This is a genomic window from Sphingomonas sp. BK580, from assembly GCF_014194975.1.
Lineage (GTDB): Bacteria > Pseudomonadota > Alphaproteobacteria > Sphingomonadales > Sphingomonadaceae > Sphingomonas.
This window is the reverse complement of the sequence record NZ_JACIAY010000003.1, coordinates 219,604-275,791: the sequence shown is the minus strand read 5'-3', so window position 1 is coordinate 275,791 and position 56,188 is coordinate 219,604. Positions and strand designations below refer to the sequence as shown.

51 protein-coding genes (2 of these 51 running past the window's edge) are annotated in these 56,188 nt (G+C 70.8%); 28 read left to right on the top strand and 23 right to left on the bottom strand.

The window, feature by feature from the left end; all coding sequences use genetic code 11:
* The 6 genes from edd to FHY05_RS07785 form a co-directional block, all read right to left on the bottom strand.
* A protein-coding gene (edd, locus tag FHY05_RS07810) for a phosphogluconate dehydratase (protein WP_183943809.1) crosses the window boundary here: on the bottom strand, positions 1-858 show its 5' portion. It extends 957 nt beyond the left edge of the window; 858 of the gene's 1,815 nt are visible here — the first part of the coding sequence; its start codon is at positions 856-858; its stop codon lies off the left edge, out of view.
* Positions 859-965: 107 nt separating this feature from the next.
* Positions 966-1,670, bottom strand: coding sequence for a 6-phosphogluconolactonase (pgl, locus tag FHY05_RS07805; protein WP_183943808.1), 705 nt, complete (start codon positions 1,668-1,670; stop codon positions 966-968).
* A gap of 360 nt (positions 1,671-2,030) precedes the next feature.
* Positions 2,031-3,494 carry a glucose-6-phosphate dehydrogenase gene (zwf, locus tag FHY05_RS07800; RefSeq protein WP_183943807.1) on the bottom strand — a complete coding sequence of 488 codons (1,464 nt, stop codon included), beginning with the start codon at positions 3,492-3,494 and terminating at the stop codon, positions 2,031-2,033.
* A gap of 21 nt (positions 3,495-3,515) precedes the next feature.
* Positions 3,516-4,445, bottom strand: a complete 930-nt coding sequence (gene argC, locus FHY05_RS07795; protein ID WP_183943806.1) for an N-acetyl-gamma-glutamyl-phosphate reductase — start codon at positions 4,443-4,445, stop codon at positions 3,516-3,518.
* Entirely contained in the window at positions 4,442-4,804 is a 363-nt protein-coding gene (locus FHY05_RS07790) for an SH3 domain-containing protein (protein WP_260181393.1), read from the bottom strand. The genes argC and FHY05_RS07790 overlap by 4 nt, the downstream gene beginning before the upstream one ends.
* Entirely contained in the window at positions 4,749-5,084 is a 336-nt protein-coding gene (locus FHY05_RS07785) for a MarR family transcriptional regulator (RefSeq protein WP_183944036.1), read from the bottom strand. The genes FHY05_RS07790 and FHY05_RS07785 overlap by 56 nt, the downstream gene beginning before the upstream one ends.
* A 265-nt stretch (positions 5,085-5,349) precedes the next feature.
* On the opposite strand from FHY05_RS07785, the gene secG reads away from it, so the two are divergent.
* From secG to FHY05_RS07770, 3 genes are all read left to right on the top strand, one after another.
* Positions 5,350-5,745, top strand: a complete 396-nt coding sequence (gene secG / locus FHY05_RS07780; RefSeq protein WP_183943805.1) for a preprotein translocase subunit SecG — start codon at positions 5,350-5,352, stop codon at positions 5,743-5,745.
* 84 nt (positions 5,746-5,829) lie between these two features.
* The gene (locus FHY05_RS07775; RefSeq protein WP_183943804.1) at positions 5,830-7,464 is read left to right on the top strand and encodes a CTP synthase; all 1,635 of its coding nucleotides are present in this window, start codon (positions 5,830-5,832) and stop codon (positions 7,462-7,464) included.
* A gap of 92 nt (positions 7,465-7,556) precedes the next feature.
* Positions 7,557-9,392, top strand: a complete 1,836-nt coding sequence (locus FHY05_RS07770; RefSeq protein ID WP_260181390.1) for a methyl-accepting chemotaxis protein — start codon at positions 7,557-7,559, stop codon at positions 9,390-9,392.
* A 369-nt stretch (positions 9,393-9,761) separates the two neighbouring features.
* Here FHY05_RS07770 and FHY05_RS07765 read toward each other — a convergent pair whose 3' ends face one another.
* A complete protein-coding gene (locus FHY05_RS07765) occupies positions 9,762-10,229 on the bottom strand; it encodes an Hsp20 family protein (RefSeq protein WP_183943803.1) in 468 nt (155 codons plus the stop codon).
* Between the two features lie 205 nt (positions 10,230-10,434).
* Here FHY05_RS07765 and FHY05_RS07760 point away from each other — a divergent pair, with 205 nt between their 5' ends.
* From FHY05_RS07760 to FHY05_RS07740, 5 genes are all read left to right on the top strand, one after another.
* Positions 10,435-12,888 (top strand): TonB-dependent receptor, encoded by a 2,454-nt coding sequence (locus FHY05_RS07760; RefSeq protein WP_183943802.1) that lies wholly within the window; start codon positions 10,435-10,437, stop codon positions 12,886-12,888.
* Between the two features lie 521 nt (positions 12,889-13,409).
* Positions 13,410-14,660, top strand: a complete 1,251-nt coding sequence (locus tag FHY05_RS07755; RefSeq protein WP_183943801.1) for a lipoprotein-releasing ABC transporter permease subunit — start codon at positions 13,410-13,412, stop codon at positions 14,658-14,660.
* A gap of 31 nt (positions 14,661-14,691) precedes the next feature.
* Positions 14,692-15,381 (top strand): ABC transporter ATP-binding protein, encoded by a 690-nt coding sequence (locus FHY05_RS07750; RefSeq protein ID WP_183943800.1) that lies wholly within the window; start codon positions 14,692-14,694, stop codon positions 15,379-15,381.
* Positions 15,378-15,968, top strand: coding sequence for a GNAT family N-acetyltransferase (locus FHY05_RS07745; protein WP_183943799.1), 591 nt, complete (start codon positions 15,378-15,380; stop codon positions 15,966-15,968). Before FHY05_RS07750 ends, FHY05_RS07745 begins: the two co-directional genes overlap by 4 nt.
* The gene (locus tag FHY05_RS07740) at positions 15,965-16,444 is read left to right on the top strand and encodes a glutathione peroxidase (protein WP_183943798.1); all 480 of its coding nucleotides are present in this window, start codon (positions 15,965-15,967) and stop codon (positions 16,442-16,444) included. Before FHY05_RS07745 ends, FHY05_RS07740 begins: the two co-directional genes overlap by 4 nt.
* A gap of 171 nt (positions 16,445-16,615) precedes the next feature.
* On the opposite strand, the gene FHY05_RS07735 is transcribed toward FHY05_RS07740, so the two are convergent.
* Positions 16,616-17,194, bottom strand: a complete 579-nt coding sequence (locus FHY05_RS07735; protein ID WP_183943797.1) for an HdeD family acid-resistance protein — start codon at positions 17,192-17,194, stop codon at positions 16,616-16,618.
* A gap of 101 nt (positions 17,195-17,295) precedes the next feature.
* Here FHY05_RS07735 and dnaE point away from each other — a divergent pair, with 101 nt between their 5' ends.
* On the top strand, positions 17,296-20,790 hold the full coding sequence (dnaE, locus tag FHY05_RS07730; RefSeq protein WP_183943796.1) for a DNA polymerase III subunit alpha: 3,495 nt from the start codon (positions 17,296-17,298) through the stop codon (positions 20,788-20,790).
* Here the strand turns inward: dnaE and FHY05_RS07725 are convergent.
* A complete protein-coding gene (locus FHY05_RS07725) occupies positions 20,774-21,325 on the bottom strand; it encodes a TetR/AcrR family transcriptional regulator (protein ID WP_183943795.1) in 552 nt (183 codons plus the stop codon). The two genes, dnaE and FHY05_RS07725, sit on opposite strands and share 17 nt — an antisense overlap.
* Before the next feature lie 57 nt (positions 21,326-21,382).
* On the opposite strand from FHY05_RS07725, the gene FHY05_RS07720 reads away from it, so the two are divergent.
* A complete protein-coding gene (locus FHY05_RS07720; RefSeq protein ID WP_183943794.1) occupies positions 21,383-21,838 on the top strand; it encodes a monooxygenase family protein in 456 nt (151 codons plus the stop codon).
* 204 nt (positions 21,839-22,042) lie between these two features.
* Here FHY05_RS07720 and FHY05_RS07715 read toward each other — a convergent pair whose 3' ends face one another.
* Positions 22,043-23,125 carry a PA0069 family radical SAM protein gene (locus tag FHY05_RS07715; RefSeq protein ID WP_183943793.1) on the bottom strand — a complete coding sequence of 361 codons (1,083 nt, stop codon included), beginning with the start codon at positions 23,123-23,125 and terminating at the stop codon, positions 22,043-22,045.
* Positions 23,126-23,180: 55 nt separating this feature from the next.
* Here FHY05_RS07715 and FHY05_RS07710 point away from each other — a divergent pair, with 55 nt between their 5' ends.
* Positions 23,181-23,516: a VOC family protein gene (locus tag FHY05_RS07710; RefSeq protein ID WP_183943792.1), complete on the top strand. Its 336-nt coding sequence runs from the start codon at positions 23,181-23,183 to the stop codon at positions 23,514-23,516.
* Positions 23,517-23,538: 22 nt separating this feature from the next.
* Here FHY05_RS07710 and moaB read toward each other — a convergent pair whose 3' ends face one another.
* Genes moaB through FHY05_RS07695 form a run of 3 tightly spaced genes read right to left on the bottom strand, consistent with a single transcriptional unit; the run spans position 23,539 to position 26,623 of the window.
* Complete coding sequence (gene moaB / locus FHY05_RS07705) at positions 23,539-24,066, bottom strand: molybdenum cofactor biosynthesis protein B (protein WP_183943791.1); 528 nt, start codon at positions 24,064-24,066, stop codon at positions 23,539-23,541.
* Positions 24,063-25,892 (bottom strand): lytic transglycosylase domain-containing protein, encoded by a 1,830-nt coding sequence (locus FHY05_RS07700; protein WP_183943790.1) that lies wholly within the window; start codon positions 25,890-25,892, stop codon positions 24,063-24,065. Before FHY05_RS07700 ends, moaB begins: the two co-directional genes overlap by 4 nt.
* A complete protein-coding gene (locus tag FHY05_RS07695) occupies positions 25,889-26,623 on the bottom strand; it encodes a uracil-DNA glycosylase family protein (RefSeq protein ID WP_183943789.1) in 735 nt (244 codons plus the stop codon). Before FHY05_RS07695 ends, FHY05_RS07700 begins: the two co-directional genes overlap by 4 nt.
* 129 nt (positions 26,624-26,752) lie before the next feature.
* Here FHY05_RS07695 and FHY05_RS07690 point away from each other — a divergent pair, with 129 nt between their 5' ends.
* From FHY05_RS07690 to FHY05_RS07660, 7 genes are all read left to right on the top strand, one after another.
* The gene (locus FHY05_RS07690) at positions 26,753-28,411 is read left to right on the top strand and encodes an electron transfer flavoprotein-ubiquinone oxidoreductase (protein WP_311732406.1); all 1,659 of its coding nucleotides are present in this window, start codon (positions 26,753-26,755) and stop codon (positions 28,409-28,411) included.
* 282 nt (positions 28,412-28,693) lie between these two features.
* The gene (locus FHY05_RS07685; protein ID WP_260181386.1) at positions 28,694-30,328 is read left to right on the top strand and encodes a tetratricopeptide repeat protein; all 1,635 of its coding nucleotides are present in this window, start codon (positions 28,694-28,696) and stop codon (positions 30,326-30,328) included.
* Entirely contained in the window at positions 30,325-31,179 is an 855-nt protein-coding gene (locus FHY05_RS07680) for a 4-(cytidine 5'-diphospho)-2-C-methyl-D-erythritol kinase (protein WP_409321647.1), read from the top strand. The genes FHY05_RS07685 and FHY05_RS07680 overlap by 4 nt, the downstream gene beginning before the upstream one ends.
* Complete coding sequence (locus FHY05_RS07675) at positions 31,176-31,883, top strand: enoyl-CoA hydratase/isomerase family protein (RefSeq protein ID WP_183943788.1); 708 nt, start codon at positions 31,176-31,178, stop codon at positions 31,881-31,883. The genes FHY05_RS07680 and FHY05_RS07675 overlap by 4 nt, the downstream gene beginning before the upstream one ends.
* Before the next feature lie 104 nt (positions 31,884-31,987).
* Positions 31,988-33,061: a recombinase RecA gene (gene recA / locus FHY05_RS07670; protein WP_183943787.1), complete on the top strand. Its 1,074-nt coding sequence runs from the start codon at positions 31,988-31,990 to the stop codon at positions 33,059-33,061.
* A gap of 142 nt (positions 33,062-33,203) precedes the next feature.
* A complete protein-coding gene (locus tag FHY05_RS07665) occupies positions 33,204-34,073 on the top strand; it encodes a trans-aconitate 2-methyltransferase (protein WP_183943786.1) in 870 nt (289 codons plus the stop codon).
* Positions 34,070-34,723: a glutathione S-transferase family protein gene (locus FHY05_RS07660; protein ID WP_183943785.1), complete on the top strand. Its 654-nt coding sequence runs from the start codon at positions 34,070-34,072 to the stop codon at positions 34,721-34,723. The genes FHY05_RS07665 and FHY05_RS07660 overlap by 4 nt, the downstream gene beginning before the upstream one ends.
* 54 nt (positions 34,724-34,777) lie before the next feature.
* Here the strand turns inward: FHY05_RS07660 and FHY05_RS07655 are convergent, their stop codons facing one another.
* Both FHY05_RS07655 and FHY05_RS07650 read right to left on the bottom strand, forming a co-directional pair.
* The gene (locus FHY05_RS07655; RefSeq protein ID WP_183943784.1) at positions 34,778-37,513 is read right to left on the bottom strand and encodes a TonB-dependent receptor; all 2,736 of its coding nucleotides are present in this window, start codon (positions 37,511-37,513) and stop codon (positions 34,778-34,780) included.
* A 46-nt stretch (positions 37,514-37,559) separates the two neighbouring features.
* On the bottom strand, positions 37,560-38,471 hold the full coding sequence (locus FHY05_RS07650) for a LysR family transcriptional regulator (protein WP_183943783.1): 912 nt from the start codon (positions 38,469-38,471) through the stop codon (positions 37,560-37,562).
* Between the two features lie 256 nt (positions 38,472-38,727).
* Here FHY05_RS07650 and FHY05_RS07645 point away from each other — a divergent pair, with 256 nt between their 5' ends.
* Entirely contained in the window at positions 38,728-39,897 is a 1,170-nt protein-coding gene (locus FHY05_RS07645) for an acyl-CoA dehydrogenase family protein (RefSeq protein ID WP_183943782.1), read from the top strand.
* On the top strand, positions 39,894-41,495 hold the full coding sequence (locus FHY05_RS07640) for a carboxyl transferase domain-containing protein (RefSeq protein WP_183943781.1): 1,602 nt from the start codon (positions 39,894-39,896) through the stop codon (positions 41,493-41,495). The genes FHY05_RS07645 and FHY05_RS07640 overlap by 4 nt, the downstream gene beginning before the upstream one ends.
* Before the next feature lie 14 nt (positions 41,496-41,509).
* Here FHY05_RS07640 and FHY05_RS22440 read toward each other — a convergent pair whose 3' ends face one another.
* Positions 41,510-41,761 (bottom strand): GIY-YIG nuclease family protein, encoded by a 252-nt coding sequence (locus tag FHY05_RS22440; protein WP_409321644.1) that lies wholly within the window; start codon positions 41,759-41,761, stop codon positions 41,510-41,512.
* Between FHY05_RS22440 and FHY05_RS07635 the strand changes: the two genes are divergently transcribed.
* From FHY05_RS07635 to FHY05_RS07610, 6 genes are all read left to right on the top strand, one after another.
* Positions 41,760-43,601, top strand: a complete 1,842-nt coding sequence (locus tag FHY05_RS07635; RefSeq protein WP_183943780.1) for a biotin carboxylase N-terminal domain-containing protein — start codon at positions 41,760-41,762, stop codon at positions 43,599-43,601. The genes FHY05_RS22440 and FHY05_RS07635 overlap by 2 nt on opposite strands.
* Positions 43,601-44,053, top strand: coding sequence for a MaoC family dehydratase (locus tag FHY05_RS07630; protein ID WP_183943779.1), 453 nt, complete (start codon positions 43,601-43,603; stop codon positions 44,051-44,053). The genes FHY05_RS07635 and FHY05_RS07630 overlap by 1 nt, the downstream gene beginning before the upstream one ends.
* A 228-nt stretch (positions 44,054-44,281) precedes the next feature.
* On the top strand, positions 44,282-45,823 hold the full coding sequence (locus tag FHY05_RS07625; protein WP_183943778.1) for a murein L,D-transpeptidase: 1,542 nt from the start codon (positions 44,282-44,284) through the stop codon (positions 45,821-45,823).
* Positions 45,824-45,834: 11 nt separating this feature from the next.
* Positions 45,835-46,125, top strand: a complete 291-nt coding sequence (locus FHY05_RS07620) for a hypothetical protein (protein WP_260181384.1) — start codon at positions 45,835-45,837, stop codon at positions 46,123-46,125.
* A gap of 113 nt (positions 46,126-46,238) precedes the next feature.
* The gene (locus FHY05_RS07615) at positions 46,239-46,715 is read left to right on the top strand and encodes a GAF domain-containing protein (protein ID WP_183943777.1); all 477 of its coding nucleotides are present in this window, start codon (positions 46,239-46,241) and stop codon (positions 46,713-46,715) included.
* Positions 46,716-46,801: 86 nt separating this feature from the next.
* A complete protein-coding gene (locus tag FHY05_RS07610; RefSeq protein ID WP_183943776.1) occupies positions 46,802-47,167 on the top strand; it encodes a response regulator transcription factor in 366 nt (121 codons plus the stop codon).
* Between the two features lie 363 nt (positions 47,168-47,530).
* Here FHY05_RS07610 and FHY05_RS07605 read toward each other — a convergent pair whose 3' ends face one another.
* The 7 genes from FHY05_RS07605 to FHY05_RS07575 all read right to left on the bottom strand — a co-directional run bounded on the left by FHY05_RS07605 (position 47,531) and on the right by FHY05_RS07575 (position 54,487).
* Entirely contained in the window at positions 47,531-49,027 is a 1,497-nt protein-coding gene (locus tag FHY05_RS07605) for a DUF4403 family protein (protein ID WP_311732405.1), read from the bottom strand.
* Between the two features lie 276 nt (positions 49,028-49,303).
* Positions 49,304-50,062, bottom strand: a complete 759-nt coding sequence (locus FHY05_RS07600) for a phosphoadenylyl-sulfate reductase (protein ID WP_183943775.1) — start codon at positions 50,060-50,062, stop codon at positions 49,304-49,306.
* On the bottom strand, positions 50,055-50,486 hold the full coding sequence (locus FHY05_RS07595; protein WP_183943774.1) for a DUF934 domain-containing protein: 432 nt from the start codon (positions 50,484-50,486) through the stop codon (positions 50,055-50,057). The genes FHY05_RS07600 and FHY05_RS07595 overlap by 8 nt, the downstream gene beginning before the upstream one ends.
* A gap of 24 nt (positions 50,487-50,510) precedes the next feature.
* Complete coding sequence (locus FHY05_RS07590; protein ID WP_183943773.1) at positions 50,511-52,142, bottom strand: nitrite/sulfite reductase; 1,632 nt, start codon at positions 52,140-52,142, stop codon at positions 50,511-50,513.
* 152 nt (positions 52,143-52,294) lie between these two features.
* Entirely contained in the window at positions 52,295-52,591 is a 297-nt protein-coding gene (locus tag FHY05_RS07585; RefSeq protein WP_183943772.1) for a DUF2849 domain-containing protein, read from the bottom strand.
* Positions 52,588-53,388: a uroporphyrinogen-III C-methyltransferase gene (gene cobA / locus FHY05_RS07580; RefSeq protein WP_183943771.1), complete on the bottom strand. Its 801-nt coding sequence runs from the start codon at positions 53,386-53,388 to the stop codon at positions 52,588-52,590. Before cobA ends, FHY05_RS07585 begins: the two co-directional genes overlap by 4 nt.
* 97 nt (positions 53,389-53,485) lie before the next feature.
* Positions 53,486-54,487 carry an alpha/beta hydrolase gene (locus FHY05_RS07575; protein ID WP_183943770.1) on the bottom strand — a complete coding sequence of 334 codons (1,002 nt, stop codon included), beginning with the start codon at positions 54,485-54,487 and terminating at the stop codon, positions 53,486-53,488.
* A gap of 58 nt (positions 54,488-54,545) precedes the next feature.
* On the opposite strand from FHY05_RS07575, the gene FHY05_RS07570 reads away from it, so the two are divergent.
* On the top strand, positions 54,546-55,454 hold the full coding sequence (locus tag FHY05_RS07570; protein WP_183943769.1) for a histone deacetylase: 909 nt from the start codon (positions 54,546-54,548) through the stop codon (positions 55,452-55,454).
* Positions 55,455-55,743: 289 nt separating this feature from the next.
* Positions 55,744-56,188: the start of an amidophosphoribosyltransferase gene (gene purF / locus FHY05_RS07565; RefSeq protein WP_183943768.1), read on the top strand. The gene runs 1,013 nt beyond the window's last position; only the first 445 of its 1,458 coding nucleotides appear in the window; its start codon is at positions 55,744-55,746; the stop codon falls past the right edge of the window.

The following is a 56,188-nucleotide window of genomic DNA, read 5'->3' as shown; positions in this document are numbered from 1 at the left end:
CGCTTTCTCGTCCACGCAGACGCCGAGCGGGCGGTAATCGTCGCCGTGCACGCCGATCGCGGCGAGCCGGTGGACCGCGGCGCGGGTCAGCTCCTGGCGCAGCTTGGTACCGGGATTGACGAAGGCGGCGCCCGGCATGTGCAGGCCCATCACTTCCATCATCATCTGGTTGGTGTTGGCGGTGCCGTAGAAGGTGCAGGTGCCCTGCGTGTGATAAGCCTGGATCTCGGCGTCGAGCAGCTCGTCGCGGGTCGCCTGGCCCTCGGCGAAGCGCTCGCGCACCGCCGCCTTGGCCTTGTTGGGCAGGCCCGAGGGCATCGGACCGCCGGGGATCAGGATCATCGGCAGGTGGCCGAAGCGCAGCGCGCCCATCAGCAGGCCGGGCACGATCTTGTCGCAGATGCCGAGCAGCGCCGCGCCCTCGAAGGTGCCGTGGCTCAGCGCGACCGCGGTGCTGAGCGCGATCGTGTCGCGGCTGAACAGCGAGAGCTCCATCCCGGCATAGCCCTGCGTCACGCCGTCGCACATCGCGGGCACGCCGCCCGCCACCTGCGCCGTCGCGCCGACCTCGCGCGCCCACACCTTCATCTGCTCGGGGTAGCGGTAATAGACCGCGTGCGCCGACAGCATGTCGTTGTAGGCGGTGACGAGGCCGATGTTCATCGCCTCGTGCCGCGTCGTCATCGCCTCGCGGTCCTCGGGCGTGCCGGCATAAGCGTGCGCGAGATTGGCGCAGCCGAGCCGCGGGCGGCCGATCCAGCCGTCGCGCTCGCGCTCGGTCAGCGAGAGATACGCCTGGCGGGTCGGGCGCGAGCGCTCGATGATCCGGTCGGTGACGGCGCTGACGGCTGGATTCATGCTGCTACCTTCGGCTCGGGCGGGTCGTCGCGCGGCGGCGCGGTTGTGCGGCAGCGCCCTGCCGCACTCAAGTCCCGCGCGGTCGGAATACGTGTTCGGTGGTGGACTCAGGCGGCCCAGTGGATGTCGACGGGCAACTCGACGTCGGCGAGCACGCGGCCGATCGGATAAGGCGAGCCCGCCCCCTCCTTGATGGCGTCCTCGATCACCTTGCGCTTGGCGTCGCCCGTCACCGCGATCATGAGCGCGCGCGCGGTGGCGATCGCCTGGCGGCTGAGCGTGACCCGCGCCACCGGCGCCTCGGGCGGCAGCGGATCCGGCAGGATGCCGAGCGCACGGCGCTCCTTGGGTCCGTTGAGCGCCTCGTCATAGTCGGGGCCGGGAAAGATCGAGGCGGTGTGACCGTCGCGGCCGACGCCGAGCAGGCACAGGTCGAGCGGCCAGTGCAGGTCCTGCATCAGCGCGTCGGCGGAGCGGCCCGCGGCCTTGTAGTCGTCGGTCGCCTTGGGCACGATCGGCATCACGCGCGCGCCCTTGGGGATGAAGATCTTGCCCAGTGCCGTGACGTTGGAGAGCGGGTCGCCGAGTGGGACGATGCGCTCGTCGCCGGGGATGATCGTCACGCGCTTCCAGTCGAGCTTGGCCTGCGCCAGCTTCTCATAGGCGGGCAGGGGGGTCTTGCCGCCCGCCAGGGCGATCACCGCCGAGCCGCGCGCGTCGATCGCGCTCTCGACGACGAACTGGATGTCGCCAGCGACGGCGTCGGCCAGCTCGGCCGCGTCGTCATATTCCCACCACTCGATCTCGGTCATGTCTCTCTCCGTCGCGGCGCTGCGGGCCGCGCTGGTCGCCGCGCGGTACGCGCCGGCAGGGTCGTCGCCCTGCTTTCGCAGGAAGTTCGGTCAGGTCAACCGAGCATTGCGATGGTAGCGGCAAGGGAGGGCCGCCGAGCGGTAAGCGGCGCGCGCCCTTCGCGCTTCCACCCCGGCGCGCCCGGGTCCCGCTGGGCCGGCGGTGGTGAGCCGCAATGCGGCCTATTCACCTGAACCCCGGCGTCCGCCGCGGCGTAGGCTATGTCAGCGACCCGCGCTCCGGCGAACGCAGGAGCCCAGAGCCACGAGCGCGCCGCCCGACGCTGCTGGGTTCCTGCGTTCGCGGGAACCCGCACGGCCTCAATCGTCGTGCCAGCTCACCCCGTCGCGCTCGGTCAGCGCGATCGCGCCGGCGGGGCCCCAGGTGCCCGCCGCGTAGTGCTTGGGCTTGGTCTGCGCGGCGGTCCAGCCGGCGCGGATGGCATCGATCCACTTCCACTGCGCCTCGACCTCGTCGCGGCGGACGAAGAGGGTCTGGTCGCCCTCGATCAGGTCGAGCAGCAGCCGCTCGTAGGCGATGCGGCGCCGCGTGCCGGCGAACTGGGCGTCGAGGCTGAGGTTGAGCGGCACCTCGCGCAGCTTGATCCCCTCGCGGTCGAGCCCGGGCTCCTTGGTCATCACCAGCAACTGGACATATTCCTCCGGCTGCAGCCGGATGATCAGCTTGTTGGGCTGGAGCAGCCCGCCGCGGCCGGAGAACATCGAGTGCGGCACCGGCTTGAACTGGATCGCGATCTCGCTGCGGCGCTTGGCCATGCGCTTGCCGGTGCGCAGGTAGAAGGGCACGCCCTGCCAGCGCCAATTGTCGACGAACGCCTTGATCGCGACGAAGGTCTCGACGTCGCTGTCATAGCCGAGCTCGGAATCATAGCCGCGCACGACCTTGCCGCTGACGGCACCTTCCTCATACTGGCCCGTGACGGTGTAGGTCTGCACCTCCTCCGGCTTCATGTGACGCAGCGAGCGGAACACCTTGGCCTTCTCGTCGCGGATCGCGGTGCCGTCGTACAGCGCCGGCGGCTCCATCGCGATCAGCGCGACCAGCTGGAGCATGTGGTTGGCGACCATGTCGCGCAGCGCGCCTGCGCCCTCGTAATAGCCGGCGCGATCCTCGAGCCCGACCGTCTCGGAGATGGTGATCTGGACGTTGTCGATCCCCGTCGCGTTCCAGATCGGCTCGAACATCGAGTTGCCGAACCGCAGCGCCAGGATGTTCTGCACCGTCTCCTTGCCGAGATAGTGATCGATGCGGAAGATCCGATCCTCGGGGAAGACCGAGGCGACGGTGTCGTTGATCTCGCGGCTCGATCCGAGATCGTAGCCGAGCGGCTTCTCCAGCCCGATCCGCACCGTGTCGCCCGCGAGGCCGACGCTCTCCAGCCCCTTCACCGCCGGCTCGAACAGCGACGGCGCGGTGGAGAGATAGATGGCCAGGCCACCCGAGACGTCGCCGATCTTGTCGGCCAGCGGCTGGAAGCTGGTCGGGTCGGACAGGTCGGCGGGTTGGAACTGCAGCCGCTGGAGGAAGCTGTCGATCGCGCCCGGGTCCTTGCGGTCGGCCGGCAGGAACTCGTCGAGCGCCTTCCGCGTGACGTCGCGGAAGGCGTCGTCGTCGAGGTCGCCGCGCGCCGAGCCGGTGATCGTCAGTCCGGCGGGCAGCAACCCGTCGGCATGCAGCCCGAAGAGCGAGGGTAGCAGCATGCGCTTGGCCAGGTCGCCGGTCGCACCGAACAGCAGCAGCTTGCCCACCGGATTGCGCTCCATCTGAGTCTCCTGCGTCGCTTTCTAGAGTGTCAGACCGGCGACGGGGTCGAAGCCGGCCATGATATTGAGGTTCTGCACCGCGGCCCCTGCCGCGCCCTTGCCGAGATTGTCCAGCGTCGCGATCAGCAGCGCTTGGCCGGTCGCCTGGTTGCCGTCGACTCGCAGCGTCATTCGGTCGGACCCGGCATCGTCCTCGATCTTCACCACGGTCGCCGCCTCGTGCGCGAAGCGGACGACGCGCCCGCCATCATAGGCCTCGGCGAGCACCTCGGACAGGTCGGTCAAGGTAGCGGCGCGCGCGAGCTGGCTGAGGTGCAGCGGTACCTGCACCACCATGCCGCGATAGGTCCGCGCCACCGCCGGCTGGAAGATCGGCGCCACGCTCAGCCCGGCATGGCGGGTCATCTCGGCGACATGCTTGTGCGCGAGCGCGAGCGCATAGGGACGGAAGGCGGTCACGGCCTCGCCGCCTTCGAACTCGGCGATCATCGCTTTGCCGCCGCCGGAATAGCCCGAGGCGGCGTTGACGCTGAGCGGCGCGTCAGTGCCGAGCAGACCCGCGCGCACCAGCGGGCGAACCAGCGCGAGGAAGCCGGTGGGATAGCAACCCGGGTTGGTGACCCGGCGTGCCGCCGCGATCCGATCGGCCTGGTCGGGCTCGAGCTCGGCGAGCCCGTAGGTCCAGTCAGAGACGGTCCGATGCGCCGTGGACGCGTCGATCACGCGCGTGCGATCGTTGGCGATCATCGCCACCGCCTCGCGAGCGGCATCGTCGGGCAGGCACAGGATCACCACATCGGCGTCGTTGAGCGCCTCGGCGCGCGCCGCCGGTTCCTTGCGTCGCGACTCCTCGACCGTGACCAGCGCGACATCGCCGCGGCTCGCCAGCCGCTCGCGGATCTCGAGCCCGGTGGTGCCCGCCGCACCATCGATGAAGACGGTGAGCGTCATGGTGCGCGTACCGCGGCGGCGTCGACGTAGCCGACGAGATTCTGATCGACCGCGATCCCCCAGGCGACGTCACCGGTGACGTCGAGCACGTCGAAGGGCGCGCCGGCGGGCAGGTCGGCCAGCGCGGTCGCGGCGGGATCACGTCCCTCACGCAGTGGCGTCGCTTCCGCGAGCGAACGGCGCAGTGGGGCAGCGTAATGCGGTGCGAAGACCTGGTCGGCGAGGCGGACGTCGGCGATGTCGGCGCGCACCGCATGGGTGCGCGGGTCGAGCGTGCGCGACCGCCCGGTCAGCGTGAAGCCACTACGCGGTGACGTGCTGCTGCTCGACGGCGCGGGCGGGCGGGTGGTCGCCGTCACCGATGAACTGGCCGAACTCCTCAAGAAAATCTGCCCCTTCGGATGTACGCGCGACGAAGATGTTGCGCTTGTCGCTGTCGTCGCGTTGGCGGCGCAGATAGCCGAGCGCACCCAGTCTGTTCAAGGCGCGCGTCACCACGGGTTTGGAGACGTTGAGCACACGCGCCAACCCGCGCACCGTGTGCGGCCCGGGCCGCAAGTAAACGACCAGGAGAAGCGCCATCTGGCGATTGGTGAGATCGGGCTCGCCCGAGCGCACGTAATCGACCAGCGCGTTCATCCACGAACTGAGTTCGGGTTGCGCCAATGTTGCCACGTCCTCGTCCCGCTGCATCGCGCCCGGTCCGTTCCGGGTTTGTGCGGGAATAACGCCCGCTTCCGCGGCTGGTTTCAGCCATGTCACGAATTAGCGGGGCGAATTCGTGCCGCCGCGGGCGGCGAGCGGCGCGGTTGATCCGCGCCCGCGGCTCCCCTATGTGCCCGCCATCCGGCGTGCGCGACCTGGTCGCGCGTGCCCCTCGCTGTATCGGACCCGCGTCGCTCCCATGTTCACCTTCCTGCTCGTCGTCCAGGCCATCATTGCGGCTGCCCTCGTCACCGTGATCCTGATGCAGCGCTCGGAAGGCGGCGGGCTGACCTCGTCGGGCAGCCCCTCCGGGCTGATGTCGGCGCGCGGTGCGGCGGATTTCCTGACGCGCGCCACCTCGGTGCTGGCCGGGATCTTCGTGGTGATGAGCATCGTGCTCGCCTTCATCGCGGCGCACCGCGGTGCGGTCTCGGTCGACACCTCGCTGCAGCGGCGCGTGCCCGCGGCACAGACCCAGCAGCCGGCGCCGACTCAGCCCGACGCCGCCGCGCAGGTTCCGCTCGCGGGTGGACCGGCGAACGCCGCCGCGCCGGCCCCGGCGCCGGCCGACAACGGCGTGCCGCTGGCGCGCTGATCGCCGTCACAGCGTCGACTCGTCGCGCGCGGGCGAACCGCGCGCTTGCCCTCGCTCGTACTCTAAGGTTAGGCAGTTCGCCCCATGGCGCGGTATATCTTCATCACCGGCGGCGTGGTCTCCTCGCTCGGCAAGGGTCTCATGGCAGCGAGCCTCGCGGCACTGCTGCAGGCGCGCGGCTATCGCGTGCGGATCCGGAAGTTCGATCCCTACCTCAACGTCGATCCCGGCACGATGAGCCCGTATCAGCACGGTGAGGTCTACGTCACCGACGACGGCGCCGAGACCGACCTCGACCTCGGCCATTACGAGCGCTTCACCGGGGTGGCCTCGCGCCAGTCGGACAACATCACCTCCGGCCGGATCTACAAGACGATCATCGAGCGTGAGCGACGCGGCGACTATCTCGGCGCGACGGTGCAGGTGATCCCGCACGTGACCGACGCGATCAAGGCGTTCGCGCGGGCGGAGACCGACGACCTCGACTTCGTGCTGTGTGAGATCGGCGGCACGGTGGGGGACATCGAGTCGCTGCCCTTCATCGAGTCGATCCGTCAGCTCAAGAACGAGGTGGGCCGCGGCAACGCCATCTCGGTCCATGTCACGCTGGTGCCGTACATCGCCGCCGCGGGCGAGCTGAAGACCAAGCCGACCCAGCACTCGGTGCGCGAGCTCGCCGCGCTCGGCGTCCAGCCCGACGTGCTGGTGTGCCGCTGCGAGAAGCCGCTTCCCGTCTCGGACCGCGCCAAGATCGCATTGTTCTGCAACGTGCCCGAGAGCGCGGTCATCCCGGCGCTCGACGCGGCCAGCATCTACGCGGTGCCGCTGCAATATCATGCCGAAGGGCTCGACTCGGAGGTGCTGCGCGCCTTCGGCATCACGCCCTCCTCGCCCCCCGACCTCACTCGCTGGCAGGAGATCGTCGATCGCCTCCAGCATCCCGAGGGCGAGGTGACGGTCGGCGTCGTCGGCAAGTACGTCGGCCTGCAGGACGCCTATAAGTCGCTCAACGAGGCGCTGGTTCACGGCGGCATCGCCAACCGGGTCAAGGTCAACGTCCGCTGGATTGACGCCGAATTGTTCGAGCACGACGACGAGGAGATCGTCAGCCAGCTCGAGCCGCTCGACGCGATCCTGGTTCCCGGCGCGTTCGGCGAGCGCGGCGCCGAGGGCAAGATCAAGTCGGTGCGGTTCGCGCGCGAGCGCGAGATCCCCTATTTCGGCATCTGCTTCGGCATGCAGATGGCCTGCATCGAGGGCGCGCGCGATCTGGCCGGGATCGCGGAGGCCTCGTCGACCGAGTTCGGCCCCACCGAGCAACCCGTCGTCGGCCTCATCACCGAGTGGATGGGGCGCGACGGGCTCGAGCAGCGCGAGGCGCAGGGCGACCTCGGTGGGACGATGCGGCTCGGCGCCTATGACGCCACGCTCGCCGGCAACAGCGTGGTCGCCTCGATCTACGGCGACACGCAGATCTCCGAGCGCCACCGCCACCGCTACGAGGTCAACACCGGCTATCGCGAGGCGCTGGAGAAGGGCGGGCTGGTGTTCTCGGGCATGTCGCCCGATGGCACGCTGCCCGAGATCGTCGAGCGCCCCGACCATCCGTGGTTCGTCGGCGTCCAGTTCCATCCGGAGCTGAAGAGCAAGCCGTTCGACCCGCACCCGCTCTTCGCCAGCTTCATCGAGGCGGCGGTGAAACAGAGCCGACTGGTGTAGCGCGACGACCGCTCCGGCGAGCGGTCATCTTATAATTGGGGCAGCGGAACCGCGCACCGGACGTCGGCGCGGGTCAACGGAGCGTGCCCCTGATGAACCAGCTACGCATCGCGCCCAGGCTCGTCCTGTCGTTCGCGGTGATCTTCGTCGTGATGCTGGGGATCAACCTGCTCGCGCTCGCCAATGTGAGCCGGATCGACGCCATCGCCGAGGATATCGGTGCGCACCGCCGTCTCAACTACGAGTCGATCTCGGCGCTGGGGCTCGCGGCCACCCAGTACCGTCTCGGCGAAGCCGGGCTGCTGACGGCGCGGGACGGCGCGGAGGCCGCGGCGGCGACGGAGGAGCTCGCCGAGCGCGGGCGCGCGGTGGAGAGCGGGATCGCCGAGCTCAACGGCCGGCTGCGCTCGCCGGTGACCCAGGGCATGCTGCGCGAGTTCGCGCACGACTGGGCGACCTATCGTGCGACCGAGGCGCGCCCACATGGCGGCGCTGCTGCGGCGCGGCTGGCGACGTTCCGCGCGCGCACGCCGGCCTTCGCCGATGTCGCGCGCGACTCGAGCCGGCTGCTGGTGCAGCAATCGGGCTCGCTCGACACCGGCGTGGCCACCGCGCGCGCCCTCGCCGACGAAGCGCGCTTGATCACCTTCGTCGCGATGGCGGTGACCGCGCTGCTGGTGATCGTGATGCTGGCGCTGCTGATCCGCGGCATCGCCCGTCCGCTCGACGCGGTGACCGGCGCGCTGCTGCGGCTCGCCGACGGGGATCTCGGGGTCGAGATCGCTGGCGCGGAGCGCGGCGATGAGGTCGGCGACGTCGCCGCCGCCGCGATCAAGCTGCGCGACCGGCTGCTCGCCGCCGATGAGGAGAAGACGCGGCAGACGGCGCTGATCGTCACCAGCGTGGGCGCCGGGCTCGACTCGCTCGCCCGCGGCGATCTGACGACACGGGTCGACACCGAGCTGGAGGGTGCCTTCGGCAAGCTGCGCACCGATTTCAACGCGGCGATCGGGGCGCTCGCGGCGGTACTCGCCGCGGTGCAGGAGAGCGCCGCGGGGATCAGCGACGGCGCGGCCGACATCCTCCAGGCGACCGACGACCTGTCGCACCGCACCGAGAAGCACGCCGCCGGCCTCGAGCAGACCTCGGCGGCGCTCCAGGAGATCACCGCGACCGTGCGCCAAACCGCCGACGGCGTCGCACGCGTCAACGGCGTGGTGGGGGAGACGCGCGGGGATGCCGAGCGCTCGGGCGAGGTCGTGCGCCGCGCGGTCGAGGCGATGAGCGGCATCCAGCGCGCTTCGCATGAGATCGGCGATATCATCAGCGTGATCGACGGGATCGCGTTTCAGACCAACCTCCTCGCCCTCAACGCGGGGGTGGAGGCGGCGCGCGCGGGCGACGCCGGTCGCGGCTTCGCGGTCGTGGCGCAGGAGGTGCGCGCGCTGGCGCAGCGCTCCGCCGAGGCGGCGCGCGACGTCAAGAAGCGGATCGGCGCCTCGACCGAGCAGGTCGGCGCGGGGGCCAAGCTGGTGGTGGAGGCGGGCGACGCGCTGACCCGTATCATCGCGCGCGTCGGCGAGATCGGCGTGTTGGTCGGGCAGATCGCCGAGGCGGCCGAGCAGCAATCGACCGGGCTCGTGCAGGTGAGCAAGGCGATCGCCGAGATGGACGGCGTCACCCAGCAGAACGCCGCGATGGTGGAGCAGACCACCGCCGCGGCGCGCGCGCTCGCCGGCGAGGCGGACGCGTTGGCGCAGGAGGTCGCGTGTTTCCTGCTCGACCGCTCGACGCCGACCCGCGCCGGCATGCCGAGCCACCGCCAGCTCGAGGCGCCGCGGCGCCGCTTGCCCAAGCCCGCGCCGCGGCTCGGCCATGCGGCGCGGGCACGAACGGCCGACGACGACGGCGCACGGCGCGCGGAGTAAGCCTTTGGGACGGCATTCGAGCCAAACCGTGCTCCCGCGGCTGCGGGAGCGCGGTTGGGCCGGCAGTGACCGCGTTAGCCGCAGCTTCGGCGTTCGCCGGAGCGCGCCGACCGTTCAGACGAGATGGATCAGGCGATCGCAGGGGAGCGCATCGCGCTGCCGCCTTCGCGGGCGCTCAGGCGCTTGGATCGCTCGTGATCGGGGTGGCGCTGGGATCCTCTCGCGTGAAGACGCTTGGATGGCGAGCGACAGCGTTGCCCTTCGAGACAGCGCGACAAGGGAAAGGCGCCCGAGCCTGTCGACCCGGACGCCCCCACCGGCGCCTCGAAAGGGAGCAAAGAGACGCCGATCCCGCTCGCGCGGCTGGCGTTACGCGGCTTTGGCCTCGTCGGCGGACTTCTCCTCCACCGCGGCGAGCTGCGGGCCGGTCTTGATCGCGATCGACTTCGGCTTCATCGCCTCGGGCACTTCGCGGACCAGGTCGATCACCAGCAGGCCGTCGTTCAGCCGCGCATCCTCCACGAAGACGAAGTCGGCCAGTTCGAACCGCCGCTCGAAGCTGCGGTTGGCGATGCCGAGGTGGAGAAACTGCGCATTCTCCGCACGATCATCCTTCTTGCCGGCGACGAGCAGCAGGTTCTGCTGCGCGATGATCTCGATCTCGTCGCGGCCGAAGCCGGCGACGGCCAGCGTGATGCGGTAGCGGTCGTCGGCGACTCGCTCCAGGTTGAACGGCGGGTAATTCTCGGATGCGCCGCGCGCGTTCGCCTCGATCATGTCGAACAGACGATCGAAGCCGATGGTCGAGCGGCGGTAGGGAGTCAGGTCGAAACGCATGTTCAAATCCTCCGATGAGCTATTTGAAGCAAGGCGCCCGGTCGTCCGCGGCGCCTTTGTCCGTGCGGCCCGGCCAGCGGCGCCGCACGCTTCGTAGATGGGAGTGGTGCGAAGCGTTTCAAGTCCCCCTGATACTCCTACTTCGTTGATAGATGATGCGGGATCAGCGATGCAGGACGGTGTCGAGACTAACAGGGGGAAATCGATGTCGCTGACGCTCGCGCTTCTACTGGCGCAGGCCGCTGTGCCGTCGGCCGCCGCTCAGACGACAGGCGCGCCGGCCGACACGACGTCGCAGGACGATGCGGTGGTCCGCGGCGCGAACGACGGCAGCGGCGACAACGAGCGCGGGCGGCTCGGACCGGCGCAGCAGGGCGGGGGCGACATCGTCGTCACCGCGCGGCGCCGCGCGGAGAGCGTGCAGCGCGTGCCGCTCGCGGTCTCGGTGATCGGCGGCACCGCGCTGGCGGAGACGGGCGCGTACAATGTCAGCCGGCTGACGCAGATCCAGCCGACCCTCCAGTTCTACTCGACCAACCCGCGCAATTCGGCGGCCAACATCCGCGGCCTGGGCGCGCCGTTCGGTCTCACCAACGACGGGATCGAGCAGGGCGTCGGCATCTACGTCGACCAGGTCTACTACTCGCGCATCGCCTCGGCGACCTTCGACTTCACCGACACCGAACGGATCGAGATCCTGCGCGGCCCGCAGGGCACGTTGTACGGCAAGAACACCACCGCGGGCGCGATCAACATCACCACGCGGCGGCCGAGCTTCACCCCCGAGGCGCGGGTCGAGCTCACCGCGGGCAACCTCGAGTTCCTCCAGGCCAAGGCCTCGGTCTCCGGCCCGCTGATCGACGACACGCTGGCGATCCGCTTATCCGCCTCCGTGACGTCTCGGCGCGGCACGATCTACAACACCCGCACGGGCGCCTACGTCAACGCGCAGGACAACCGCAGCGTGCGGGGGCAGCTGTTCTGGCAGGCGGCGTCCAACCTCGATCTCACCCTCGCGGGCGATTACAACAACCAGGATCCGGACTGTTGCGCACAGATCTTCGCGCGGGTCGGGCGCACGCAACGGCCGCTGTCGCGGCAATATGAGGCGCTCGCCGCCGCCTTCGGCTACGAGCCACCGTCACGCAACGCCTTCGACCGGCTCACCGACCTCGACACGCCGTTGCGCGCACGCCAGGAGCTGGGCGGCGTGTCGCTGGTGGCCAATTGGGACCTCGGCGCGGCGACGCTCACCTCGGTCTCGGCGTGGCGCTTCTGGGACTGGGATCCGTCGAACGACCGCGATTTCATCGGCCTGCCGATCACCACGGTGTCGGCCAACCCGTCGCAGCAGAGGCAGGTGAGCCAGGAGCTGCGCGTCGCCTCGAACGGGCAGCACCGCGTCGATTACGTCGCCGGCCTGTTCTACTTCCGCCAGACGATCGACACGCAGGGGCTACAGGTGCAGGGCCCCGCGGCGAGCCGCTGGCTGCTCAACCCGGGTGACCCGCCGTTCGGGGCCAACGGCTGCGCGCGCCCGAGCAGCGCGGCGTGCAACCCGGCGATCCTCGACGGGCTGACCGCGCGCAACACGATCGGCTTCACCAACACCTCCGCCGCGGCGTTCGGGAAGCTCACCTGGCATCTCGGCGACAGCTTCTCGATCGCGCCCGGCGTGCGCGTCAACTATGACAAGAAGCGCGGCTCCTACGTCTCGGTGGTGACGACGGGCAGCGGCTCGACCACGCTGACCAGCGATCAGCGCGGCGTCCTCGCGCCGCAGAGCTACGCGCCCGACTTCGACAATTGGAACGTCTCAGGCGATATCACCGCCGCTTGGGACCTCGCCGCCGACGTCCACGGCTACGCGACCTACGCGCGCAGCTACAAGTCGGGGGGGATCAACCTCTCGGGTCTGCCGCTCGACGCCGGCAACAATCCTATCCTCGGCGCGGCGACGGTGAAGCCCGAGAAGGTCAACCACTATGAGCTGGGGCTCAAGACCCAGTTCCTCGATCGCCGCGCGACGGTGAACCTGGCGGCCTTCTGGACCGACATCTCGGACTATCAGGCGACCGTCACCAACGGCCAGCTCGGGGTGCTGCGCGGCTATCTCGCCAATGCGGGGAAGGTGCGGACGCGCGGCGTCGAGCTCGACTCGGCGTTCCGCCCGACGACGCGGCTCAACGTCTACGCCAACGCGGCCTATACCGACGCCAAATACGTCGACTTCACCGATGCGCCGTGCCCGCCCGAGCTGTCGGGCGGCACGAGCAGCCCGGCCAATTGCGACATCTCGGGCCAGCGCTTGCCCGGCATCTCCAAATGGGCCTTCTCCTACGGCGCCGAATACGCGGTGCCGGTGACGCTGGGCGGCGAGGGTGGCAACGTCTATCTCGGTTATGACGGCAGCTATCGCTCCGACTTCTCGAGCAACCCGTCGGAGTCGATCTACACCAACATCGACGGTTACTCGATCTCGAACGTGCGGCTGGGCTATCGCAGCGACCGTGGGCTCAACGCCTTCCTGTGGCTGCGCAACGCCTTCGACCAGGACTATTACGAGCTGCTGGCGACGCAGTCGGGCAACACCGGGCTGGTGGTCGGCCAGCCGGGTGACCCGCGCACGTATGGGGTGACCGTGTCGGCGAGTTTCTGATCGGGGGCGGGCCGGCGGGCGCCGCTCCCGTGGGCGTGGTTCACCCATTCGGTAGCGCGCCTTCCCGGCACTGGACCGGGATCCTCGATGCTTCATCCGATACGTCGGAGGCGTTCGCGGCAGCATGGATGTCGGATGGAGTTGGGCAGGACGCGCCGGGGGCGCGACGTCGACGATCGCTGACCTACACCAGCGATCCCGCTTGAACGCGCGCGTGGCGTCACCACATTGCCGCCACAAAGCAAACGCCCGGGCCGCTCATCGCGACCCGGGCGCCTGCGTGACGATCGCTCGTCAGCCCCCTATCCCGCCGTCTGCCCGCGCGCTTCGGTGTGAAGCGGAGCTCGACGACATTCCCCGAACCACGGCCTTTGCCTGTGTGCCAGTGAGCGAAGGTATGCTGGTGCGGCGTTCGGCTGTCGACCGAAATGAACGCCGGCAAAACCGATTGCGGCAGCTCTGTGTCGAATCCGCCACACGCCCCGTTGCGCCGCCGCGCGCGCCATCCTAGAGGCGGCGGCATGTTGCTGTCGCGCTACGAGAGCATGATCGCGCGGCGGTATCTGCTGCCCGGTCGCGGTGAGCGGTTCATCGTCCTGGTCGCGGGCTTCTCGCTCGGCGCGGTGATGCTCGGTGTCGCCGCGCTGGTCATCGTGATGAGCGTGATGAACGGCTTCCGCGCCGAGCTGTTCGACAAGATCGTGGGGCTCAACGGTCACGCCGTGATCCAGGGCTATAACGGCCGGCTGCCGGACTGGCGCCGCGCGCTGGCCGAGGCGAAGGCCACCCCGGGGGTCACCAGCGCGATCCCGATGATCGAGCAGCCCTTGTTCGTCACCTACAACGGCCGCGCCGAGGGAATCATCCTGCGCGGCATGCGACCCGAGGATATCCGCGCCAACCGGACGATCAACTCCAAGGTGATCGTCGGCAGCCTCGCCAGCGTGACGCCGGGCAGCAACAATGTCGCGATCGGCGCGCGGCTGGCGGAGCAGCTCGGCGCGACGATCGGGTCCGAGATCACGCTGATCAACCCGCTCGGCCCGTCGACGCCGTTCGGCACCATGCCGCGCTACGTCAACTACACCGTCGGCGCGATCTTCGAGGTCGGCGTGTACGACTATGACAAGGCCTATGTCGTGATGCCGCTCGCCGACGCGCAGACGCTGCTGCTGAGCGGGGACAGTGTCGGGATCATCGAGCTGCAGACCAGCGACGCCGACCGCGTCGGCGAGATCCTCGCCCCATTGACCCGTAAGGTGCAGGGCTATGCCGCGGTGGCCGACTGGCGCCGGCTCAACGCCGAGCTGTTCGACGCGCTCGCGGTCGAGCGCGTGGCGATGTTCACCGTGCTGTGCATCATCATCCTGGTCGCCGCCTTCAACATCGCCTCGTCGCTGATCATGCTGGTGCGCTCCAAGACGCGCGACATCGCGATCCTGCGCACCATGGGCGCGAGCCGCGGCGCGATGCTGCGGATCTTCATCACCGTGGGCACGACGATCGGGGTGCTCGGCACCGTGGCGGGGCTGCTGCTCGGCTTCGGCTTCCTGTTCATCCGCCAATCGGTGGTGAACGCGGTCCAGGCGATCACCGGGCAGAACCTGTGGGACCCGTCGATCCGCTACCTCACCGAGCTGCCGTCCAAGCCCAACCCGGTCGAGATCATCGCCATCGTGCTGATCACGCTGCTGATGACTTTCCTGGCGACGGTCTATCCCGCGCTCAAGGCGGCGGGCACCGACCCCGTCGAGGTGCTGCGCTATGAGTGAGGCGATGCCGCGCACCGTTGGGAGTGAGGCGATGCTGCGTACCGGTGCGAGTGAGGCGGTCCTCCAGACGAGCGGCCTGGCGCGCAGCTTCACCCAGGGCGGGGCGACGATCCACGTGCTGCGCGGCGTCGACCTCGCCATCGCGCCGAGCGAGATCGTCGCGCTGCTGGGTCCGTCCGGCTCGGGCAAGTCGACCTTGCTCCAGGCGGTCGGGCTGCTCGAGGGCGGTTTCGCCGGATCGATCCGGATCGGCGGCGTGGAGGCGGCGCAGCTCGACGCCGCCGGGCGCACCGCGATGCGGCGCGACCGGCTCGGCTTCGTCTACCAGTTCCACCACCTGCTGCCCGACTTCAACGCGATCGAGAACGTGGTGCTGCCGCAGCTGATCCACGGCGCCGAGCGCGCGCCGGCGGAGGAGCGTGCCGCGGAGCTGCTCACCGCGCTCGGCGTCGGGCACCGGCTGACGCATCGGCCGGCGCAGCTCTCGGGCGGCGAGCAGCAGCGGGTCGCGGTGGCGCGCGCGCTCGCCAACCGGCCCGCGCTGGTGCTGGCCGACGAGCCGACCGGCAACCTCGACGAGCATACCGCCGACGTCGTGCTCGCCGAGTTCCTGCGGCTGGTGCGCGGCGAGGGCTCGGCGGCGCTGGTGGCGACACACAACGAGCGGCTCGCCGCCAAGATGGACCGCGTCGTGCGGCTGCACGAGGGCACGATCGCGTGAGCCGCTGGCGCGAGACGCCGCGGCTGGTCGGGCAGCACGTGGTGCTCCGCCCGCTCACTCCGGAGGACGCACCCGCGCTCGCCGCGGCGGCGGAGGATGGCGACCTGACCGAGTTGTTCTTCGCCAACGTCTCCGGCCTGACCGATCCCGACGCCTTCGTCGCCGCCGCGCTGCGCGAGCGTGACTTCGGTCGCGCGCTGCCGTTCGCGGTGGAGACGCCGGACGGTCGCGTCGTCGGCCTCACGCGGCTGATGCGGATGAGCGAGGCGCACCGCCGGGTCGAGATCGGCGGCACCTTCTACGCGCGCTCGGTGCAGCGCACCGGGGTCAATACCGAGGCCAAGCTGCTGCTGCTCGGTCACGCCTTCGACGCGCTCGGCTGCCAGGTGGTGCAGATCCGCACCGACTGGTTCAACAAGCGTTCGCAGGCCGCGATCGAGCGGCTCGGCGCCAAGCGCGACGGCGTGCTGCGCTCGCACCAGTTGTTCAACGGGCGGGTGCGTGACCTGGTGGTCTACTCGATCATCGCGAGCGAGTGGCCCGGCGTGCGGACCAACATCGAGTTCCTGCTGCGGAGGCACGGATGAGCGTGATCACCGACCTGAGCGTGAGGACGGCCGACGGCGGCGAGCAGTCGCTCGCGGACTATGCGGGCAGGGTGCTGCTGGTGGTCAACACCGCGTCCGAGTGCGGGTTCACGCCGCAATATGCCGGGCTGGAGGAGCTGTATCGTGCTTATGGCGAGCGCGGGCTGGTGGTGCTGGGCTTCCCGTGCAACCAGTTCGGCGCGCAGGAGCCGGGCGACGCCGCCGAGATCGCGACCTTCTGCTCTACCCACTACGACGTGACCTTCCCGATCTTCGCCAAGGTCAAGGTCAACGGCGCGGGTGCGGCCCCGTTGTTCGAGCGGCTCAAGCGCGCCGCGCCGGGGCTGCTGGGTTCGCGCGCGATCAAGTGGAATTTTACCAAATTCTTGGTCGCGCGCGATGGCGAGACGGTGCGCCGCTACGCGCCGACCACCGCGCCCGAGGCGCTGCGGGCCGAGATCGAGGCGCTGCTGTAGCGGCCGGACGGGGCAACGCACCGCCTCGCACCGACCGCGTCATCCTGAACTTGCTTCGGGATTGCCCCCGCCACACACCTATCGGTCAAGGCGCGCGCGATATCGTGCATTCCGAGACCACCGCCGGACGCCGCGAGGATGGGGCAAGGGCGCGCTCCGACGCGTTGCCCCTCACTGCTGCACCATCTCCTCGGGTACCGCGAAGGCGCTCGCGCCGCTGCGGTGATCGCTCGCCGCGGCGATCGCGGTCACGCCGCCGAACAGGAAGCTGATCCCCAGCACATAGCCCGGCAGCGTCAGCGCCGACCACGGCACCGTCATCAGGATGAACAACGCCAGCAGCAGGTTGATGGCCCCCAGCACGATCATCATGACGCGTCGGCGCCGCATCCGCGTGCCCGCGACGATCTCCAGCACGCCGCGCACGCCGAGCCACACCGCCACCATCAAGGTCAGCGACACCGCGCCGGTGATCGGCTCGAACACCATGATCGCACCCACGACGACGGAGAGGACGCCGAACAGCAGGGCGTAGAGGCGGCTCTCGCTGCCATGACCGAACACGCCCGCCGCGATCGAGAACACCCCCGAGATGAAGAACAGCGTCCCGATCACCACCGTCGCGGCGTAGGTCGCCACATAGGGCCAGATGATCGCCGCCAAACCGACCAGCACCGACACCACGCCATAGGCCATGATCCAGCCCCAGCCGGCGCCCATCGCGCGCGGCACGCCTCTAACATCGCTCATGTCCGTCCTCCTGCTGCGCCGGCGAACGGGCCGGCGCGGGCCGGGTTCCGGCGGTCGCGCGGCGGCTGGCCGAATCGGGTCGCGAGGCTTAGCTAGGAGCGATGCCACATTCGGGCTTCGTGCCGCTCCGCATCTTCTCCAGCTACACCATGCTCGATGGCGCGATCGAGCCCAAGGCGATCGCCAAGCGCGCCGCCAAGCTCGGCTTCCCCGCCGCGGCGCTGACCGATCGCAACGGCCTCTACGCCGCCATGGCCTTCTCGGACGCCGCGAGAGGTGCGGGCGTCCAACCGGTGATCGGCACGATGCTGGGCGTGGCCCGGCCCGACATGCCCGAGGGCGCCGCGACGGTCGTCGACTGGATCGCGCTCTACGCGCAGGACGCGGCGGGCTACGACAACCTCTGCGCCTTGGTCAGCCACGCGCATCTCGACCGTCCGCTCGAGCTGGCGCCGCACGTCGGCTTCGAGATCCTCGAGCGCCACGCCGCCGGGCTGATCGCGCTCACCGCGGGCGCCGAGGGCGGCGTGGCGCGACTGTTCGCCGAGGACCAGCCCGCGCGCGCGATCGCTTATGCCGATCGGCTCCATGCCACCTTCGGTGACCGGCTCTACGTCGAGCTGTGCCGCCGCGACGACCCGATCGAGGAGCGTGCCGAGGCGCCACTGCTGGATCTCGCCTACGAGCGCGCATGGCCGATCGTCGCCACCAATCCCAGCTGTTTCGAAGAAGCCGATTTCGGCGCCGCGCACGATGCCATGCTGTGCATCGCCAGCTCCAGCTACCTCGAGAGCGACGATCGGCCGAAGAGCTGCGGGCACGCCTGGATGAAGCCCGCCGAGGCGATGCGGGAGCTGTTCGCCGACCTGCCCGAGGCGATCGCCAACACGCTGGTGGTAGCGCAGCGCTGCGCGGTCGCCGCGCCGAAGCGCAAGCCGATCCTCCCCAGTCTCGCAGGCGACCGCGAGGGCGAGGCGACGATGCTGCGCGATCGCGCACGCGAGGGGCTGGCGGCGCGGATCGAGCGCATCGTCGCGCTCGGCCAGGCACCCGCCGACCCCGACTGGCAGGAGACGTACAAGCAGCGTCTCGAGTTCGAGCTCGACGTCATCATCCAGATGGGCTTCCCCGGCTATTTCCTGATCGTCGCGGACTTCATCCAATGGGCCAAGGCGCACGACATACCCGTCGGCCCAGGGCGCGGCTCGGGCGCGGGCTCGGCGGTGGCCTGGGCGCTGACGATCACCGATCTCGACCCGATCAAGCTGGGACTGCTGTTCGAGCGTTTCCTCAATCCCGAGCGCGTGTCGATGCCCGACTTCGACATCGACTTCTGCGAGACCCGGCGCGGCGAGGTGATCCGCTACGTCCAGGAGAAATACGGCCGCGACCAGGTCGCGCAGATCATCACCTTCGGTAAGCTCAAGGCCCGCGCGGTGCTCAAGGACACCGGGCGCGTGCTGCAGATGAGCTACGGCCAGGTCGACCGGCTCGCCAAGCTCGTCCCCAACCACCCGACCGACCCGTGGACGCTCGACCGCGCGCTCAACGGTGTCTCCGAGCTGGCGCGCGAATATGCGAACGACAACGAGGTGCGGCGCCTGCTCGACCTCGCGATGAAGCTCGAGGGGCTGCCGCGTCACTCCTCGACCCATGCCGCCGGCGTGGTGATCGGCGACCGGCCGCTGGCGCAGCTCGTCCCGCTCTACCGCGACCCGCGCTCTGACATGCCGGTGACCCAGTTCGACATGAAATATGTCGAGGGCGCCGGACTGGTGAAGTTCGACTTCCTCGGCCTCAAGACGCTGTCGGTGCTGAAGAAGGCCGTGCAGCTGCTGGCCAAGCGCGGGATCGAGGTCGATCTCGACGCGCTGCTGTGGGACGACGAAGGGGTCTATAAGCTGCTTCAGCGCGGCGACACCGTCGGCGTGTTCCAGCTTGAATCCGAGGGGATGCGGCGCACGCTCTCGGCGGTGCGGCCGACCAATTTCGGCGACATCGTCGCGCTCGTCTCGCTCTACCGCCCTGGACCGATGGACAACATCCCCTCCTTCGGCCGGCGCAAGCAGGGCAGCGAGGAGATCACCTACCCGCACCCGCTGCTCGAGCCGATCCTGAAGGAGACCTACGGGATCTTCGTCTACCAGGAGCAGGTCATGCAGGCGGCGCAGATCCTCGCCGGCTACTCGCTCGGCGGCGCCGACCTGCTGCGCCGCGCGATGGGCAAGAAGATCAAGGCGGAGATGGACGCGCAGCGCGCCACCTTCGTCGCCGGCTGCGCCGAGCATAACGGGATCAAGAAAGAATATGCCAACCAGCTGTTCGACTTGATCGACAAGTTCGCTGGCTATGGCTTCAACAAGAGCCACGCCGCGGCCTACGCGCTGCTCGCCTATCAGACCGCCTGGCTCAAGGCGCATCATCCGGCCGAGTTCTTCGCCGCCTCGATGTGCTACGACCTGCACCTCACCGACAAGCTGGCGATCTTCGTCGACGACATGCGCCGGCTCGGGGTCGGGCTGCTGCCGCCCTGCATCAACGCCAGCGCGGCCGAGTTCGACGTCGAGGTCGATGCCGAGGGCGTGCCGTCGGTCCGCTACGCGCTCGCCGCGCTCAAGTCGGTCGGCGAGGGCGCGATGGAGCGGTTGTGCGAGGAGCGCGCGGGCACGGGTGCCTTCCGCAGCCTCGACGATCTCGCCACCCGCGTCGACCCGCGCCTGCTCAACAAGCGCCAGCTCGAGACGCTCGCGGCCGGTGGCGCGTTCGACTCGCTCGAGCCCAACCGCGCCGGGGTCCATGCCGTCGCCGAGACGATGCTCGCGATCGCGGCGCGCACGCACGAGGGGCGCGCCAGCGGGCAGGGCGGGCTGTTCGGCGACGACGCGGGCGCGGGCGATACGATCAAGCTGCCCGATGCGCGTTGGTCGCTCGCCGAGCGGATGGAGCAGGAGAAAGAAGCATTCGGCTTCTATTTCTCCGCGCACCCGGTCGATCGCTACCGCCACCTCGCCAAGACGCACGGCGCGCGCAGCTACGTCGCGTTGGGCGAGCTGCCGATCGCCGAGGGCGCGCGCGTGATGGCGACGATGGCGGTGCTGGTCGAGGACGCGCGCTGGCGCACCTCGGCGCGCGGCAAGCGCTACATGATGGCGACGCTGTCCGACTCGACCGGCCAGTTCGTCGCGACCTGCTTCGACGACGGGCCCGCCGCCGATCTGGAGGAGGCGGCGCGCAACGGCGGCTGCGGGCTGGCGACGGTCGAGCTCGACCGGCGACCGGGCGAGGAGACGCCGCGCGTCACCGTCAAGTCGATCAGGCCGTTCGAGGGACTGGCCTCGTCGACCCGCTTCGCGCTCGAGGTTCATGTCAGCGCGGCCGCCGCGGTGACGGGGCTGGTCGCACTGATCGGCGACTCGCGCGGCGCGCGCGGCAAGGTCACGCTCAGGGTGCCGCTGGACGGCGACGAGCAGGCCACCGTGGTGCTCGGCCGCGACTTCGCGCTCGACGCCGAACTCGCCGAGCGGATCGAGCATCTGCCCGGCGTCACCAAGGTCGAGTTCGACATCGAGGAGACGCGGCTCAAGTCGGTCGGCTGATCCCGGCGACGTAGAGCGCGAGTACCGCGCCCACCTGCTCCGGCGGCGCGTCGACGCGCGAGTCGAGCGCGAGCGTGGCGAGCCCGTGGACGATCGCCCAGCAGCCCAAAGTCGCGTCGGCGTCGTCGCTGCCCATGACCGCGGCGACGCGATCGGCCAGGATGGCGAAGGCGGGGGCGTCCTCGCGCCTTTTCTCCGGAGCGCACTCGCTGTCCACCGGCCGCGCGAACATCAGCCGGAACAGCGCGGGATGAGCGCGCGCGAAGGCGACATAGGCGAGCCCCTGCGCGATCAGCCGCTCCCGGTCGCTACCCTCGGCGTCGGCCGCGACCAGACGCGCGGCGAGCGTGGCGAAGCCGCGCTCGGCGACGGCGGCGAGCAGCGCGGCCTTGTCAACGAAGTGCCGATACGGCGCCATCGCCGACACGCCCGCCGCCCGCGCCAGTGCGCGGATGCCGGGTTCGTTCTCCCCGGCCTCCAGCATCGCCTCGGCTTGGTCGAGCAGCTGGTCGCGGAGGTTGGCGGGAACATTCATCTGTTTACACCGTATACATGCCGAACTATGTTTACGGTGTAAACGAGGGAGGTGGTGATGCAAGCGGAGGTAGCGCGGCGCGTGACGGTGGACGTGTCGGCCTGGCCCGACATGGTGATGGTACTGCTCGGCTTCCGCGTCGGCGCGCTGCGGGGCTTGCCCTCCTTCCTGTCGATCGGGCGCGGGCTCGCCGCGATCCGACGCTCGCCGCCCAACGGGCTGCTTCACAGCGACGGCGCGCTCTACGGCTGGAACCATGTCGGCATCCGACAATATTGGCGCGACCTGGAGAGCCTGGAGGCGTTCACCCGCTCCGATCCGCACGGCGGCTGGTGGCGCACGTTCCTGGCCGATCGCCACGGCAACGGCTTCTGGCACGAGGCCTATGCAGCGCGTGGCGGAATGGAGGCGATCTACGTCGACATGCCCGAGCCGCCGGGAGCGGGCGCCTTCGCGCCGGTCGTGGCGGCGCAGGGAAGGCTGCTGTCGAGCCGCGGGCGGCTCGGACGGTAGAGGGCGCCGATCGCCAGGCGCCACCGCGCTCCGGCGATCGCCGGAGCCCGGGACCGTCAGGGCAACGTGCTTGGCTCTGGGCTCCCGCTGTGGCGGGAGCCCGACGATCAAAACGTGTCGGGTGATGCGGACGCCGCGACGGCCGCGGCGTCCGCATCACCCGACGCTTGCTCGAAGCTCGATACCGGAACGACGAGGGCGATCTCAGAACAGCTCGCCCTGCGCCCCCGCCGGCGCACGGAAGAGGTCACAGCGCAGGTCGAGCCGGCGCCGCTCGTCGCTGAAGCCGGCGCGCGCGCGTGCGATGCGGAAGCGCGTGCGCAGCAGCTCGGCCCAGGGCCCCTGGCCGCGCATCCGCTCGCCGAAGCGAGGGTCATTATCCTTGCCGCCGCGCAGGCTCTGGATGATCGCCATCACCTTGGCGGCGCGCTCGGGATAATGCTCGTCGAGCCAGGCGCGGAACAGCGGCGCCACCTCCCATGGTAATCGCACCGGTATGTACGATACCCCCAGCGCGCCCGCCGCGGCGCTGGCGGCGACCACCGCCTCCACCTCCTCGTCGGTGATCGCCGGGATCACCGGGGCCATGTTGACATAGGTGGGCACGCCCGCGTCGCTGAGCTGCCGCACCGCGGCGAGCCGCCGCGCCGCCGCCGGCGCGCGCGGCTCGATCGTCATCGCCACGCGCGGGTCGAGCGAGGTGACCGAGATCGCCACCGCGACGAGCCCCTTGGCGGCCATGGGTGCGAGCAGGTCGAGGTCGCGCACCACCCGATCCGACTTGGTGGTAATCACCAGCGGGTGATCGCAGGCGGCGAGCACCTCGATCACCTCGCGGGTGACTCGCCACTCGCGCTCGATCGGCTGGTAGGGATCGGTGTTGGTGCCCATCGCGATCGGCGCGCAGCGATAGTCGCGCCTGCCGAGCTCGGCGCGGAGCAGCGCGGCGGCGTCGGGCTTCGCGAAGAGCTTGGTCTCGAAGTCGAGCCCGGGCGAGAGATCGTGGAAAGCGTGGCTCGGCCGCGCGAAGCAGTAGATGCAGCCGTGCTCGCAGCCGCGATACGGATTGATCGAGCGATCGAACGGCACGTCGGGCGACTGGTTGCGCGTGATGATGGTCCGCGCTCGCTCGACCGTGACGGTGGTGCGCGCCGGAGCAGCGGCGCCGTCGATGGTAGGGCGCGAGTCGAGCCAGTCGCCGTCCTCCTCCGCTCGCGGCAGGTTGAAGCGCGTGCTCGCCGCGTTCAGCGTGGCGCCGCGAACGGCTCTGAGCTTTCGTTCGGCCATTGCGCTGGCCTATTGGAAAGCGTAGAACATAGCAAGAACGGAGCGGGGGGATCAGATGGCGCGGCTCGACTATCTCGAACTGCCGGTCGCCGACACGACCCGCGCCAAGGCCTTCTATGGCGCGGCGTTCGGCTGGTCCTTCGCCGACTACGGGCCGACCTATGCGGCGACGACCAGCGGCGACACCGACATCGGCTTCCAGGCCGATCCCGCGGAAGCGTCCTCGGCCGCGTTGCCGGTCATCGCGGTCGACGACCTGGAGGCGGCGCTCGCGGCCGTGGCGGCGGCGGGTGGGCGGGTGACCAAGCCGATCTTCGCCTTTCCTGGCGGACGGCGTTTCCACTTCACCGATCCCGACGGTCACGAGCTCGCGGCAGTGACGGCCGGCTAGTTCGTCGCTCGCTGAACGCCGCTCAGCGCTCGGTCAGCCGCGGCATGAGCTCGACGAAGTTGCAGGGGCGGTGGCGAATGTCGAGCTGGCTGGCGAGGATACCGTCCCACGCGTCCTTCACCGCGCCGGTCGAGCCGGGCAGCGCGAAGACATAGGTGCCGCGCGCGACACAGGCACAGGCGCGGCTCTGCACCGTCGACGTGCCGATCGACTGGTAGCTCAGCCAGCGGAACAGCTCGCCGAAACCGGGGATCATCTTGTCGGCGACGCGCTCGATCGCCTCGGGGGTGACGTCACGCCCGGTCACGCCGGTGCCCCCGGTGGTGATGACACAGTCGACACCCGCGTCGTCGATCCAGCGGCCGAGCTGCGCCACGATCGAGTCAACGTCGTCGCGCAGGATCGCCCTCTCGGCGAGCGCATGCCCCGCCTCGCTCAGCCGCGCCACCAGCGCGTCGCCCGACCGGTCCTCGGCCAGCCCGCGCGTGTCGGAGACGGTGAGCACCGCGATGCGCACCGGCACGAAGGCGCGCGTGAGGTCGAGGCTCATCGCTCGGCGTGGGTCGTCGACTGCGCCGCGACCGTGCCGTTGATCGCGATCGCGGTGACGGGCGACTGCGACGTCATCCGCACCGCGCTGTCGCCGGGAAGGCCGGGGAAGCGCGGCCACATGCCCTGCGCCAGCGCGACCCGGCTGGGGCTCTTCGCCTTGCCACCGAGCGACTCGTACATCCAGTAGTTGCGCAGCACCGTCACCACATAGCCGCGCGTCTCCCAGAACGGGATGCTCTCGATGTAGAGCAGCGGGTCGCCGCCGTCGCGCACCAGCGCGTTCCACTCACCGACCGGCTTAGGTCCGGCATTATAGGCGGCGATCACCTTGGGCAGCAGCCCGCCGGTGAGCCCCATGTCGCGCAGCTTCTCGATGTGGCGCTGACCGATGTCGATGTTGGTCGACGGGCGCGCCAAGGCGTCCTGGTCGATCGCGACGCCGCGCTCGCGCATATAATCGGTCGCCGCGGCGGGCATGATCTGCATCAGCCCGAACGCGCCGGCAGGGCTGCGCACCTTGTTGCGAAAACCCGATTCCTGAAGCGTGTGCGCGTAGACCAGCGCCTTGTCGATACGCCATCCGGTATCGGGCGTCCAATTGGGCATCGGGTAACGCGTGTCGGCGGTGGCGACCACGCCCTGCGGCATGTTGTGCGCGAGCCACACCGTCGTCGCGGGCAGGTCGAGCGTCTCGCTGATGTGGACGAGGCTGCCGAACTCGGCCGGATCGCCGATCCGTGCCTGCTGGCGCACGACCGCGTCGGCGCGCTCGCCCTCGCCGAGCTCGGCGAGCGCGGCGGCGACGCGGACGTTGGGACGACGCTCCAGCCGCGCCCATTCCTCGCTCACCAGCTCGGGGCGGACACGCTCGACGGGCAGCCCGAGCGCCTGGCGCGCCAGCAGCCCGTAGAAGGTCTCCTTATACTGCGCCGCGGTCTTGAGCCGCGCCTCGACGCGGTCGGGCCGGCCGCACGCCATGTCCGAGCGCGCCGCCCAGTAGAGCGCGGTGGCGCGCAGGTCGGTGTCGGTCGCGCGCGCGGCGACGTTCTCGAAGTCCACCAGCGTCGCGGCGCAGTCGTGCTGGCGCCACGCCGACAGCGCCTCGGTCCAGCGGCCGTGGAGCGCCCACTCGCCGCTGCCCGCCGTCGCCTTGGCCGCCATCGCGCGCGCCTGCGGGTCAAGCCCCTGGAGGAAGTAGATCCAGGCGATACGCGCCTGCCACTCGGTCTCCGCCTCGGGCGAGAGACCGTCGGTCGATTCGAGCAGCGCCTGCGCCTCGGCGCCCATGTCGGCCTTCACATAGGGCTGCATGCGCTGGGCGAGATCGGCGGCGACCTGGTCGCTGCGGGTGGCGCGGGCGCGGACGCGCGCCGGGGCGCCGTCTTGCCAGACCAGCCGCTGCGCGCTCGGCAGCGCCGGCAGGTCCGCGAAGCCGCGCGCGCTCGCCAGCCGCATCAGCGCCTCGGCCTGCGGCAGCTCGGGCGCCTCGGCGATAAGCCGGGTCAGCGCCTCGTCGCTGACGCGCGGCGAACCCTTGGCGAGCACCAGCTCGGCGCGCGCATAGGCGTGGAGCGGCCCGCTCGCCATCGTGTCGAGCGTGATCTGCGCGTCGCTCCAGCGCCCGTCGCGGATCGCGGCGAAGACCGCGCGATAGCTTGAGCGCTGCTCGGGGGTCAGCTGCGCCGGGATCCCAGCGGTCTTAGCGGTCGCGACCGTCACGGGGGGCGGCGCGACCGGGGCGGGCGCGGGCGCCGCCGAGGCCATGGCGGGGAGGGCGGCGACGAGCGCGGCGGTGGCGGCCAGCGCGGCGCGGCGGAGGCTCATGACGCGATCTCCCCGGTGAGCATGAGCAGGTCCTTCCAAGTCTCGGCTTTGGCGGCGGGGCGATCCAGCAGGAAGCGCGGGTGATGGGTCGCCACGACGTGCGTGATACTGCCCTGCTTATGGTTAATCAGGTGCGTACGTCCCCGCGCGTCGGCGACGCTCATCGCCAGCAGCGCACGGCTCGCCGCATCGCCCATCGCGAGCAGCCGCTTCGGCGCTGCCAGGGCGACATGGTGGCGCGCGATTTCGCCGAGCCGGTCGGCGATGTCGCGCGGCACGCGGCCGGTCGTCGGGCGGCGCGTGCAGACCGAGGCGAGCGCGGTGTCGGCGCGCGAGCGGCCGATGGCGGTGAGCATCCGATCGAACAGACGCCCGGTGTCGCCTTCCAGCAGCGTCTCACGGTCGTCGCGCTCCGGGCAGTCGACGAAGACCATCAGCTCGGCGTCCTGCGGCCCGCTCGCGGCGATCGCGGCGCCGCCCCAGCGCGCTTCGGGCGCGTCCTCGCCGAGCCGCCACGCCGCGAACGCCTCGCGCGTGTCGGGCAAGGCGGCGAGCGCGGGGGCGCTCGCCGGCGCGACGGGAGAGGGGAAGGCGAGCGGCGCGGCGGTCTCGACCGCCGCGAGCCAGTCGAACGGCGCGTCCTCGACGAGCGTGTCGACCCCCGCCTCGCGCCACCAGTCGAGCGCGCTCGCCGCGATCTTGGCCCAGTCGTGATTCTGGTCTGCCCCCATGAGAGCATCATAGGATCGCGGTTGACGTGAGCGTCAACTTTCTGGCACCGCCGGCCCGATCAGCCGTTGCGGCGATACGACGAGTGCCCGCGGTGAGGCGGCGCCGGGCGCTCCCGAGGAGAAGATGACGTGAGCGAACGCGAGTCCATGCCCTATGACGTGGTGATCGTCGGCGCCGGGCCGGCGGGCCTGTCGGCGGCGATCCGGCTCAAGCAGGTCGCCGCGGAGAAAGGCGCCGACGTCTCGGTCTGCGTGCTCGAGAAGGGCTCGGAGGTCGGCGCGCACATCCTCTCCGGCGCGGTGATCGACCCGCAGTCGCTCGACGAGCTGCTGCCCGACTGGCGTGAGCAGGGCTGCCCGCTCGCCGAGGTGCCGGTCACCGAGAACCTCCACTGGGTGCTGACGCGCAAGGGCAAGTTCACCCTGCCGCATCTGTGGACCCCGCCGTTCCTCCACAACAAGGGGACCTATACCGGATCGCTCGGCAACCTGTGCCGCTGGCTGGCGGGCAAGGCCGAGGAGCTGGGCGTCGAGATCTTCCCGGGCTTCGCCGCGGCCGAGATCCTGTTCCACGACGACGGCAGCGTGAAGGGCATCGCCACCGGCGACATGGGCGTCGCGCGCGACGGCACGCACAAGCCCGACTATCAGCCCGGGCTCGAGTTGCACGCGAAGTACACCTTCTTCTCAGAGGGTTGTCGCGGGCACCTCTCGAAGGAGCTGATGCGCCTCTTCGACCTGCGGCGCGACTGCGACCCGCAGGTCTACGGCCTCGGCGTCAAGGAACTATGGGACATCGATCCCGAGCTCCACACGCCCGGCAAGGTGATCCACACCCAGGGCTGGCCGCTCAGCGAGACCGGGTCGAACGGCGGCGGCTGGATCTATCACCAGGCCAACGGGCAGGTGAGCATCGGCTTCGTCACCTGGCTCAACTACAGCAATCCCTATGTCTCGCCGTTCCAGGAGATGCAGCGCTGGAAGACCCACCCGGCGGTGGCGGCGCTGCTCAGAGGCGGCAAGCGGGTGAGCTACGGTGCGCGTGCGATCAACGACGGTGGGCTCCAGTCCATCCCCAAGCTGATCTTCCCTGGTGGGGCGCTGATCGGTGACAGCGCCGGCTTCCTCAACGTGCCGCGGATCAAGGGCACGCACACGGCGATGAAGAGCGCGATGCTCGCCGCCGAGGCGGCCGTCGACGCGATCGTGTCGCAGCGGGCGGGCGACGAGCTGGTCGCTTATCCCGAGGCGTTCGAGCGCAGCTGGGTGAAGAAGGAGCTGTCGATCGTCCGCAACGTCGTGCCGCTGGTGAAGCGCTTCGGTGACCTGATCGGCTCGGGGCTGGCGGGCGTGACGATGTGGCTCGAGTATCTCGGGCTCCGCATGCCGTTCACGCTGCACCACCATCCCGATCACGAGACATTGTGGCGCAAGGATCTCGTCAAGAAGATCGACTATCCCAAGCCCGATGGCGTGCTCACCTTCGACCGGCTCTCCTCGGTGTTCCTGTCCAACACCAATCATGAGGAGGACCAGCCGGTCCACCTCACGCTGAAGGACCCGACCATTCCGGTGGCGTACGACCTCCCGCTCTACGACGAGCCGGCGCAGCGTTACTGCCCGGCCGGCGTGTACGAGATCGTCGGCGAAGATGTCGGTGACCCCCGGTTCGTGATCAACGCGCAGAACTGCGTCCATTGCAAGACCTGCGACATCAAGGACCCGACGCAGAACATCAACTGGGTCGTGCCGGAGGGCGGCGGGGGGCCCAACTACCCGAATATGTGACGGAACGGAGGGCCGGCGCGCGCACTTGCCCCCGGCTGCCGTGATCCCGGCCTCGATCCGTTATCCACGGAGCGGCAGACACAACGGCCGTGGTCGTCCGCGGCGCGACGGGATCCCGGGTCACGCCCGGGATGATGAAAGGTCTCGCAAGGTCGGACCAAGTCGGGGTGAGGGAGGCGGGGAGTGCGCCGCCTCTCCCTCGCCCTGCCGTTATCCCCACCGCGCGCAATAAACCCTGGCGGCGGGGTTGACGCGACCGCGCCCGAGCCGCGACAGCGGGTCATGCGGTTCAGCCCTCCCGGTCTCGCCTCCGCCGCGCTGCTGGTGCTGCTCGCGCCGCACGCCGCCGCGGCCGCGACGGGTGATCTCGGCGCGTACATGAAGGCGCGCGCCGCCGCGGCGGACGGTGAGGTCGCCGCCGCCACCAGCGACTATGCGCGCGCGCTCGCCGCCGCGCCAGACAACGCCGTGGTCGCGGTGCGCGCCTATCGTGAGGCGGTGCGTGCGGGTGACCTCGCGCTCGCCGACCGCGCGGCGGCGTCGCTCGCCGACCAGGGCGTCGCCCCCGCCGATGCCGCCCTGCTCGCGCTCGCACGCGCCGCGCGCACCGGCGACCGGGTCGCGGCGGCCGCCGCGATCGAGCGGCTGCGCGACGATCAGCTCCGCATCCTCGCCGCCCCGCTCGCCGCCTGGGCCGCGCTCGACGCCGGCGGCGACCCGTTCGCGCCGCTCGCGCGCGCGCCCACCGACGCGGTGTCGCGCCGCTTCGTCGAGGAGACCCGTGCGCTGCTGCTGATCGCCACGGGCAAGGTGGTGGACGGCGAGGCCGCGCTGCGCCCGCTGCTCGGCAACGATCTCGCCAGCCAGGACCATCGCGTCGCCGCCGCGCGGCTGCTGCTCGGTCGCGGCGACGGACAGGCTGCGACGCAGCTGCTCGCCGCGGGCGGCGAGTCCGCGATCACGACGCTGCGCGCGGCCGCGACCGACCCGGCGCTCGCCCAGCGCTACGGCGCGACGCCGTCGCTGGCGTTCGGCGCCTCCTACCTGTTCACGCGCGTCGCCTCGGACCTGGCGATCGGCGCGCCCGGGCCGCTCACCTACACGCTGCTCCAGGCCGCGCTGCGCGCCGAGCCGGGCAACGACCGGGCGCGCGTGCTGCTCGCCGGCGTGCTCGCGCGCGACGACGCGGTCGACCGGGCGCTCGCGGTGCTCGACGCGGTGCCGCCGACCAGCCTCTACGCGCCGATCGCCGCGACCGGCCGGGTCCAGCTGCTCGCCGACGACGGCCGCGACGCCGAGGCGCTCGCCGCGGCGCGCGTGCTGGGCGCCGCCCCCGACGCGGCGACCGAGGACGTGCAGCGGCTCGCCGACCTCAACGTCCGGCTCGGCCGCCCCGCCGAGGCGGTGCCGCTCTACCGGCGGCTGATCGATCGCGCTGGCCCCGCCGCCGATTGGGCCGACTGGCTGCAGTACGGCGCCGCGCTCGACGAGGCGAGGCGCTGGGACCAGGCGCGCCCCGCGCTGGAGCGCGCCGTGAAGCTGGGGGCGAGCGAGCCGCTCGCGCTCAACTATCTCGGCTACGCACTGGTGCAGCGGCGCGAGCGGTTGAGCGACGCGCAGAAGCTGCTCGAGCGCGCCGCCGCGCTCAAGCCCGACGATGCCGCGATCGCCGACTCGCTCGGCTGGGCGCTGCTGGTGCGCGGTCAGCGCGCGCGCGCGCTGCCACTGCTCGAACGCGCCGCGCTCGGCGATCCTGCCAACGCCGAGATCGGCGAGCATCTCGGCGACGCGTATTGGACCGCGGGGCGGCGCTACGAGGCGCGCTACGCCTGGACCGCGGCGCGTCAGGCCGCCGACGCCGACGTCGCCGCGCGGCTCGACGCGAAGATCGCGCGCGGGATCGAGGCGCTGCGGTGAGCGTCGCCGTCGATGCTGCGGTGTTGGTCGAGCCGGCACCGGCCAAGCTGAACCTCGCGCTCCACGTGCGCGCACGCCGCGCCGACGGCTATCACGCGCTCGAGACCCTGTTCGCCTTCGCGCGCGACGGGGATGTGGTGACGCTCGCACCGGCCGAGCGCGACAGCTTCGTCGCCAGCGGCCCGTTCGCCGCAGTGATCGGGGACGACGCCGACAATCTCGTCGTGCGCGCGCTCGCCGCCTTCCGTGCCGCTTTCGCCGTGGACGAGCGCTACGCGGTCACGCTCGACAAGCGCCTGCCGGTCGCCTCGGGGATCGGCGGCGGCTCGGCCGACGCGGCGGCGACGCTGCGGGCGCTCGCGCGGCGCCACGGCGTCGCCGGACACGACGCTCGGCTCGACGCGGTGGCGCGGGCGCTCGGCGCCGACGTGCCCGCCTGCCTGCTCGGCCGCGCCGCGCTGGGGACGGGTCGCGGCGACGATCTGGTGCCGATCGCTGGGCTGGGTGATCGTCCAGCGCTGCTCGTCAACCCGCGCGAGAAGGTCTCCACCGCCGCGGTGTTCGCGCGCTGGGACGGCGTCGACCGCGGCGCGATCGGAACGGGGGACACACTGGCGCGCGCGCTGGCGGGACGCAACGATCTCCAGCCCGCCGCGGAAGCGATCGCGCCCGTGGTGCGCGACCTGCTTCGGACGCTGGCGGATCAGTCCGGCGTGATCCTCGCGCGGATGTCGGGCTCGGGCGCCACCTGCTTCGGGCTGTTCGACGACGTCGCCGCACGCGACGGCGCGGCGCGCGCGATCACCGCGCAGCATCCCGGCTGGTGGCAGCTCGCGACCGCCGTGGGATGATCGCGCTCACCCTCCTCGACGATGTCGCGATCGTCTCGATCGAGCGGCCGGACGCCCGCAACGCGCTGCCGACCGGCGCCTGGCGGGCGCTCGCCGCCAGCCTCCAGACCCTGCCGACGCGCGCACGCGCGCTGCTGCTCCGCTCGGCGGTGCCGGGCGTCTTCTGCGCCGGTGCCGACCTCGCCGATCTCGCGCGACTGGTGGAGGATGTCGATGCTCGGACCGAGTTCCGGCGCGCGCTCGAGGATGCCGTCGGCGCGCTCGCCGCGCTGCCGATCCCGACCGTCGCGGCGGTCGAGGGAGGCTGCTTCGGCGCGGGCGTGGCGCTGGCGCTCGGCTGCGACCTCATCGTCGCCACGCCGGCGGCGCGTTTCGGCATCCCGCCGGCGCGGCTCGGGATCGGCTACCCCGCCGGCGACGTCGCGCGACTGGCGCGGCGGATCGGCCGCGCGCAGGCGGCGCGGCTGCTGTTCACCGCCGGCTCGATCGACTCGGCCGAGGCGCTGCGCATCGGGCTGGTGGACATGATCGGCGACGCGGCCAAGCTGATCGACGAGATCGTGCGCAACGACGAGACCGCGCTGTGGCTGCTCAAGCGCACGCTCGACGATCCGCTCGACGAGTCGCTCGACCAGGCTTTCGAGGGTTCATTCGGCAACCCTCGCTTCGCCGCCGGCGTGGCGCACTATCGCGACAAGGCTTGATATCGCGGCAGAGTTCTCTACTTGTTCTCTCAGAACAAAGAGAATACAAGATCGCGGTGCGTTGAACGCGACGCGCGGTTGCTCTAGCGAAAGGGTCCACGGCAATGGCCGCCAAACTTCAGGTGATCGATACCGGCATGGCTACCGCGAACGCAGACCGTCAGAAGGCGCTCGACGCCGCGCTGGCACAGATCGACCGCGCCTTCGGCAAGGGTTCGGCGATGAAGCTCGGGCAGAAGGAGACGATGCAGGTCGAGGCGATCTCGACGGGCTCGCTCGGGCTCGACATCGCGCTGGGCGTCGGTGGGCTGCCGCGCGGCCGCGTGATCGAGGTGTACGGGCCGGAGAGCTCGGGCAAGACGACGCTGGCGCTCCACGTCATCGCCGAGGCGCAGAAGAACGGCGGCACGGCCGCCTTCGTCGACGCCGAGCACGCGCTCGACCCGGTCTATGCCAAGAAGCTCGGCGTCAACATCGACGAGCTGATCGTGTCGCAGCCCGACACCGGCGAGCAGGCGCTCGAGATCACCGACACGCTGGTGCGCTCCAACGCGATCGACGTGCTGGTGGTCGACTCGGTCGCCGCGCTGGTGCCGCGCGCCGAGATCGAGGGCGAGATGGGCGACAGCCACGTCGGCCTGCAGGCGCGGCTGATGTCGCAGTCGCTGCGCAAGCTCACCGGATCGATCAGCCGCTCGCGCTGCATGGTGATCTTCATCAACCAGCTGCGCATGAAGATCGGCGTGATGTACGGCAACCCGGAGACCACGACGGGCGGCAACGCGCTCAAATTCTACGCCTCGGTCCGGCTCGACATCCGCCGCACCGGTGCGATCAAGGATCGCGACGAGGTGATCGGCAACGCCACCCGCGTGAAGGTGGTCAAGAACAAGGTCGCGCCGCCGTTCAAGCAGGTCGAGTTCGATATCATGTACGGCGAGGGCATCTCCAAGATCGGCGAGATCCTCGACATCGGGGTGAAGGCCGGATTGGTCGAGAAGTCGGGCGCCTGGTTCTCCTATGACTCGGTGAGGATCGGGCAGGGGCGTGAGAACGCCAAGACCTTCCTGCGCGAGAACCCCGAGATGATGCAGCGGCTGGAGAAGGCGATCCGCGCGCGCACGGAGCAGGTCGCCGACGGCATGATGGCCGGGCCGAGCGAGGACGACGACATCTGATCCGCTCGGTTACCGAGCGGCGCGCGCGCGGCGGTGGCATCGGCGGTCGAGTGGTGCCGCGATCCGCTCGTACCCGTCGCCGAGTGGTCGTGGGTTCGTCTGGGCCTGTCCCCACCGGTCGCGGCGCGCGAGAGGCTGGCAGGTGACCTCGGGGGCAGACTGGAGCGGCCGTGTCGGGGCGACCTGGGCAGCGGAGTGGCACCGCACCGAGCGTGCGTTCGCCGACATCGCCAGGGTCTTGGATGCGGCGATCACCGCGACCGCGCCGGTAGCTGGACGAGCGGCAGACGTCGGTTGTGGCGTCGGAAGCACCACGCTGGCGCTGGCCGCGGCGCGGCCGGGGCTTCGGGTGATCGGCGTCGACCTCGCGGCCCCGCTCGTCGCGGTGGCGCGGGAGCGGGCTCGCGCTTGTGCTCGCGAGGCGGACGATGACGCCGACAGGGAGCGGCGGGTCGATTTCCTGGTCGGTGACGCAGCCGCGGTGCTGCCGACGCTCGGCGGCCTCGACCTTATCGTCTCGCGCCATGGCGTCATGTTCTTCGACGATCCCGTCGTGTCCTTCACGGCGATGGCGCGCGCGGCGCGGCCGGGCGCGCCACTCGTGTTCTCCTGCTTTCGCACGCGCGAGGAGAATGATTGGGCGAGCGCGCTCGGCGCCGCGCTCGGCGCGACACCCCGTCCCACCGGCGCCTACGCCCCGGGTCCGTTCGGGTTCGCCGATCGCGCGCTGACGAGGGATATCCTCGCTGCCGCCGGGTGGCGCGACGAGGGTGCAACCCGCCACGACGTCCGTTACGTGGTCGGCTCTGGGGACGATCCGATCGCCGACGCGCTTGCCTTTTTCCGCCGCATCGGCCCCGCTGCCGCGGCGCTCGCCGCCGCGGAGCCGGACGAGCGAGCGGTGATGGAGCGACGGATCGCGGCAGCGCTCGCGCCGCGGATACGCGACGGCGCGGTCGCGTTCACCGCAGCGATCTGGGTCTGGGTCGCGCGCGCAGGGGAGCCGTCATGACGATCGTCGTCCACCATCTCGAGAACTCGCGTTCGCAGCGGGTGCTGTGGCTGCTCGAAGAACTCGGGCTCGCCTATGAGGTGGAGCGCTACGCGCGCGATCCCAGGACGATGCTCGCACCACCCGAGCTGCGCCGCGTCCATCCGCTCGGCAAGTCGCCGGTGATCGAGGACCGCGACGGCGCCGCGCCGGACGAGCGCGGCCGCGTCGTCGCCGAGACGGGCGCGATCGTCGAGTATCTCGTGGACCGGGCCGACGGGAAGGCCGGCGCACCGGCGAAGCGCGACGATGCGCTGCGCTATCGTTTCTGGCTACACTATGCCGAGGGATCGATGATGCCGCCGCTGCTGCTCAAGCTGGTGCTGTCGCGATTGCCGCTGATCGGCAAGCGCGCGGTCGCGCGGGTGCAGCCGATGATCGACCGTCACCTCGATTTCGTGGAGGCGGAGCTGGCGCAGCGGCCGTGGTTCGCCGGCGAGGCCTTCACCGCGGCCGACATCATGATGAGCTTCCCGCTCGAGGCGGCGCGCCACCGCGCCGGGCTGGGCGAGTCGCGGCCGGCGACCGTCGCGTGGCTGGCGAAGATCCACGCGCGGCCCGCCTATCAGCGCGCGCTCGAGCGCGGCGGACCCTATGCCTATGCACGCTGACGGCGCGCGCGGCGGCGCGGATCCGGCGCCTCCCGCCTGATCCGCGCCCCTGCCTCAGAAACGCGAGCGCAACGTCACACCATAAGTGCGCGGCTCGGCCAGGAAGGCGCCGAACAGCGCATTGCCGGTCGCGTAGGACGGAGCTCCGAACGCCTGTACCTGCGAACGGCTGCCGGCGCCCTGGAACGGCAGGTTGAACGCCACCTGCTGGTAATCGGCGTCGAGCAGGTTCTGCGCCCACAGCTCGACCGCCCAGCGCTGCTCGGGTCCGCGCACGCCGAGCCGCGCGTTCATCACGAAGAAGCCGTCCTGCGCCTTCTCGACGAACAGGTCCGAGCCGGTGTTATAGTCGCTGGTCAGCCGGCCATCGACGTAGAATAGGCCGGTCAGCCCGCCGCCGCCCAGCGCCGGGCTCCACGTCACCGCGCTGGTGACGGTGTGCTTGGGAGCGTTCGACATCTGGCTGCCCGGCAGCAGGAACAGCGCCGCGTTGAGCGGCTCGCCCGACCTGCTGCCGACGAGATCGCGCTGATACTTGGCGTCGGCGAGCGTGTAGCCGAGGTTCACCGTGAAATCGGGCGCCGGATAGAGGCCGAGCTCCAGCTCGACACCCTGGGTGACCACGCCCTTGCCGACCTTGCCGGTGCAGGCGCCGGTCGCCGAATTGTTGTCGTGATCGGCGTCGTTCAGCGCCTGATCGCAGCCGCCGATGTTCTGCACGATATAGTTGGTGCCGTTGAAGGTGTTCAGCTGGAAGTTGGCGAACTCCGAGCGGTACAGCGCGACGTTTGCGGTGAGCTGGTGCGCGCTGTACTTCAGCCCGAGCTCATAGGCGTTCACCGTCTCGGGATCGAAGCGCAGGTTGCGCGCATCCGCCGCCGTCGGCGTCGCGAAGACGGTCGCGGTCAGGTCCGAGCGGTCGAGGTTGTAACCGCCCGCCTTGTAGCCGCGCGCGTACGAGGCATACACGAGCGTGCTGTCGACGGGTTTCCACGACACCACGCCGGTGCCGGTCAGCTGGCCTTCCTTGAAGCGGTCGTTGAGTCCCACGCCGCTCAGCGCCGAGGTCGAGTTGCCGGTGCAGCTCAGCGTGATGATCCCCGCGGCGAGCGACTGGAGCGTCGCGTTGGTGCTCCGCAGCAGCGGTGCCAGCGCGGCCTGCTGCGCCGGGCAGATCGTGTTGTTGTTGTTGAATGCGGCGGCGAGCGTCTTGCTCTCGTGCGTGTAGCGCAGCCCGAGCGTGACGTTGAGCCGATCGGTCAGCTTGTAGATGTTGTGGGTGAAGAAGGCCCAGTTCTCGCTGGTCTGATCGTAGACATCGCGCAGGCTGCCGAGGTCGTTGAGGCGGCTCAGCCGATCGATCCCGCCGACGATCTGTGCGCCCACCGCGCCGGTCAGCGCGCCACGCCCGACCGGGCTGAGGCAGCCCGGGTTGGCGGGGTTACGCAGCGCCGCGAGCGGGTTGATCGTCGCGACAATGCGGCACGCGGCGAAGGCGCCGTACTGCGTGCCGAAGCGCAGGTTGTCGACGACCTCGAGGTCCTCGTGCGCGTAATAGCCGCCGATCAGCCAGTCGAGCTTGTTGCCCAAGATCGAGCCCGAGAACCGGCTCTCGTGCGTGAAGGTCTTGAAGCGGCGGTAGTTGTTGCCGTCGTCGGGGCGGTAGCCGATGTCGACGTTGCCGTAATCGATGTCGGCCGCGCCGGCGGACTTGTACTCGCGATAGGCGGTCAGCGAGGTCAGCTGGGTCGCACCGATGTTCCAGCGCACGCGCGCCGAGACGCCGCCGTCGGTGGTGAGGTTGGAATAGTCGCGGCCGGGCGTGAAGGCGATCTTGCGGTTGTACGGGTCGCCCTCGCTCGGCAGCACGCCGCCGAGGCTGCGCAGCACCGAAGTGATGCGGTTGCCGTTGGGGTTGAAGGCGAAGTCGCTCGCGACGCCGGGCGTCGGATCGCTGGTCTCGGCGGTGCCGACATAGACCGCGCCGCAGCATTTCTCGTCGCGGTGGGTATAGTCGCCGATCAGCCGGATCGCGAGATCGGGCGTGACGGTGAAGAGCAACTGGCCGCGGACGAAGTAGCGGTCGCGATTGTTATAGTCGGTGTCGTTGACGACGTCGCGCAGGAAGCCGTCGCGCTTCGAGAAGACGCCGTCGACGCGGAAGGCGAGCAGGTCCTTGATGACAGGCCCGGTCAGCGCCCCCGACAGGCGCACCGCGTCGAAATTGCCGTAGGTCGCCTCGGCGAAGCCGCCGAACTTGAACTCGGGCAGCTTGGTGTAGATGCTGATGGCGCCGGCCGAGGAGTTGCGGCCGGAGAGCGTGCCCTGCGGGCCGCGCAGCACCTCGATCCGCTCGATCTCGCCGAGATCGTTGAGCCCGGCGCCGGTGCGGCTGCGATAGATGCCGTCGATGAACACCGCGACCGAGCTCTCCAGCCCGGGATTGTCGCCGACCGTGCCGATGCCGCGTACGCGCGCCGCGGCATTCGCCTCCGAGCCGGTCGAGGAGACCAGCAGCGACGGCGCGATCTGGGTCATCTGGCGGATGTCGGTCGCGCCCGAGTTCTGCAGCGCGGCCTGGCCGAACGCCGAGACCGCGATCGGCACGTTCGACAGCCGCTCGGAGCGGCGCGTCGCGGTGACGACGATGTCGGCGGTGTTGGGCGAATCGCCGGATTTCGCGTCGCTCGGCTTGGCGTCGGCGGCCGACCCGCGCAGGTTCTGCGCTGCCGCCGGTACCGCGAGACCGGCGAGCACCGCCGCCGAGAGCAGGAACGCGGACTTCGACATAGATAGACATCCCCCCATGCGGCGCGTGCGCCGTAGCGGCGTGCAACTAGGCCGAGCCCGTATAATTAATGGTAAACGTCGCCGCGCCCGCTTGCGCCAGTTCGGCCAGCCGCTCGGCGATCCGGGAGAGGACGACGCTGTGCGCCGCGCGCGCACGGCTGTCGGGAGCGAAGCAGAGCGCGACGGTGCGGCGGTGGTCGAAGCCGGCGAGCGGCACCAGCGCGAGCGCTGGGTCGGCGTAGCAGGCAGGGAGCAATGTCGTCGCCACGCCGGCGCGCACGTACGCGAGCGCGCGCGAGTCGCTGTGTGTCCGCGCCGCCATGAAGGGCCGGATGCCGCGCGCGGTGAAGAAGCGGCTGGTCTCCGCCAGCATCTCGCAGTGGCGCCGCACCACCATCGGCTCGGCGGCGAGTTCCTCCGCCTCGACGCTGACGCGCGCCGCGAGGGGATGGTCGCGCGCGAACGCCATCGCATAGGGTTCGTCGAACAGAACGCGGTGCGGCAGCGCGGCGTCGAGCGGCGCGACGATCGCGTCGACGCGGCCGCGGTGGAGCGCGGCGCGCAGTTCGCCGGCGCGCCCCTCGACCAGCTCGAGCCGCTCGCCCGCCTCGCGTGCCGGAGCGGCGGCGCGCAGCGCTTCCTCGAGCCACGCGTCGGGGAGCGTGGTGCAGAGGCCCAGTCGGATCAGCTTGGCCGCCGCGGAGTCCCCCACCGCCTGCTCGGCGGCGACGAAGCCCGCCTCGATCCGCCGCGCGTGCTCGGCCAGCCGTGCGCCGGCGGCCGTGAGCGCGACGCGCCGGCTGCTGCGCTCGAACAGCGGATGCCCGAGCAGGGTCTCCAACTTGGCGATCCCGACCGAGAGCGTCGGCTGCGTCACCCGGCAATGCGCCGCGGCACGCGAGAAGGTACCCTCATCGACCACCGCCAGGAAGTAGCGCAGCAGGTAGCGGTCGATCATAGACGGTATCTATGGAATGTGTTCGCGCGCTTCAACTTGGGAAGGCGGCTCGGCGTTGGTATGACGATACGCGACAAGGGTCGGCGCGCGGTACCTCGAGCCGCCTCCCCGGCGGAAGCCGGGGTCCAGTCGGGCAGGCCGGCGTGGAAGCCATCAGCCTTCCCCACCTGGACTCCGGATTCAGCGGGGAAGGCGGTCGAAGTGGCCGAGGCGAACGGTCCGGAACGATAGCGCCGGAACGGTAGAGGATGCGGCCATGACGCCCGATTTCGACTTCGCGCTGGGCGAGAACGCGGAGATGATCCGCGACACGACCCGACGCTTCGCCGCCGACAGGATCGCCCCGCTCGCGGCGCGGATCGACGCCGAGGACTGGTTCCCGCGCGACGAACTCTGGCCGGCGATGGGCGAGCTCGGCCTGCACGGCATCACCGTGGACGAGGCGGACGGCGGACTCGGGCTGGGCTATCTCGAGCATGTCGTCGCGCAGGAGGAAGTGGCGCGCGCCTCGGCCTCGATCGGTCTGTCCTACGGCGCACACTCGAATCTGTGCGTCAACCAGATCCGCCGCTGGGCCGACCCCGAGCAGAAGGCACGCTTCCTGCCCAGGCTGATCTCCGGCGAGCATGTCGGCAGCCTCGCCATGTCCGAGGCTGGGGCGGGCTCGGACGTCGTCTCGATGAAGCTGAGCGCGCGCCGCAGCGACCGCGGCTGGGTGCTCAACGGCACCAAATTCTGGATCACCAACGCACCGTACGCCGACACCTTGGTGGTCTATGCCAAGACCGGCGAAGGCAGCCGTGGCATCACGACCTTCCTGATCGAGAGGGACATGCCCGGCTTCGCGATCGGGCAGAAGATCGACAAGATGGGGATGCGCGGCTCGCCCACCGCCGAGCTGGTGTTCACCGACTGTGAGGTGCCCGACGCGAACGTGATGGGGCCGCTCAACGGTGGCGTCGGCATCCTGATGAGCGGGCTCGACTATGAGCGTACCGTGCTCGCGGGGATCCAGCTCGGCATCATGCAGGCGTGCCTCGACACGGTGCTGCCGTACCTGCGCGAGCGTCGCCAGTTCGGGCGCGCGATCGGCAGCTTCCAGCTGATGCAGGCGAAGGTGGCAGACATGTATGTCGCGCTCAACTCGGCGCGCGCCTACGTCTACGCCGTGGCGCGCAGCTGCGACGCCGGGCGGACCACGCGCTTCGACGCCGCGGGCGCGATCCTGCTCGCCTCGGAGAGCGCCTTCCGTGTCGCGGGTGAGGCGGTGCAGGCGCTCGGCGGGGCGGGCTATACGAAAGACTGGCCGGTCGAGCGCTTCCTGCGCGACGCGAAGTTGCTCGACATCGGCGCGGGCACCAACGAGATCCGCCGCATGCTGATCGGGCGCGAGCTGGTCGGCGCGACCGAGCCGGTGGCGCAGTGAGCGCGCCCGTCCTCGCCTCGACGATCGCGCGCGACGACGACCGCTTCCGCGCCGCTGAGGCGCACCATCGCGCGCTCGCCGCCGAGTTGCGCGAACGAGTCGCCGCGGCGGCGCTGGGCGGCAGCGCGACGTCGCGCGAGCGCCACACCGCCCGGGGCAAGCTGCTGCCGCGCGAGCGGGTCGAGCGCTTGCTCGACGCGGGCGCGGCGTTCCTCGAGATCGGCCAGCTCGCCGCGGGCGGGCTCTACGGCGACGAGGTGCCGGGCGCCGGGCTGATCTGCGGCGTGGGTACCGTCGCGGGGCGACAGGTGATGATCGTCGCCAACGATGCCACGGTGAAGGGCGGCACCTATTACCCGCTCACCGTGAAGAAGCATCTGCGCGCGCAGGAGATCGCGCTCGAGAACCGGCTGCCGTGCGTCTATCTCGTCGACTCCGGCGGTGCCAACCTGCCGCACCAGGCCGAGGTCTTTCCCGACAGAGATCACTTCGGTCGGATCTTCTTCAATCAGGCGCAGATGTCGGCGCGTGGCATCGCGCAGGTGGCGTGCGTGATGGGCAGCTGCACTGCGGGGGGTGCCTATGTCCCGGCGATGTCGGACGAGACGGTGATCGTGCGCGGGCAGGGGACGATCTTCCTCGCCGGGCCGCCGCTGGTGAAGGCGGCGACCGGCGAGGAGATCAGCGCGGAGGAGCTCGGCGGCGCGGACACGCATGGCCGCCGGTCGGGCGTGGTCGACCATGTCGCCGAGGATGATCCTCACGCGCTGACGATCGTGCGCGACATCATCGCCACTTTGCCGCCGCCGCCGCCGACGACGGTCAATCTCGCGCCGGCGGCCGCACCGCTCTACCCGGCCGACGAGCTATACGGGATCGTGCCGAGGGACGTGCGCGCACCCTATGAGGTGCGTGAGGTGATCGCGCGGCTGGTCGACGGCTCGCGCTTCCACGAGTTCAAGCCGCTGTTCGGCAGCAGCCTGGTGTGCGGCTTCGCGCATCTCCACGGCATGCCGGTGGCGATCCTGGCGAACAACGGCGTGCTCTTCTCCGAGAGCGCGCAGAAGGGGGCGCACTTCATCGAGCTGGCGTGCCAGCGTCGCGTGCCGCTCCTGTTCCTGCAGAACATCTCGGGCTTCATGGTCGGGGGCAAGTATGAGGCGGAGGGCATCGCCAAGCACGGCGCCAAGCTCGTCACCGCGGTCGCCACCGCCAGCGTGCCCAAGCTGACGCTGCTGATCGGCGGCAGCTTCGGCGCGGGCAATTACGGCATGTGCGGTCGCGCCTACGGCCCGCGCTTCCTCTTCAGCTGGCCCAACAGCCGGATCAGCGTGATGGGCGGTGAGCAGGCCGCCGCGGTGCTCGCCACCGTCCACCGCGACGCGGCGACCTGGACGGCGGACGAGGCCGAGGCCTTCAAGGCGCCGGTGCGCCAGAAGTATGAGGACGAGGGCAACCCCTATTACGCGACCGCGCGGCTGTGGGATGACGGTGTGATCGATCCGGCGCAGACGCGCGACGTGCTCGGACTCGCGCTGGCCGCATGCCTCAACGCACCGGTCGAGGAGGCGCCCCGGTTCGGGGTGTTCCGGATGTGAGGCAGCGGGGTGGCTCAGTCGCGGCCAGTGAAGCCGTCCGCCCTGTCGCGATGCTGATCCGATCGCGCGAGCAGGTCGGCGGTAACGCCGATGTACAGCGTGCCTTGGCGCTGGCTCGCGATGATGTAGACGCGGGGCTGCTTGGCCGTCCTCTCTCTCGTGGGGCGGCGCGCGCGGCGCGGTGGCTGCTGAGACGCGCTCAGCACGACGCCAGAGCGGGAACGACGCTTCCGCCGCTCACCCCCGTGCTCCGGAGGTAACCCCATGCTGCCCTCGCTCCTCATCGCCAACCGCGGCGAGATCGCCTGCCGCGTGATCCGCACCGCGCGCGCGCTGGGCGTCCGCACGGTCGCGGTCTATTCCGACGCGGACGCCGACGCGCTCCACGTCCGCCTCGCCGACACGGCCGTGCGGCTCGGCCCGTCTCCCGCGCGCGACAGCTACCTGCGCGGCGACCTGATCCTCGCCGCCGCGCGCGAGACCGACGCCGCCGCGATCCACCCCGGCTACGGCTTCCTGTCGGAGAACGCCGACTTCGCCGCGGCGGTGATCGATGCCGGACGTGTCTGGGTCGGCCCCGACCCCGCCAGCATCCGTGCGATGGGGCTGAAGGACGCCGCCAAGCAGCGCATGATCGCCGCCGGCGTCCCCGTCACCCCGGGCTATCTCGGCGCAGACCAGTCGCCCGAGCGGCTCGCTGCGGAGGCCGAGCGCGTCGGCTACCCCGTCCTCATCAAGGCGGTCGCTGGCGGCGGCGGCAAGGGCATGCGGCGCGTCGACGAGGCGGCCGGTTTCGCCGCCGCCCTCGCCTCATGCCGGCGCGAGGCGGCGGCGGCGTTCGGCGACGAGCGCGTGCTGATCGAGCGCTACATCCTCGCGCCGCGCCACATCGAAGTGCAGGTGTTCGGCGACCGCCACGGCCACGTCGTCCACTTGTTCGAGCGCGACTGCTCGCTCCAGCGTCGCCACCAGAAGGTGATCGAGGAGGCGCCCGCGCCCGGTATGGACGCCGCCACCCGCGCCGCCGTGTGCGACGCCGCGGTGCGCGCCGCGCGCGCGGTCGACTATGTCGGCGCGGGCACGATCGAGTTCATCGCCGACGCGAGCGACGGCCTGCGCGCCGACCGCGTGTGGTTCATGGAGATGAACACGCGGCTCCAGGTCGAGCATCCCGTCACCGAGGCGATCACCGGCGTCGACCTGGTGGAGTGGCAGCTCCGCGTCGCGGGCGGCGAGCCGCTGCCGCTGCGCCAGGACCAGCTCGCGATGCGCGGTCACGCGATCGAGGCACGGCTCTACGCCGAGGATCCGGCGCGCGGTTTCCTCCCTTCCACCGGGCCGCTGACCGCCTTCCGCCTCGGCGGGGGCGTGCGGGTCGACAGCGGCGTCGAGCAGGGCACGGTGATCTCGCCGTTCTACGATCCCATGATCGCCAAGCTGATCGCGCACGCCGACACGCGCGACGCGGCCCGCGCGCGGCTCGGCGCGGCGCTGGCGGAGACGGTCGTCTGGCCGGTACGTACCAACGCCGGCTTTCTCGTCCGCGCGCTCAGCCACCCCGGCTTCGCCGCGGGCGCGGTCGATACCGGGCTGATCGAGCGTGCCGGCGCCGCGCTGATGCCGCCCGACCGTCCGAGCGAGGGGGCGCTGGCGGCTGCCGCGGCCGAGCTCACCGGCGTCGCGCTCGTGCCCGGCTTCCGTCTCAACGCGCCGGCGCGGCGCGAGGCGAGCTTCCTGCTCGACGGCGCGCCGGTGAGCGTCGCGTTCGCGGGCGGCGGCTCCGCAGGAACGCCCGCCGATCGCGCGCTGATCACCGAGGCGGGGCAGACCTACGCGCTCGCCCCGTTCCGCGCGGAAGGGGCGGGCGGTGGCGCCGCGGGTGACGGCATGGTTCTCGCGCCGATGCCTGGCCGGGTCATCGCGGTCGAGGTCGCCGCGGGCGAACGCGTCGTCGCGGGCCAGCGGCTCGTCACGCTGGAGGCGATGAAGATGGAGCATAGCCTCACCGCGCCGTTCGACGGCATCGTCGTCGAGCTCGGCGCCGCGACGGGGGCGCAGGTGGCCGACGGCGCGCGGCTGGCGCGGATCGAGCGGGAGACGACGTGATGGCAGGGCGATGCTATGACGAATGGGCGGTCGGCGACCGGGTCGAGCATCCGATCCGCCGCACCGTGACCGAGACGGACAACCTGCTCTTCTCGACGATGACGCATAATCCCCAGCCGCTCCACCTCGACGCCGAGGCGGCGCGCGCGTCCGAATTCGGGCGGATCCTGGTCAATGGGACCTTCACCTTCGCGCTGATGATCGGCCTGTCGGTGGCGGAGACCACGCTGGGCACGCTGATCGCCAATCTCGGTTACGACAAGGTCGTGATGCCCGCGCCCGTGTTCATCGGCGACACGCTGCGCGCCGCGAGCGAGGTCACCGCGCTGCGCGACAGCCGCTCGCGCCCGGAGGCGGGGCTGGTGACGTTCGAGCACCGGCTGCACAACCAGCGGGACGAGCTGGTGTGCCAGTGCCTCCGCACCGCGCTGCTGACGCGTCGGGAAGGGTGAAGCGCTGAGCGGGGCCCGGTCTCGCAGGCGACGGCTTCGACCGGGTGCGGGCGAAGGCGCGGGCCAAAGTGGGCAGGGTCTCGGGTAGCGCACGCGTGCCTCACATCCGGAACCCCGCCCCGCGGCGAGAAGACCTGCCCGCCCCCGGCCGGGCCCGCCGTGGCCACGCCATCCCGCGCCTGTTTCTGGGTGTTCCCACCGACCGCGCGGCGCTCTAGAGGGAGCGCGATGAACCAGCGTCCCGCTCTCTCGCGCCGCCGCCTGCTCTGGCGCGCCGGCACGTTCGCCGCCATCGTCGCGCTGGTCGCGCCCGCGGCCGCGCAGGTCGCCGCGCCCGCTGTCCCGCCGGCGCTCCAGACGCCCGCGTCCACCCAGGTCCCGGCCTCGCCGGTGCCGCCCGCGCCGGTCCCGGTCGTCCCCGTCCCACCGGTGGCGCCGAGCGTTCCGCTGCCGACGCTCGGCGCGGCGCAGCGCCAGCAGCTCGCCGCGCTGATCGCCGACGACGAGCTCGCGCAGGGGCTGCGGCTGACGCGGCGCACCGACCTCGACTCGCTCGGGTCCGAAGCGATGGTGCGTGCCGCGCTCGACCACGCACGGGCGGTCCATGCCGGGCGGCTGATGCCCGAGGACTTCCAGAAAGACTGGGGCGTACGCCCGACCGCGTATGACCCGTTGCCCGCGTTCGCCGAGGCGGTCTCGCGCGATCGGCTGTCGAGCTGGTTGCGCTCGCTGCCGCCCCCCTACCAGGGCTATGACACGCTCGTGGCCGGGCTCGCGCGCTATCGCGCCATCGCCGACAAGGGCGGCTGGAATACGCTGACCGCCACGCCCGTCTTCGGCAGCCGCGGCGCCGACGTGGCGAGGCTGCGCGAGCGGCTCGCGCTCGAAGATCCGCAGGTGTCGCCGTCAGGGGAGACGTTCGACGCGGCGCTGCTCGAGGCGGTCCGGCGCGCGCAGCGCCGCTACGGGCTCAACCCGGTCGGGCAGGTGGGCGCGCAGACGCTCGCCGCGCTCAACGTGCCGGTCGAGCGGCGCATGCGCCAGATCATGGCCAATCTCGAGCGCTGGCGCTGGCTGCCGCCCGAGCTCGACAAGAAGCGGGTCCAGGTCAACATCGCCGCGGCGGTGCTCACCGTCTTCGAGGGTGACGAGCCGGTGATGTCGATGAAGGCGGTCACCGGCCGGCCCGGCAACGAGACACCGATGCTCATCTCCAAGATCAGCAGCATCGTGCTCAACCCGCCGTGGAACGTGCCCACGTCCATCGCGACCAAAGAGCTGTGGCCGAAGGAGAAGGCAAGCCCGGGCTATCTCAAGCGCAACGGCTTCCGCGTGATCGACACGGGGAACGGCGGCAAGCGCCTGCAGCAATCGTCCGAGAAGAGCGCGCTCGGCCGCTACAAGTTCGATTTCCCCAACGACTTCGCGGTCTATCTGCACGACACGCCGGCGCGCTCTGGCTTCTCGCGCTTCGATCGGCTGTCGAGCCACGGCTGCGTGCGGCTGGAGAAGCCCGCCGACCTCGCCCGGCTGATGCTGCGCGACACGCCCGAGTGGCCGCCCGAGACGATCGACTCCACCGTGGCGGCGGGCAAGACGGTGCGCGCGGCGATGGCGACACCGGTCAGCGTCTATCTGCTCTACTGGACGGCTTTCGCCAGCCCGAGCGGGCAGGTAGGCTTCCGCGAGGACCCGTACAGCTGGGACGCGCGGCTCGCCGCCAGCGTCGAGCGGCGCTCGGCGGTGCAGGTGCAGGTGGCGGCGCGATGAGGATGATGACGATGACGAAGCGACTGATGCTACCGCTGCTCGCGACCGCCGCTTTGGCCGTCGCGGCGTGCTCGCGCGAGCCCGCGCCCGCACCCGAGCCGACGCCCAGTGCGGAGTCGTCGCCCACGCCCGAGCCCACGCCCACTCCCGAGCCCTCGCCGGTCGCATCGCCGAGCGATCTCACCAACGCCACCGCGGCGCTGCCGCCCGAGGAGACGCCCGCGCCCGACGAGCAGATGCTCGACGATGCGTCGGCGACGGGTATGACCGCGCGCGCGCGCCGCGAGACGGATCGCGACTGATCCGACCACCGCGCGGGTCTCCGCCGGAATGGATCGGTTCGCGCTTGACGAGGGCGAACCGGGGCCGGACTGTGCGATCTACTACGCCGGTAGTAGATTAAGAGGATGGAAGGGTGGCCTTCGTGCCGTTCGATGAGGAGCGACGCCTCCACGCGGTGGAGCGCGTGTGGCAGCCCGCGCGTGACCAGCACGCCGCGCTACAGGACGTAGTGGAGGAGGCGGCGCGGGTCGCGCACACGCCGATCGCGGCGATCTCGATCATCGATCGTCGCCGCCAGTGCTTCGTCTCCAAGATCGGCGACGTGGAAGACGAGATGCCGCGCGCGGTGTCCTTCTGCGCGCACGCGATCCACCGTCCCGGCGAGCCGATGATCGTGCCCGACGCGCGCCACGACAAACGCTTCGCCGACAATCCCCTGGTCACCGCGGCGCCGTTCATCCGCTTCTACGCCGGGCTGCCGCTGGTCGATCGCGCCGGCTACCCGCTAGGCGCGCTCTGCGTCATCGATGACAGGCTCCACGACGTGCTGCCCGACCTCTACCGGCTGGGCGAGCTCGCGCGCGGGGTGGAGCGCCTGATCGCGCATTGACGCGCCGCGCCGCATGCCCGACGAGGGCGATCGTTGAATGATAGAGCCGCCGGCTGCCGCGGTGCGCAGCCCAGCGAGGGAGACGGATGAAGAAGCGTATCATGCTGGTCGAGGACGATCCGAGCCATCGCAAACTCTACGCCTCCTGGCTGACGATCGGCGGCTACGACCCGCGCGTGGTCACCGACGAACGCGGCGTGCTCGATGCGGCTGAGACGATCGCGCCCGACGCGATCATCGTCGACATCCGCCTGCCCAACGTGAGCGGGCTCGACGTCATCGAGACGCTCAAAGGTGCGCCCGCGACTCGCACGATCCCGGTGATGGCGCTCACCGTGCTGCAGAGCCAGCACGACATGGACGCCTGCTTCGCCGCCGGGGCCGACGCCTTCGTGTCCAAGCCCGACCATATCGCGAGCTTCCTCGACAAGGTCTCCGATCTGCTGCGCTGAGAGACGTTCGTTCTCGCGGGCGGCGGGGCAGGCAGGTTCACGCCGCGTCGCTGCGAGTGTCATCCTCTTTCCCGCGGCGACCCTGCACCGCCATGCCTCGCGCCCGGTGTGCCGCGCGGCTCATGTGCGCGGCACGATGACTCGCCACTGTCCCCGGCGCGACGGACTGCGGGGTCGCATCTGAGCGATCCGAGGTCTTTTTCGGGAAGATCCCGTCGTTCGTCGAGCTCGCCCGTACTGAGCAGGCGATGCTTGCCCGCGTGCGGAGCCTCCGTGTCCCCGCACCTCCGCGCGAGCGTCTTACCTCGCGCCGCCGCGTGATCTCCCGCGCGTGGCGAACTCCCGCACCGGCGCGTCGGGATCTCACCGCGGCCGGTAGGCGATCATCGCGGTACCTTCCGCGCGCACCGGCAGGAACAGCCCCGCGCCGGTGACCTGCAACTGACCGTTCGCGACGGAGGTGACATCGGTGGAGAGGAAGAAGTCGCCCTGCTGCCGTGCTCCGATCGCGCGCTGCGCTTTGCCGAGCACCTGGGCATAGTCGTCGTGGAAATCGTGCTGGAGCGCGAGGGCGACCGCGCGCTGCACCTGCGTCTCGGCGAGCAGCCGGATCAGCAGGTCGATCGCCGTCGAGTCGGTGCGCGCGACCAGCTGGACGTCGCGCGCGCGCACCAGCTGCGAACCGGGATCGTTGTAGGGCACCGCGGTCAACCAGGCCTCGCCGCTGGTGGAGGCGCTGCCGACCGCGCGCGGCGTCACCTTCGCGCGCACACCCACCGCGAGTCGGCCGCCCTGGGTGGCGTAGACGGTGACCTTCCCGAACGCGACGTCGACGGGCCCGACCCCGGTCACGCTGATCCCGCGCGCGGCGAGCTTGCGCAGCGCGCGCTCGACCACCGGCTCGAGCGTGCGGTAGTCGGCGAGCACCGGCACCGAGAAGCGCAGTCCGGCGCGATCGCTGACCCGCGTCGGCGCGGGCAGTGGCGTCACCGCCGGGTCGGGGGGGCGCTGGCCGACGAAGGTTTCCGTCAGCGCCTCGGCGGCGAGCGTCAGCCGCAGCGTGCGACCGTCGACGCGATAGCCGCCGAAGCCGAGCGCGCGCGGAGTCACGCGCAACCAGGCGGGCGGGTTGCGCTTGCTCAGCTCGATCGACGTGAAGCCCTGCGGCCAGAGCTGCGCGAGCTGGTCGCGCAGGTGCAGCTTGGCGAGCTGGCGCGGCAGGTCGCGCTCGAGCTTGCCGACGATGCCGCGCAGCTTGGCGTCCGCGCGCGAGGTGAAGGTGACGCGCTGGCCCGCGACGTCGACGCCGGGTTCCTCGCGCCAATCATAGGCGATGTCGAGCTTGGCGGTGGGCTGCCAGTCGCCCACGATGCCGAGCCGCCCGGTGGCGCGCACCACGGCAGTGCCGGTGGCGGTCTTGCTCAGCACGCCGCCGACGTTCTGCGCGGTGATCGCCGCGCTCACCGGCATGACCAGGTCGAGCCGCTCGCCCTTGCCCGAGAGCCGGATCGCGCCGCGCGTGACCCGGCCGACGAGGCGGCAGCCGAGATCGGGCAGCACCTTCAGTTTGCCGATCCCGAGATCGATCTTCTTGGCCGCGACGCAACGGTCACGGTGCTGGTCGATCGTCCACAGCACGCGCGGCGTCTCCTGGTTGAGCCCGCGCTCGAGCGCGGCGAGATCGGCGGTGACGGGCACGACGATGGTCGAACTCTCCGAAGGCAACTGCCCGGCCTGCGCCTCGATGCGCAGTGGCGCCGGGTTGTCGCGCTGCTTGCCGCAGCCGCTCAGCAGCACCGCGGTGGCGAGGAGCATCAGGGTGGCGGAGCACGGGGGAGCGGGGAGGGCGGTACGGGGCACGATCGACTCCCCCGAGGTGCGGCTGAGCGTCGCACCCTCGGCCGCTCGATTGATCCGTGGCGTTGAGCTAGGTGTCAAGGGCGGGGGTGGATAGGCGGGCTGTGTCGCGCGCCACCTCGTCGATCGTGTCCACGCGCCCGCCACGGCCGCGCGTTGGCCCCGTCCAGCAGGCTGCCTGGGCTCGTCCGCTCGGGCCCCGCCCGGTTGACGAAGGCGCGGAGCGATCGGTGTTCGGTCAGCACCGCTTCGCCGCACGCAGTGACCATGCCGACGCGCCTAGAAGGCCGGCTCCTCGCCCGGCTTGGCCGCGACGTGGATGCCGCATTCCACTTTGTCCCAGCCGCGCCAGCGCCCCGCGCGCGGGTCCTCGCCGGGGCGGACCTTGGAGGTGCAGGGCGCGCAGCCGATCGAGAGATAGCCCTGCGCCTCGAGCGGATGATGCGGCAGGTCGTGCTCGCTGAAATAGGCGTCGAGCCGCTCCTTCGGCCAGTCGGCGAGCGGATTGATCTTGAGGCGGCCATCGTCGACCTCGACGCGCGGGATGGCGCGCCGGGTCGAGGCCTGGAAGCCCTTGCGCCCCGAGATCCACGCCGCGAAGGGCTGGAGCGCGCGCCGTAGCGGCTCCACCTTGCGCAGCTCGCAGCACCCGTCCGGGTCGTACGACCAGCGCAGCCCTTTCTCGTCCTTGAGCCGCAGCAGCCGCGGGTCGGGGCGGAACACGCGCAGGTCGGTGAAGCCGAGCCGTTCGGCGAGCTCGTCGCGATACGCCAGCGTCTCGCCGAACATCTTCTGCGTGTTGGTGAAGATCACCGGCACGTCGCGGTCGATGGCGGCGACCATGTGGAGCAGCACCGCGGATTCCGCGCCGAACGACGACACCGCGGCGACCCGCCCTTTCAGCGGTCCGGCGATCAGCTCGCCGAGCAGCTCTGGCGCGGTCGCGTCGGCGTAGCGCGCGTCGAGCGCCGCCGCTTCCTCCGCGGTGAAGGACGGCGCCACGTCGATCGTGTCGAGCTGGCGCGCTGGCTCAGCCATGCCGCAGCTTCCACACCGGCACCCTGGCGTCGGCGGCGCGCTGATAGGGCGTGGGATAGCGTGCCAGCGAGCGCTCCAGCACCGCGGCGTCGATCGCGGTCTCGGGCGCGAAACTGTCGAAGCCGCAGCGGCGCATGTGCGGGATCTGATCGACCAGCACGTCGCCAGCGGCGCGCAGCTCGCCGGCATAGCCCGCCTCGCGCAGGATGCGCGCGCTCGAATAGCCGCGGCCGTCGCGGAAGGTGGGGAACGATACCTCGACGAGCGCGAGCCGATCGAGGTGCGATAGCAGCGCGCGTGCGTCGTCGCCCGCCTCGAGCCGCACCGCGCCGGCGTTGGTCTGCCCGGCGACGAACGAGTCGAGCGTCACCGCGGGCTCGTCATGCGCCTCGTCGTCGCGGTAGCGCAGCACGTTGTCGCTCATGCGGGTGTCCTCCGGGCGCGCGGCTCAGCCATAGATCGCCTCCTTGAACGGCTGCATGCCGACGCGGCGGTAGGTGTCGACGAAGCGCTCGCCCTGTTCGCGTACCTGGAGATAGGTGTCGGTGACCCGCTCGATCGCATCGACCACCCCGTCCTCGTCGAAGCCGGGGCCGGTGATGCGGCCGAGGCTGACGTCCTCCGCGCCCGAGCCGCCGAGCAGCAGCTGGTAATTCTCGGTGCCTTTCTTGTCGACGCCGAGGATGCCGATGTGGCCCGCGTGATGGTGGCCGCAGGCGTTGATGCAGCCCGAGATCTTGAGCTTGAGCTCGCCCAGGTCGCGCTGCCGCCCCGCGTCGGCGAAGCACTGGCCGATCTTCTGCGCCAAAGGGATCGAGCGCGCGTTGGCGAGCGCGCAATAGTCGAGCCCGGGGCAGGCGATGATGTCGCTGATCAGGTCGAGATTGGCCTCCGCCAACCCCGCCTCGGTGAGCTGCTGCCACACGGCGTAGAGGTCGGCCTTGCGGACGTGCGGCAGCACGATGTTCTGCGCGTGGGTGACGCGTAGCTCGTCGGCGCTGTAGCGCTCGGCGAGATCGGCCATCACGTCGATCTGCTCGGCCGAGGCGTCGCCGGGGATGCCGCCGATCGGCTTGAGCGAGACGTTGACGATCGCGTAGCCCGGCTGCTTGTGCGGCTTGACGTTCTGGTCGAGCCACAATGCGAAGTCGGGGTCGGCACGGTCGACGCTGTCGGGCGCGGCGGCGTCGAACGGCGGGGGCGCGAACATCGCGCTGATCCGCGCCAGCTCGGCGGCGGGCGGATCGATGCCGAGCTGCTTGACGGCGAGGAACTCCTCCTCGACCTGGCGACGATACTCGTCGGCGCCGATCTCGTGGAGCAGGATCTTGATCCGCGCCTTGTAGATGTTGTCGCGGCGGCCGTAGCGATTGTAGACGCGCAGGCACGCCTCGAGATAGCTCATCAGCTCGTCAGCGCCGATGAAGTCGCGGATCAGCGGCGCGATCATCGGCGTGCGCCCCATGCCGCCACCGACATAGACGCGCGCGCCGAGCACGCCGTCCCGCTCGACCAGCTGGAGCCCGATGTCGTGGAGCCGCATCGCCGCGCGGTCCTCGTCGGCGGCGATCACCGCGATCTTGAACTTGCGGGGCAGATAGGTGAACTCGGGGTGGAAGGTGCTCCACTGGCGCAGCAGCTCGGCCCAGGGCCGGGGGTCGGTGACCTCGTCCGCGGCGGCGCCGGCGAACTGGTCCGAGCTGATGTTGCGGATGCAATTGCCGCTGGTCTGGATCGCGTGCATCTCCACCGTCGCCAGCTCGGCGAGGATGTCGGCGGCATCCTCCAGCTTGATCCAATTGTACTGGATGTTCTGGCGCGTGGTGAAATGGCCGTAGCCGCGGTCGTATGTGCGCGCGACATAAGCGAGCATGCGCATCTGGCGCGCGTTGAGCGTGCCATAGGGTACCGCGACGCGCAGCATATAGGCGTGGAGCTGCAGGTAGAGGCCGTTCATCAGCCGCAGCGGCTTGAACTGGTCCTCGCTCAGCTCGCCCGCGAGCCGGCGCCGGCACTGGTCGCGGAACTCGTCGACCCGCGCGTCCACGATCGCCTGATCATATTCGTCGTAACGGTACATAGATTGTCCTTAATCCTCCCCGGCACGGGGAGGGGGACCACTCGCCGCAGGCGAGTGGTGGAGGGGGCTCGCCACGCACGATGCGCTGGCGGAGGCCCCGCTCCACCACCGCGCTTCGCGCGGCGGTCCCCCTCCCCGTGCCGGGGAGGAGATCATATCACCCAGCTGCCCGCGTTCGGGTCGGCCGGCTTGAGCGTCAGGTCGGTGCGCACGGTCGGGCCGAGCGCGCGAATACGATCCTTGATATGCGCGGGGCGCGGGCCCTCGGGCGTCGCGGTCGCCTCGATCACGTACGGCACGTTGACGCGCCGCGCCGCCTCTTCCTCGCGCGCGATCGCCTCGGCGCGCTCGCCCGCGTCGACCGCGTCCGCGATGTGGCGGGACCAGCCGCCGCCGGCCCACCAGACCACATCACCGGTCGGCAGGTCGTTGCCCGTCACCAGCCTCATGCCGACAGGGTCCCGACGCTCTCGGCGACCCGCGCGTAGCCAGCGAGCCGGTCCTCGGCGTCGGACAGCCCGACCACCTCCCCGACGACGATGATCGCCGGGCTCGCCACGCCCTCGCGCGCCACCATCGCGCCGAGGTCGGCGAGCAGCGTCCGCAGCGCGCGGCGGCCCGGCAGCGTGCCCTTCTCCAGCACCGCGACCGGCATATCGGGGGCGACGCCGTCGGCCATCAGCTTGTCCGCGATCGCCTCGGCGGTGGCGACGCCCATGTAGATCACCAGCGTGCGCCCCTGGCCGGCGAGGCCGGACCAGTCCTGATCGGTCAGTCCCTTGCACTGGCCGGCGACGAAGGTGACCGCCGAGCTGTGGTCGCGATGCGTGAGCGGCAGCATGGCCTCGGCGGCGCAGCCCAGCGCGGCCGAGACCCCGGGGATCACCTCCACCGCGAGGCCAGCGGCGCGTACCGCCTCGACCTCCTCGCCGCCGCGCCCGAAGATGAAGGGATCGCCGCCCTTGAGCCGCACCACCACGCTGCCGGCGCGGACGTGCGCGACGATCAGCGCGTTGATCGCGTCCTGCGGCAGCGTGTGCCGCGCGCGGCGCTTGGCGACAGAGATGCGCTGCGCCGTGACGGGTGCCAGCGCGAGCACGCGGTCGTCGATCAGCCCGTCGTGGACGACGACGTCGGCCTGGCGCAGCGCTTCCACCGCGCGCACCGTGAGCAGCCCGGGATCGCCCGGTCCCGCGCCGACGAGGATGACGCGGCCGCGCGCGTCGGGATCGAGGAGGCTTGCCATGCCCGCTACATGGGCGGCGGGTAGGGGGCGGCGCAACCGTTGTTCGCTTGTCGCGTGCCTAGCCTGGCTTTTTCCCTGTGGAACCGGCGGGCGCGCCTCACCCCGCCGCCTCGCGCAGCACGCGCTCGCCCTCGGCCTCGCTCACGGCGGCGCGCACCGCGGTGAGAAAGCCGGCGACGTCGCCCTGCGACGAGGGGATGGCGCGTCGCAGCGTGATGAAGCCGTGGATGTTGCCCTGCGCCTCGCGGAAGGTGACCGCCACGCCGGCCTGCGCCAGGGCGGCGGCATAGGCGCGTCCCTGGTCGCGGATCGGGTCCAGCCCGGCGGTGACGATCACCGCGCGCGGCAGCCCCGCGACGTCACCGAGCAGCGGCGAGAAGCGCGGGTGACGCGGGTCCCCGGCGTAATGGTCGTTGAACCAGATCATCCCCTCGCGGGTGAGCAGATAGCCGTCGGCGTAGGCGTCGAACGACGCGTAGGGCCGGCTGGCGTCGGTGGCGGGGTAGATCGGCGCCTGCACGATCACCGGTACCGCCGCGGGGCGGTCGCGCAGCGCCGCGGTGACGATGATCGCGAGGTTGCCCCCCGCGCTGTCGCCGGAAAGCACCAGCGAGGTGACGCCGCGGCCGAGCGCCTCCGGCCCCGACGCTACCCAGCGCGCCGCCGCCTCGGCGTCGTCGGGCGCGGCGGGCCAGCGCGCCTCGGGCGCGAGGCGGTAGTCGACCGAGATCACCGGCAGATCGAGCTGGCGCGCCATCTCGGCGGCGAAACTGGCGTGCGTGTCGAGGTCACCGATGACCCAGCCGCCGCCGTGGAAGAACACGACCGCCGGTCCCGGCGCGCGAGTCCCGCGCGAGTCGAACAGCCGGGCGCGCAGCTCGCCGCCAGGACCGGGCAAGCTGAGGTCGTGCACCACCGCCAGCTCGCCGCGCGGCAGGTCGGCGACGTCCTTCATCGCGACCATCACCGCGCGCGCCTCGACGGGCGGCAGCTCGTGCATCTTAGGCCCAGGAACGTTGTTGAGATAGGTCAGGAACGCAGCGACGTCGGGACGGACGAACGGCGTCCGCTCGAGTTCGGGGGCGGTTCGGTCGGTCATGCGCGCTCCTGTGCGGGGGCGCGATGGCGCGCCGCGATCCTCGCCTTATCTTAGGCGGATGATCCGGGTCGTCCACCATCCCGCCTATGTCACCGAGGCACCCGCGCGCAGCACCTATCGCTGGGGCAAGAACGGCGCGATCCGCGACCTGCTGCTAGAGCGCGGCGCCGCCGTGGCGTGGCACGAGCCCGAGGCGATGCCGCGCGACTGGCTCGAGGCGACGCACGATCCCGATTACGTCGCCGAGGTGCTCGCCGCCGCGGTGCCGCGCGAGAAGGAGCGCCGCATCGGCTTTCCGGTGACCGAACTGGTGGCGCGCCGCGCGGCGCTGGTGCCCGGCGGCACCTATCTGGCGGCGCGGCTGGCGCTGGCGCACGGCTTCGCCGCCAACACCGCGGGGGGCAGCCATCACGCGCTGGCGGCCACGGGAGCGGGTTATTGCGTGTTCAATGACCTGGCGGTGGCGGCGGTGCGGCTCGCCGCCGAGCGGGCGGCGGAGCGGATCCTGATCGTCGACGTCGACGTCCACCAGGGCGACGGCACCGCCGCGCTCACCGCCGGCCATGACGCGATCGCGACCTATTCGATCCACGCCGAAAAGAACTTCCCGGTGCGCAAGGCGTGCTCGACGCTCGACGTGGGACTCCCCGACGCGATCGGTGACGACGACTATCTGGCGCGGCTCGAGGAGACGCTGGTGCCGCTGCTCGACGAGGTGCGGCCCGACCTGATCCTCTACCAGGGCGGGGTCGACCCCTATGCCGGCGACCGGCTCGGTCGGCTGGCGCTCAGCGACGAGGGGCTGGCGCGGCGTGACCGGCTGGTGGCGGGGCTGGCGCTCGCGCGGGGCGTGCCGCTGGCGAGCACGGTGGGTGGCGGCTACGGCGACGACGTGATGGCGATCGCGGCGCGCCACGTCGCGGTGATCGAGCGGCTGGCGGCGATGTACGAGAGGGTGCCCGCCTGATCATCCCGCGCTCGGGAGGCTCGAGCCCCGCCCACTCATCTCTTCCTGCGAGGAGAGGGGGACCGCGCCCGAAGGGCGTGGTGGAGGGGTGTCGCCGCTGGTGACGCCAGGTGGACTCATCAGGGTGCACGCCCCTCCGTCGCGCCGCGGGTGCCACCTCTCCTGGCAAGGCAGAGATCGAGCCCCGCACGCCCGAAAACCGGCTTGGTTCCGCCGCAAGCGCCCGCAGCCGGATGACATTCCCGCGACAGTCGCTATATGCGGCCGCGCACCAGGCGAGCCTCCGCACATGCTGACCACGAACCCGTTCGACGACGACCATCTGCACGAGGAGTGCGGCATCTTCGGCGCCTCCGGCTCCGAGGGCGCCGCGGCGCTGGTGGCGCTGGGGCTGCACGCGCTGCAGCACCGCGGCCAGGAGGCCGCGGGCATCACCAGCTTCGACGGCCACGACTTCCACACCCACCGCGCGATGGGCCATGTCGCGGGCAATTTCGACCGCGACGACATCATCCGCGCGCTCGCGGGCGAGGTGGCGTGCGGGCACGTGCGCTACTCCACGACGGGCGAGACCGCGCTGCGCAACGTCCAGCCGCTCTATGCCGAGCTCCAGTCGGGCGGCTTCGCGATCGCGCACAACGGCAACATCTCCAACGCGATGCGGCTGCGGCGCGAGCTGGTGCGGCGCGGCTCGATCTTCCAGTCGACCTCGGACACCGAGACGATCATCCACC

Bases quoted from the DNA above. Each gene is read 5' to 3' on its own strand.
- FHY05_RS07660 (WP_183943785.1), top strand. From the start codon at position 34,070: ATGACGATCGTCGTCCACCATCTCGAGAACTCGCGTTCGCAGCGGGTG.
- FHY05_RS07610 (WP_183943776.1), top strand. From the start codon at position 46,802: ATGAAGAAGCGTATCATGCTGGTCGAGGACGATCCGAGCCATCGCAAA.
- FHY05_RS07770 (WP_260181390.1), top strand. From the start codon at position 7,557: ATGAACCAGCTACGCATCGCGCCCAGGCTCGTCCTGTCGTTCGCGGTG.
- FHY05_RS07595 (WP_183943774.1), bottom strand. From the start codon at position 50,486: ATGAGCGACAACGTGCTGCGCTACCGCGACGACGAGGCGCATGACGAG.
- moaB (WP_183943791.1), bottom strand. From the start codon at position 24,066: ATGAGCCTCGACCTCACGCGCGCCTTCGTGCCGGTGCGCATCGCGGTG.
- FHY05_RS07775 (WP_183943804.1), top strand. From the start codon at position 5,830: ATGGCGCGGTATATCTTCATCACCGGCGGCGTGGTCTCCTCGCTCGGC.
- FHY05_RS22440 (WP_409321644.1), bottom strand. From the start codon at position 41,761: ATGGGGTTACCTCCGGAGCACGGGGGTGAGCGGCGGAAGCGTCGTTCC.
- FHY05_RS07675 (WP_183943788.1), top strand. From the start codon at position 31,176: ATGATCGCGCTCACCCTCCTCGACGATGTCGCGATCGTCTCGATCGAG.
- FHY05_RS07710 (WP_183943792.1), top strand. From the start codon at position 23,181: ATGGCGCGGCTCGACTATCTCGAACTGCCGGTCGCCGACACGACCCGC.
- FHY05_RS07570 (WP_183943769.1), top strand. From the start codon at position 54,546: ATGATCCGGGTCGTCCACCATCCCGCCTATGTCACCGAGGCACCCGCG.
- FHY05_RS07600 (WP_183943775.1), bottom strand. From the start codon at position 50,062: ATGGCTGAGCCAGCGCGCCAGCTCGACACGATCGACGTGGCGCCGTCC.
- secG (WP_183943805.1), top strand. From the start codon at position 5,350: ATGTTCACCTTCCTGCTCGTCGTCCAGGCCATCATTGCGGCTGCCCTC.
- FHY05_RS07695 (WP_183943789.1), bottom strand. From the start codon at position 26,623: ATGGGGGCAGACCAGAATCACGACTGGGCCAAGATCGCGGCGAGCGCG.
- FHY05_RS07635 (WP_183943780.1), top strand. From the start codon at position 41,760: ATGCTGCCCTCGCTCCTCATCGCCAACCGCGGCGAGATCGCCTGCCGC.
- FHY05_RS07655 (WP_183943784.1), bottom strand. From the start codon at position 37,513: ATGTCGAAGTCCGCGTTCCTGCTCTCGGCGGCGGTGCTCGCCGGTCTC.
- FHY05_RS07650 (WP_183943783.1), bottom strand. From the start codon at position 38,471: ATGATCGACCGCTACCTGCTGCGCTACTTCCTGGCGGTGGTCGATGAG.
- FHY05_RS07765 (WP_183943803.1), bottom strand. From the start codon at position 10,229: ATGCGTTTCGACCTGACTCCCTACCGCCGCTCGACCATCGGCTTCGAT.
- dnaE (WP_183943796.1), top strand. From the start codon at position 17,296: ATGCCACATTCGGGCTTCGTGCCGCTCCGCATCTTCTCCAGCTACACC.
- FHY05_RS07590 (WP_183943773.1), bottom strand. From the start codon at position 52,142: ATGTACCGTTACGACGAATATGATCAGGCGATCGTGGACGCGCGGGTC.
- FHY05_RS07785 (WP_183944036.1), bottom strand. From the start codon at position 5,084: ATGAACGCGCTGGTCGATTACGTGCGCTCGGGCGAGCCCGATCTCACC.
- argC (WP_183943806.1), bottom strand. From the start codon at position 4,445: ATGACGCTCACCGTCTTCATCGATGGTGCGGCGGGCACCACCGGGCTC.
- FHY05_RS07735 (WP_183943797.1), bottom strand. From the start codon at position 17,194: ATGAGCGATGTTAGAGGCGTGCCGCGCGCGATGGGCGCCGGCTGGGGC.
- recA (WP_183943787.1), top strand. From the start codon at position 31,988: ATGGCCGCCAAACTTCAGGTGATCGATACCGGCATGGCTACCGCGAAC.
- FHY05_RS07585 (WP_183943772.1), bottom strand. From the start codon at position 52,591: ATGAGGCTGGTGACGGGCAACGACCTGCCGACCGGTGATGTGGTCTGG.
- FHY05_RS07755 (WP_183943801.1), top strand. From the start codon at position 13,410: ATGTTGCTGTCGCGCTACGAGAGCATGATCGCGCGGCGGTATCTGCTG.
- pgl (WP_183943808.1), bottom strand. From the start codon at position 1,670: ATGACCGAGATCGAGTGGTGGGAATATGACGACGCGGCCGAGCTGGCC.
- FHY05_RS07740 (WP_183943798.1), top strand. From the start codon at position 15,965: ATGAGCGTGATCACCGACCTGAGCGTGAGGACGGCCGACGGCGGCGAG.
- FHY05_RS07630 (WP_183943779.1), top strand. From the start codon at position 43,601: ATGGCAGGGCGATGCTATGACGAATGGGCGGTCGGCGACCGGGTCGAG.
- FHY05_RS07750 (WP_183943800.1), top strand. From the start codon at position 14,692: ATGCTGCGTACCGGTGCGAGTGAGGCGGTCCTCCAGACGAGCGGCCTG.
- zwf (WP_183943807.1), bottom strand. From the start codon at position 3,494: ATGGAGCGCAATCCGGTGGGCAAGCTGCTGCTGTTCGGTGCGACCGGC.
- FHY05_RS07625 (WP_183943778.1), top strand. From the start codon at position 44,282: ATGAACCAGCGTCCCGCTCTCTCGCGCCGCCGCCTGCTCTGGCGCGCC.
- FHY05_RS07715 (WP_183943793.1), bottom strand. From the start codon at position 23,125: ATGGCCGAACGAAAGCTCAGAGCCGTTCGCGGCGCCACGCTGAACGCG.
- cobA (WP_183943771.1), bottom strand. From the start codon at position 53,388: ATGGCAAGCCTCCTCGATCCCGACGCGCGCGGCCGCGTCATCCTCGTC.
- FHY05_RS07645 (WP_183943782.1), top strand. From the start codon at position 38,728: ATGACGCCCGATTTCGACTTCGCGCTGGGCGAGAACGCGGAGATGATC.
- FHY05_RS07720 (WP_183943794.1), top strand. From the start codon at position 21,383: ATGCAAGCGGAGGTAGCGCGGCGCGTGACGGTGGACGTGTCGGCCTGG.
- FHY05_RS07760 (WP_183943802.1), top strand. From the start codon at position 10,435: ATGTCGCTGACGCTCGCGCTTCTACTGGCGCAGGCCGCTGTGCCGTCG.
- FHY05_RS07575 (WP_183943770.1), bottom strand. From the start codon at position 54,487: ATGACCGACCGAACCGCCCCCGAACTCGAGCGGACGCCGTTCGTCCGT.
- FHY05_RS07620 (WP_260181384.1), top strand. From the start codon at position 45,835: ATGACGAAGCGACTGATGCTACCGCTGCTCGCGACCGCCGCTTTGGCC.
- FHY05_RS07700 (WP_183943790.1), bottom strand. From the start codon at position 25,892: ATGAGCCTCCGCCGCGCCGCGCTGGCCGCCACCGCCGCGCTCGTCGCC.
- FHY05_RS07685 (WP_260181386.1), top strand. From the start codon at position 28,694: ATGCGGTTCAGCCCTCCCGGTCTCGCCTCCGCCGCGCTGCTGGTGCTG.
- FHY05_RS07725 (WP_183943795.1), bottom strand. From the start codon at position 21,325: ATGAATGTTCCCGCCAACCTCCGCGACCAGCTGCTCGACCAAGCCGAG.